We start from the raw sequence: 57178 nt of genomic DNA, 5'->3' as shown, positions 1-57178 counted from the left end.
AACTCGGCGAGGGGGAAGCCCTGCGCGGCATCGCCGAGCACTTCATTCACCTGCTCGAGGCCGGTGGCCTCGACGCGGTCTCGGACGCACTCGCCGCGATCCCTCCCGACGAGGCCCGCGGTTTGACCGCGAACCTGCTCGCCTCCGGCCATCCGGACGAGGCGGGCCTGGCGGAACTGCGGGAGGTATTCACGCGGCGGCGACCTGGGCACGCGACCGTGCATCCGCTGGGCGGAATTTCCCGGTCCTCGAAGAAAGCCCGCAAGAAGCGGCGGCATTGAGCCTGCGCTCGCAAGCTGCCCGGCCGGTCTGACTCGCCCGGACCGGTCGCTCGCGTTCCCTCCTCCGCACCCCGCCGCGGACTTCCACGTCGGCCGGTGCCCTGGCTCCGACGGGAGCGACGCGTCCTCGCCGACTTGGCGATCCGGAGCGGCGACACCTCTTGCCACCAGCCGACCGGCGCCGTTATGTTAATGAGAAATCACTTCTTCCGAGACTGTCGACACGGGGCGGCGAGCAGCCCCTGGCCGGTGATGGGATGGCAACGACGCCTACCAGAGAGGCAGACAAGTACATGGAGAATCTCAGCAGAAGGAAGGTGCTGACCCTCGGCGCGGCGTTGGGCATCGCGGGCATGGCGGGCACCACCGGCACCGCGTGGGCGTGGTCGGGCAAAGGGTCGATCGCCGGGAGCGGGACGGGGGCCGATCCGTTCCAGGTCTGGGACGACACGGCGGACGCGGTGGCCAAGGCATTGCTGGCCGAGGGCAGGATTCCCGCGGTCAATACGGCTTGGCAGGGCTGGATCGACAACAACGCGCCGTTGCCTGCTGGCATGCCGGACTATCTGGTCGCGTATCTGCGGCAGGTCAACAAGCTTCCGTCGTGGGCGGATCCGGCCAAGCTTGCTGCTTCGGAGAAGCTTTATACCCGGCTGAGCAGCTATCTGTTCGTCTCGGAGACTCTTGGCAGCGGGATCATGAGCACCGTCATTCCGCGGGAGGCGCGGGCGGTTTACTGGTCGGCTGGCGGCGCGGACATGAAACAGCGGGCGGCCAAGACGTTCACCTTCGGGTACGACCTGCATAATTCCAAAGCTTGGGCACCAGACGGGCATTTCGTCGTTACGGCTAACAAGACCCGCCTGGTGCACGCTGTCGTGCGGAATTTGCTGCCGACGTCCGCGAAGTACCAGGACGGAGCTGATCAGCCTAAGCCGATCAGCAATGGCGACATTTTGCGGACGTTCCATTCAGTGGCGACGTTCGCGCGCAGCAACATGCTCAAGTGGAACATCGCGTTGTCGACGGCGGAGCAGGACGCGGATTTGCACGCTTGGCAGGTGGCGCTGCATCTGCTTGGCGTCCAGGAGCAGTTCATCCCGCAGACTTGGGCGGACGCGGAAGCGCAGGCGCAGCAGATGTTGTGGCCGGTGCTCGGGCCGACTGACGAAGGGGTCAGTCTGGCGAAGACGTTGCTCGGGTATATCGAGAAGCCGACGCTCGGGCTTGATTCCGGGTTCGTCAACGAACTGGTGCGGTATCTCCTCAACGACCAGATGGGCGATTGGCTCGGACTCCCCCGGGATTACGCACAGGCGGCACTGATCCGGATCGAGTGGCCGGCGTATGTCGCGTTCAGGGAGGGGGCGTCCAAGATCATGCCGGGCAGTTTTTCCCTCTTCGATCAGTTCGTGCGCGGCATTTCGATGCTGTACCTCAACAACGGGACGTCGCCGACACAGACGCCGATCACGCTTCCCACGGCGAATCGGCCGGGTGCTTAGAGTCCCAGCGCACTCAGCAGAAAACCGGTGACGGCGGCGCGGTGGTCGGGGGTGTCCTCCCACCGCAGCCGCCGGCCGGTTTCGACTACCGCGCCGAAGCCCGCGTGCACCAGCACGCGGGCTTGGTGTGCGTCCAGATCCGGGCGGGCCAGGCGAAGTTGTTGTTCCCACACAGCGATGTGCTCGCGCTGGGCGAGGTTCAGCGGGCGTTGCAACGCGGCGGGCAGGCCGCCTAGTTCGGCGGCGGCGACGTTGGTCAGGGCGGTGTGTTCGAAGCTGTAGGCCACGTAGGTCGCGGCTAGTACGGGCAGGGCTTCCGCACCCGCGGTGCCGTGGAGGTTTTGTTCTACGGCTTGCGACAGGAGCCCGGCGGCTTGCAGGCAGGCGGCTGCCAGGATTTCGGCTTTGTTGGGGAAATGGCGGTAGAGGGCGGAAGGAACCAACCCTACGGCCTCGGCGATTCGGGCGTTGGTGACGGTGGCGAATCCGTCGCGTTCGAACAGCGGGACGGCGGCGGCGAGGATTTGCGCGCGCCGGGTTCGCGGGACGGGCTGGGTGGGCAGCGCGACCGAAGGCGCGGGCGCGGTGGTCGTTGCGGTGGCCAGGCGCAGGGCGGATTCGGTCAGCAGGTTCTCGGCGCGGTGATGGGCGATCGACGTGTGGTGCATGGTGATCGAACCGATCGCGCCGAGTGCCGCTACGGCACGGAGGTCCGCGTCCGGCGACGGTTGCACCACGTCCGTCACGCGCGCGACGACCTGGGCGAATTTGGCGCTCAGGACGCGACGGTCCGCTCGGTCGAGATAGCGGGCCTCCCAGCGGTACAGGCCGCCGGACTCGCGGTGAGCGACCGTGACGCGGGCCAGCGGGCGGAGGACTTCGTCCGCGGGGGCGTCGGCGGGGACTGCGTCCAGGGCGGCGACCAGTCGGTCTGCCATGACGTTGGCGCATTCGGTGAACAGGGCGTACTTGTTCGGGAAGTGCCGGTACAGCGCCGCCGCGGTGATTCCGACGGCGGCGGCGATCTCTTCCATGGACGCCGCGTGGTAGCCGCGTTCGCTGAAGGCCCGGCCCGCCGCTTCGACGATGAGCTGCTTGCGATTGCGCGGACGGGTGGCCGCGGCCGGTTCGGAGGTCACTGCGGACCCCGAGCGCCCGGATGCGGAAGTACGGCCATGCCAGCCAGTCAATCACGAGACGGGCGGGTCTTCACACGGGTGTGACGGACGCTCGACGCCGTCTCTCCAGCGGGGCAGCGCAGGAGGTCTCGTGCTGGCTCCCCTCACGGACTTCAAGAACCGGCCACATGGTGCCAAATAGGTCATTTCGGCGACACTGGCGTCCTTTGTGGACGGTCAGCGGGCGTGGGCTACGCAGCTTATTACAAGTCCCTGGCATTGGGTTGTGGTCCGTGAGGGACTCCTTGAGGGAATCTGATTCCCTCAAGGAGTCCCTCACGGACCGCCCTCGCTCGCTGGGCTGGCGTCGTATGTCATCGTCCGGCTCCCTGTTCGAGGTTCCGGCGGATTCGGTCCCGGGCCGCGGCATCTCCGGTTCCCGGGTCGGCGCTGCGGATTTCGTGGCGGAGACCGTCGACCATGACGAAACGGGGGTGGTGCAAGGTCGCTAACGACTCGGTTGGGTCGCCGTCCACCGCGATGATGTCGGCGCGGAGGCCGGGTGCCAAGCGACCGGTTACGTCGGCCAAACCGCAGACGCGGGCGGCCGCTGAAGTGGCGCTGGCGATTGCTTGCCGGGGAGTCATTCCGGCTTCGGCGAAGGTGTCCAGGCAGTCGGCGTAGCGTTCAAAGTGGACTAACGGGATTCCGGCGTCGGTTCCGGCGACAATGGTGGCACCCAAGGAAATCAGCGCGCGGAGGTTGCCGATGACGGCGTCGCGTTCGTCCCACGGACACATGTAATCCGCTGCGGTGCAAGCGGTGTTCATGGTCGGGCTGACGGCGATGCCGCGCGCGACGATCATCTCGGCGATCCGGGGATCGAATTCGGTGCCAGTACGGGTGACCCAGCCGCAGTGCTCGATGCAGTCGACACCGGCGAGTACGGCTCGTTCGATTCCTTCGACGCCGAGAGCGTGCGTCGTGACCGGCAACCCGTGAGAGTGCGCCTCAGACACCAAGGCGGTTAGCTCGTCCACGGTGTAGCGCGCTTCCGACGGATGGCTGCCAGGGGTCATGAAGCCGCCGGTGGTCATGACTTTGATCAGGTCTACGCCGTCGTCGAAGTGTTGTTTGACCAAAGCGCGGACCTGGTCGACGCCGTCCGCGATGCCGCCCATCGACGCGGCGTGGCCGCCGGTGACGGTGATCGGCGCGTTCGCGGCGAGCATTCGCGGGGTGGCTTCCGGTGTGGTGGCCAGGAAATCTCGTACGCGGGTGCCCAGGGTGCCGGGTGCGCCCAGATCGCGGGCGGTGGTGACTCCGGCGTCCAGCAATCGTTGTGCGTTGGCGATCATCCGGCGGCTCAGTGCATCGTCGTCGGCGGGCATTTCCAGGGTGACCTCGCCGGAGCCTGGGTCCTGGCAGAGGTGGACGTGACAGTCGATCAAGCCGGGCAGCAGGGTGACGTCGCCGAGATCTGCGACTTCGCCAGAGGGGGCGGAATTCCTTGGTCCGGCATAGGTGAGCACGCCGTCCGAGACGGCCACGGCGGCGTCGTGGATCAGCGGGGCGGACGCTTCGGTCAGGAGTCGTGCGGCGGTGAAAATCATGCCTGCCTCCGCGGAGATGCGTTGAGCTGCCATTAGCCACAGTGAACAGTCAGCACTTCCACTGCGCAAGTCTCTCTTGCGTCCACCCGATCGTCGTCATTGACGCGACACAGGTCATCGCTCACACTGATGCCCATTCATCCAGGCTGAACACAGCGACGTGGGTAGCTGAGGAGCGATCAATGGCCCGACCGAGAAAACGCCGCTGGCACTGGTTTCTGCTCGTCGTCCCGTTCGCGTGGTGCGTCGCGGCGATTCCCCTGGTCAACCGGATCGACTACGTCTTCGGCTCGATCCCGTTCCTGCTGGTGTGGATGACCGCGGGCGTGCTGATCGGTTCCGGTGCCATCGGCCTCGTCTACGCGATCGACCGCCGCCGCGGCGAATTGGACCGGGTGTAGCGATGGCACTGGCGCTCGCTCTTCTCATCGCGGTCGGTTCGATCGTCTGGGGCACCGTCGCCGCCGCGCGCGGGCGGGCGATGAATCTGCAGGAATGGTCCGTCGGCGGACGCCGGTTCGGCACCTGGCTGTTCTGGTTCCTGCTGGTCGGCGAAACGTTCACCACCTTCGCGCTGCTCGGCGCCTCGCAAGGCGTGTTCAGCAACGGCGCGCCCGGGTTCTACGTGCTCGGCACGGTCGTGCTGACCGCGGCGGTCGGCTATTGGGTGGTGCCCAAGATCTGGCGCGCGGGCAAGCGGCACGGCCTGGTCACCATGGCCGACTACTTCACCGCCCGCTTCGAAGCCCGCTGGTTCGGCGGCCTGGTCGCCGTGTTCGGCATCGTCGCGTTGCTGCTGTACGCCCAGGTCCAGTTGACCGGGCTGAGCCTGATCCTGGCGAGCCTGTTCGGCAGCGAGGTCCCGTCGCTGGTCTACGTCATCGCCGGCGGCGTGCTCGTCGCGGGGTTCGTGCTGGTCGGCGGGATGCGCGGCGCCGCGTTCACCGCGATCGTCAAGGACGTGCTGCTGATCGCGATCCTGCTCGTGGTCGCGATCGGCGCGGCGAACGCGGCCGGGGTGAGCGGTCCCATGGGCGTGTTCGACGCGATGAAACAAGCGCATCCGAGCGGCGCGACGCTGCCCGGGCCGCACGGGTCGACCGCGACGAACACCTGGTGGTGGATGAGCTTCCTGCTGCTCACGCCGCTCGGTTCGTTCGCGCTGCCGCACATGTTCCAGGTGTCCTACAGCGCGAAGGACGTCGCGACGATCCGCCGCAATCAGGTGGTCCAGCCGCTGTACTCGCTCTTCTACGTCCTGATCGTGATGATCGCGCTCGCCGCGGTGCTCGCGCTGCCGAAGCTGACCGACAAGCAGGCCAACGCGTCGCTGCTGATTTTCGTGCGCGAGAAGTATCCGGAATGGGTCATCGGGCTGCTCGGCGGCGCGGGCATTCTCGTCGCGCTCGTGCCGACCGCGGTGCTGGTGCTCGCGGCCAGCAGTCTGTTCACCCGCAATGTGCTCGGGGCGCGCTCGAAGAAATGGGCTTCGTCGCTGACTGCGATGCGCGTGGGCGTTCTCGTTTTCACTGCGCTTTCCGTACTTCTTGTCGCACACAGCAACGAAAAACTGTTGAGCATCATGACGAACGTGTACAGCGCCGTCGGGCAACTCGCCCCCGCGCTGTTCCTCTCGATGCTGTGGCGACGGGTCACCGCGCCAGGGCTCGCGGCGGGCGCGTTGTGCGGCGGGCTGATCGTCGGCGTGCCCGCCCTGGGTTCGCTCGTCGCGCCCACGATGCCGCCCGGAACCGTCGTCGGATTGCCCGCGCTCGTCGTCAACCTGATCGTGACGGTGGCGGTCAGCCTGGTGACCCGGCCGCCGTCGCGGACCGCGATCGAGGTCGGCGCGGGGGACCGCCCAGCGGGACCCGCCGAGGCCGGTGACCTGCGCCGAAGCGCCGTTTGATGATAATGATCGGGTGACCGTGACGAGGATCCGCGAGTTCCGCACCCTGCGCGGACTGACCGTGCGCCAGCTTGCCGACCAGGCGGGAGTGTCGACCGGGTTGATCAGCCAGGTCGAGCGGGGCGTGACCGACCCGAGCCTGGAGACCATGCGGCGGATCGCCGAGGTGCTCGACATCCCGCTGTTCAGCCTGTTCCAGGAGCCGGACGAGGAGACCGTCGCGGTGATCCGGCACGACGACCGGTACCGGATCTCCTCGCCGCACCACGCGATCACCTACACCCGCGCGTCACCGGGCGGCGCGAAGCTCGAAGTGCTCGAAGGCGTGCTCGAACCCGGCGGCGCCTCGTCCGACGAACTGCGCTCGCATCCGTCCGAGGAATGCGTGGTGGTGATCGCCGGACGGCTGACCGTCCAGGTAGGCGAGCAGACGCACGTGCTCAAGACCGGCGACAGCTGCCACTTCGATTCGGCCATCCCGCACCGCTTCCGCAACGACGGCCGGACCACCGCCCGATTCCTCGTGAGCGTCACTCCACCGAGTTACTGATACTTCCGTCGGAGGTATCTGCCCGGAAATTGGTCTAGACTTTTCGTTCCGAACCCGGCGAAAAGGACGGACTGATGCGAGGGACGACGGTGCCCCCGGGAATGTGCTGCAGACCGGTCAAAACCGGTGAACTTCCACTGCACCGGCTCGAGGTGCCCGCGCCCGACGCGGTGCCGTTCGCGGTCGGCTCTTTCGACGCGGTGGGACCGTTGTCGCGCGCCGAATTCCCGCACCGGCACACATTCTACGAAATCGTGCTCGTCACCGGGGGGACCGGCGCGCACGTGGTCGACCTGACGCGGTGGGAGCTGAGCCCGCCGCACCTCGGCGTGGTCACGCCGGGCCAGGTGCACCATTGGGAGGCGAGCGGGCTCACCGGATCGGTCGTGCTGTTCACCGACGACTTCCTCTTCGACCATCCGGCGGACCGGGAAACCCTGCGCAGGCTGCGCGAACGGCCGTGGCTGCAACTGGACGGGACCGAGCACGACCGGACCGCGCGGCTGATCGCGGAACTCGAGGAGGAATTCCGGCGCGGCGGCGAGGACGGCGAATCCGTGCTGCGCGCGCTGCTGCACGTGCTGATCGTGCGCGCCGGAAGGCTTCCCGGCATTCCGGCCGCGCCCGCACCCGCCCGCGCCCGCGCGGTAGCGGCGGAATTCGCGCAGCAGGCGGAAAAATCCGAGCTGGGCCTGTGGTCGGTGCGCGCGCACGCCGAACGGCTCGGCGTCACTCCCGGCTACCTCACCGAGGCCGTCAAGGCGGCAACCGGGCGTACCGCGGCGGAATTGGTGCGCGAGGCGCGAACGCAGGAGGCGAAACGGTTCCTGCTGCGGACGAATCTGTCCGTGCGGCAGGTGGCGAGCCGCGTCGGATTCGCCGATCCAGCCTACTTTTGTCGGTTCTTTCGGCGCGAAACCGGGTTGAGCCCCGGCGGATTCCGCCGCACCGGCGACGCCGCCCCGAAGATTCACCACGACTGCATGACTCCGTCCATCGCTGCGGGCTGATCTTCTCCCTACCGTCGAAGGGAATCCCGAGCCCCCACCGAGGAGCAGGCATGGACGAAGAAAGAAAGTTCAGCCGCAAGACAGTGCTGAAGGCCGCACTGGCCGCCGGAGTCGCGGCTCCGGTCGCCCTCGTCGGCGGACCCGCGCTCGCCCGCACGAATTTCGCGGGCGGCCAGAAGGTCGAGCCGACCCCGTACTGCCACGACGGCGACGAACCGACGATCGACCAGACCGAGGGCCCGTACTTCACGCCGGGCTCGCCCGAGCGCGGCGTGCTCGTCGACGGGAGCACCCCGGGCACGCGGCTGACTGTGAGCGGGTACGTCTTCGGCACGGCCTGCCAGCCGATCAGCCGCGCGCTGCTGGACTTCTGGCAGGCGGACGACAACGGCGCGTACGACAACGTCGGCTACAACTTCCGCGGCCACCAGTACACGAACGACCTCGGCGAGTTCAAGCTGACCACGATCGTGCCCGGCCTCTACCCCGGCCGGACGCGGCACATCCACGTCAAGGTGCAGGCCCCCAACGAGCCGATCCTGACGACGCAGCTGTACTTCCCGGGCGAGCCGCGGAACAACACCGACACGATTTTCGACTCGCGGCTGCTCATGACGGTCCGCGACGCCCCGAACAACGCCAAGGAGGCGGCGTTCGACTTCGTGCTGAACGTCGCGCAGACGCCGACCGGCGGACCGACCACGGGGCCGCCGACCGGGCAGCCGGGAGGGACGTCCTGGGCCACCGGCAAGGCGTACCCCGCCGGTACGCGCGTCACCTACAACGGGGTCACCTACGTGTGCCTGCAAGGCCACACCGCCCAGCAGGGCTGGGAACCGCCCAACGCGCCAGCGTTGTGGCAGAAGAGCTGACCCCCTCCTGAAGAGAACGGCGGGCTCCCCCGGGCCCGCCGTTCTCCGTTTTTCCGGGAAGCCTCCCCCGCGCTGTCGAGTTACGGTCGACGCATTCGTCTTCCATTGCGACGACGCCGGACCGGCCCTCGGAGGACACACATGCTGTACCTGCTGGTGATCTACAACTGCGACCGTCCCGAACCCGGCGATCCGGCCTTCCCGGACGCACTGGCCAGGGTGAACGCGTTCGCCGACGAATGCCGGCGACGCGGGGTGTTCGTCTCCGGGCATCCGCTGCAGGGCGAGCACACCGCGACCACAGTCAGCGTCCGCGAGGGCAAGACGCTCATCACCGACGGGCCGTTCCTGGAGACCCACGAGCATCTCGGCGGCGTTTACGTCCTCGACTGCCGCGATCTCGACGAAGCCCTCGAACTCGCCGCGCTGTGCCCGATGGCCGAGGTCGGCACCGTCGAGGTGCGGCCGGTCGCCGGGGTCCCTGGGCTGTCTCACCAGGCATGACCTCGGCGTTGCTGCGGGAGACCTACCGCGAGCACCGGGCCCGGATGCTCGCGGCGCTGGTCCGCGTCCTCGGCGACTTCGAACTCGCCGAGGACGCGCTGCAGGACGCGTGCGCGCTCGCCCTGCGCAACTGGGGCGACGAGCCGCCGGACGACCCCGTGGCGTGGCTGCTGACCGCCGCCCGCAACAGCGCGATCGACCGGCTCCGCCGCGCCCGCCGCGGCCAGGAGAAGCTCGCTCAACTCGAGGAACCAGCCACGAGCGCGGAGCCGACCGAGGAACGCCTGCTCGAGATCGGCGACGAACGGCTCAGCCTCGTCTTCACTTGCTGTCACCCCGCGCTCGCCGAGGAAGCCCGCGTCGCGTTGACGCTGCAGGCCGTGGCCGGGCTGACCGCGGGGCAGATCGCGCGGACGTTCCTGGTCAGCGAGGCGACGCTGGCGCAGCGGCTGGTGCGGGCCAAACGGAAGATCCGCGACGCCGGGATCAGCCTCGCGGTCCCGCCCGATCATCTGCTGTCCGAACGACTGTCCGGGGTTCTGGCGGTGTTGTACTTGATCTTCACTCAAGGCTACACCGCGCCGGAGCACCGAGAGCTGCGACAGGAAGCGATCCGGCTGGCGAAGCTGGTCGCGACGCTCATGCCGGACGAGCCGGAAGCGCTCGGGCTGGTTTCGCTGTTGCTGGTGCACGATTCGCGCGCCGCCGCCCGGTATACGCCGGACGGCGATGTCGTCTTGCTCGAAGGCCAGGACCGAAGTCGTTGGGACCACCGGGAAATCGCCGAAGCAGTCGGACTGCTGGACCGTGCGCTGCGTTTCGGAATGGTGGGGCCGTATCAGCTGCAGGCCGCCATTGCCGTCCAGCACGCTCAGGCTCGTTCCGCGGCGGACACGGACTGGGCGGCGATCGCTGGGCTGTATCTCCGTTTGTACGAAACAAATCCCTCGCCGGTGATCGCGTTGAACCACGCCGTCGCGGTCGCCATGGCCACGAGCCCGTCGGAAGGGCTGGCGCTCATCGACGGTATCGAAGGCCTTGACCGGTATCACCTGCTGCACGCCGCGCGGGCCGATCTGCTCCGCCGTCTCGGGCGGACCGCCGACGCGATGGCTGCGTACCGGCGCGCGCACGAACTCGCCGTCAACCCAGCCGACCGGCGATTTCTCGCAGGCCGCTTAGCCACTTTGGAGTCCTGATGAGACTGTCCATTCTCGACAACGGACATCGCCTGCGGGCCAGGCTGTTCCTGTCGATCACGTCGAAGCAGCCGCCGGACATCGTGAAGCTGCTGCTGTACCGTCCCGGCTTTCTCACCCGGCCGCTGCTGGATCTCACCGCTCCGGCGATGCGTGGCCCGTCGTACTGGACAGCCGGGGAACGCGAGTTTCTCGCCATGTCAACGGCGTTGCTGCACGAGTGCCCGTTCTGCGTCGACTCGCACGCGGAGCTGACGCGGATCGCCGGACACGGCGAGATCGACCCCTTGCGACCCGACGCGGCGCGACCGGAGGTGCGGACTGTTCGGGCATTTCTGGAGACTGTCACGCTGAAGCCGGATGAGATCGTGCTGCCGGATCTTCCTGCGGCGGCGATTCGCGAGGCGCTGCGGGTGAATCTGGTGTGGAACATTGTGAACCGGCTCGCGAACGCGTTCGGCTTCGTGCTTCGCGAAGGTCAACTAGAGAGTGGAACCCGTGCCCTGCACCGGTTCGGGTACCGGTTCCCGGGCTTCCTGCTCGCCGACGGCCCGGCGGGCACGCACGAGGATCCGGTGGAGAACATGCGGTATTCCGTTTTCGCCGCGCCTGCGGTCACCGATCAAGCGCTTCGCGGCGCGGCGGTGACCGGGGACGGCCTGCCCGCACCGTTGCAGCCGTTCGCGGCGAAGATTCGTGACGCGTCCTACCGGCTCACCGATGGTGATTTCGCCGAACTGGCCACGAAATACCAGGAAGACGAGGTCTACGAGATCACTGTAGCCGCAGCCGTGGGTGCCGCGTTGCACAGTTTCGACGCGGGACAACAGAAACTCGACGCATAACGCGAACCGGCGGCCAGGTGGTCTCAGATCCGTGAGGGGAACCCTGAGGGAATCAGAGTCCCTCAGGGTTCCCCTCACGGACGGCAATCCCGCCGGTTCCGTCAGGGGCGGTAAAGCTCCTTGGCGACGTCGATGTTGTCGTTCTTGTCGACGTGGATCTCGGCGAGCGGCGGGGTCGGGCCGGTCAGGGCCGCCATCAGCGCCTGCTCGGTGCACGGGTTCGTGCCGCGGCCCTGCTGGTCGATGGCCACGTCGCCGCCGGGGCACAGTTCGGCCGCGCCGAACACCTGCGCGGTCTTGCTCACCGGCAGCCGGTAGGTCTTGCCGTCGCCGGGAACGGGCACGTAGTGGCCGTTGTCCGCGCCGCCCTTTTTCCAGGTGATCAATTGGAACTGGGCCATGTTGACCGAACGGTCGAACCCGGTGAACTGCACGGTCTGCGTCGTGTTCGGGAAGCGGCGCGTCGGGGCGGCGGGCTGCTGGCCGGAGCCCTTGCCCGCGGTCGGCGCGGTCTTGATCATGAACTCGGAGCCGCCGTCCTTGCCGCAGTTCACGACGCCCTGGGTGAATTCCTCTTCCGCGCCCAATGCGCAGTCCCAGTGTCCTTCGATTCCGAGAACGCGGTGGCCGGGGCCTTCGCCCTGCGACGGCGCCAATTCGTAGTACTTCGTCATCACATTGAATGCTTCGGTGCAGCCGGGAATGCTTCCGTTGGTGCTCTGCACCGCGATCAGGTCCATTTGCTTGCCGCCGGCCGGGCCGACCTGTCCGCCGAGCTTGCTGCAGTTGACGTCGCCGTTCGCCGTGGCCGCGGTGCCCGCCGCACCGGCCGAACCACCCTGCGGGCCCTGCTTGACCGCCGCCGCGTCGGAAATGCTCTTCGCCGCGGAACCATTTCCGTCGACGCTGTTTCCGCTGCACGCGGAAAGCAACGCGGTCGCGGCGACAGCCCCGCCGACCATGACCAGCTTCATCGACTTCATCGCGGTGAATCCCATTGTGCGCTCCCCGTGTCTTTGGCGAATCTCTAACTCCAAAGACGTGAAGCACCGAATGACGTTGCCCGGAAGTTCCGCGGAGAGCCATCGTTGCCCCAATGTCGCCCCCGTTCGGTCCGTGCGGGCAGGACCTCGGCGGGCCTCGCAACCCCCGCCTAGAACACGTCGCGCAGGGTCTCCAGGAGGAGGGCGATGTTCTCCTCGTCGCGGCGGTAGTAGGTCCACTTGCCCCGCCGCGTGGCGACGACCAGGCCCGCCTGCCGCAGCATCGCGAGGTACTGCGAGGTGGTCGACTGGCCGAGGCCCGCGCGCTGCTGGATGTCGGTCACGCAGACGCCGATCTCGACGTCCTCGGGCTCCTGGCCGGGGAAGCTCATCGGATCTTTCAGCCAGACCAGCAGCTGGCGGCGGGTCGGGTTGGACAGGGCGCGGAACACCGCCAGCAACTCCGCCTCCGAGAACACCGGACGATCCTAACCCGCACGGTCATATTGACAATTCGCGATATGTAGATCTATATTCGCCGCATGCCGACTTCGACGCAGGTGGTGGAACTCGTCCGCTTCGGTGCCGCGGACGCCGCGTTCGCCGCCCGTGAGCTGCCAAGACCCGTTCCCGGGCCCGGCCAGGTGCTGGTGCGGGTGGCGGCCACGTCCGTGAACCCGCTCGACCTGCAGACCCGGCGCGGCGACTACCGCGACCAGGTCGCGCTGCCCGCGGTGATCGGCAACGACGTGTCCGGCGTGGTCGTCGAGACCGGTCCTGGAGCAAGCGACTTCGCACCGGGCGATGAGGTTTGGTACCTGGCGCCGGTATTCGCCGGGCAGGGCACCTACGCCGAGTACCACGTGGTCGACCAGGCCTTGGTCGCCCGCAAGCCCGACGGGTTGTCGCACGTCGAAGCCGCCGGCCTCGCGCTCGTGGGCGTGACGGCGTGGGAGGCGCTGGTCGAACGCGCCGCGGTGCGGGCCGGGGAACGGGTTCTGGTGCACGGCGGAGCGGGCGGGGTCGGCTCGGTCGCCGTCCAGCTCGCCAGCGCGCTGGGCGCCGAGGTGGTGACCACCGCGCGGGAGCGGGACCACGAGTTCGTCGCCGGACTGGGCGCTGATGCCGCGATCGACTTCTCGGCCGGCGACTACGTGCCACAGGTCCGCGCTCTAGGCGGGGCGGACGTCGTGCTGGACACCGTGGGCGGAGACACCCTCGCTCGCAGCCCGGAAGCACTCGCCGATCGCGGCCGCGTCGTGTCTATTGTGGACATTCCCGAGCCGCAGAACCTCCTCGCCGCGTGGGGCGTCAACGCGACCTACCACTTCCTCTTCGTCAGCCCGGGCCGCGCGAAACTCGAAGCCCTCGGCCAGTTGATCGAGCAGGGCAAGCTCCGGCCGGTGATCGGTGCCGTGCTGCCGCTGGCCGACATCGCGTCAGCGCACGCGTTGGTCGAAGGCGGCTCTGCTGGCGGACGTCCGCGCGGCAAGGTCGCCATCGCGGTCGGCTAGGCCGCGAGGCCGAGCGCCGCCAGCCACACCCGAGTCAGCGTCGCCGCCGCGTCGTCCAGCGAGCTGTCGGCGACAAACGCCTGATAGAAGACGCGTTCAGTCATCCAGACCAGCGCGGCGGCGACCTCCGCCGCGGTTCCGGACGGCAGTCCGGCGCGCTCGGCGACCCCGCCCATGGTGTCGGCGAGCGCGACCACCGCGGAACGCCACGCCTGGTCGATCGCCGGAACCGACGGCGACAGTTCAACCGCCGTGCGCATCACCGTGCCGTGCTCGCGCCACATCCGCGCGGTCTGCTCGAGCCCCTGCCGGACCGCGTCGCCGGGAGCCGCGGCGGCCGCGTCCACCGCGTCGACCTCGGTGCGCAGCTTCGTCACCGTCCGCTCGACCAGCGCGGCGAGCACCTCGTTCTTGGACCCGAAGTAGAAGTAGAGCGCGCCCCGGGTGATCCCGGCCTCCTGCGCGATCGTCGCGACGGTCATGCACGCCCCGCCCGTCGAGTTCAGCTGCTGCTCCGCCGCGTCGAGAATCGCGCGTTCGCGCAGGTCTCCCTTGGTCGGGGCCGTCCGGCGACGCGGGCGGGCGTCTCGCTCTTCCACCTGCACGTTCTATCACGCTGACTATTTTTGACACTGTGCAGATTTTTATCAACGCGGTGTAGAGTTTGCTTCATGACCAAGATCTTCCTGATCACCGGCGCGAGCTCCGGTCTCGGCCGCGCGTTCGCCGAGGCCGCGCTCCAGGCCGGCCACACCGTCGTCGGCACCGTCCGCAAGCAGGCCGACGCCGAGGCGTTCGAGCAGCTCCAGCCGGGGAAATCCCTCGCGCGCATCCTCGATGTCACCGACGACGACGCGGTGTTCCGGACCGTCGACGAGATCGAGGCCGAAGTGGGCCCGATCGACGTCGCCATTGCCAACGCCGGGTACGGCCACGAGGGCGTCTTCGAAGAGTCGACGATGGCGGAGCTGCGCGCGCAGTTCGAGGTGAACGTCTTCGGTGTCGTCGCGACGGTGAAGGCGGTTCTGCCGTACCTGCGGCAGCGGCGGCGCGGGCACATCCTCGGCGTCACCTCGATGGCCGGGCTGATCACCGTGCCCGGCACGTCCTTCTATCAAGGCAGCAAGTACGCCGTGGAAGGCATTCTCGAAACCGTCGGCAAGGAGGTCGCGCCGTTCGGCGTGCACGTCACCGCGATCGCGCCGGGATCGTTCCGCACCGACTGGGCGGGCCGGTCGATGGTCCGCACCGACCGTTCCGTGCCGGACTACGACCAGGTGATGAACCCGGTCCGCGACCACCGTCTCGCGGCCAGCGGCAAACAGCTCGGCAACCCGCGGAAAGCCGCCGAGGCCGTGCTGCGCATCCTCGACGTCCCGCACCCGCCCGCGCACCTGGTCCTCGGCTCGGACGCGCTGCGTCTCGTCGCCAACGGCCGCGCCGCGGTCGACAAGGAGATCGAGGAATGGGCCGAGCTGAGCCGGTCCACCGACTTCCCGGACGGCGCCCAGCTGCCCGGTTGAACTGGCCCCGGCGCCGCCGCCCCAATGTGGCATTGGGTGCGCGGGATGCACCCAATGTGGCGTTCGGTGCGTCAGATGCACCCAATGCCACATTGGGGGCACCTGCCGAAGCCTCAGCCGACGTACGCGGTGAAGGAATGCTTTGCCTGGTACCAGATCGAGATGCCGATGGCGCCGGCCGCGGCCACGCTGCGCAGGTCCAGCGGGCCCGGCCGGTCGGACAGGAACGTGAAGTTCCGGATCTCCGCGCCGGGCACGAAGTCGCCCTGGGTGCCTTCCTTGGTCGAGCGCACGAAGTCCATCTGCTTGATCTCGATGGTGTCGCCGTATCCGGCGAACAGGTACAGGTACGGCGGACGGCCCGCGAGCGGGATGTAGAAGTGGTCGCCGTTCGGGGCTGCGGGTATCAGCATCAGAGTCTCCTCGTCGTTGCCGGGGGCGGACCCGGTGCCGCCGCCGGGAAGCGGGATGTATTGCTCGTTGATGTCGCACGGGATCCGGTCGACCCTGACCGTGCCGTCGTTGCGCTGCCACAGATGCGTCCAGGTCCGCTCGGCGGCCGTCGGCTGCGAACCGCAGCGCCAGTACCACGACACGACCCCGGCGTCGTGCACCGCGCGCAGCGTCTCGGAAAACCCGTAGAACCCGGCGCGGTTCCGGCCGACCACGCTGGCGAACCCGCTCGCGAACCGCACGACGTCGTCGAGTTGGTAGGCCGCCGCGTGGGAGTCGGCGGCGCAGGCCATCAGCGCCGAGTCCGCGATGCCCATGCCGCGCGCGTCGGCGAGTCCCGCCCGCCCGAACGCGGCGCCGCGGGCGAAGTCGTCGTCGGTGCCGCTGCCCCAGGCGTCGTCGGTGCCCAGTTCGACGACCAGCGCGACGGCGACCCCGCCGCTGACGAGGTTCCGGTATTCGCGGCCGGTGAGCCGCTTCGTGCCGCGGCCCAGCCCGGCGTAGCGGATCACGCCGCCGAAACCGGCCGCCTTGAGCGACCCCGGGCCCGGCGCGCCCGCGGAGTAGTCAGCCCAGCGCATGGTGGTCCGCCCCGGTTTCGGCGTAGCTCGGCGGCCGGTTGGAGCCGAGCAGGACTCGCGTCAGCCACGGCGGCATCCGCGGTTCGAGCTGCCGCAGCAACGCGTACACGATGGCCAGCACGACCGGGACGATCACCTGGTTGCCCAGCCCGGACACCGCGTCGGTCACCGAAGCGGGCAGGCCCAGCGTGACGAGCCACGCGACGAGCGCCGACCACAGGCCGGGGACGACGGTGCGCAGCCAGGACGTGAAGTGGTCGCCGAGTTGCGTGGTCGGTTGCTTGGTCGGTTGGGTCATGGCTGGTTTCTCCGGCTCGGTGGCGGGTGTGGTCGGGGGTGCGGACGGCTCGGTGGTGGTCGGCTCGGTGACAGCGGTGCTCGGCGAAGTGACGGTGGCGTCCGGGAGATCCGGTTCGGTGGCAACGTCGCGCGCCGGGACGACGGATGCGGCCGAACCGTTGCCGCCCGCGCCCGCGGTGCCCGTCGCGTGAGCCGGGCTCGGCGCCGGGGAAACGGCTTTCGCACCGGTGGCCGCACCGGCTGATTTCTCCGCCGCGAACACCACTGGATCAGTCGGATGCGCCGCCGGCGGCGGTGCGTCGATCACGGCCGCCTTCTTCGGGGTCTCCGCGGGAGGCGCGGGTGCGACGGGATTCGATCCCGGCCGGAAGAGCGGTTCGAAGCTGTCCGGCGGATGGGTCACCTTCCCGTCCCCGTCGAGGACGCCCAGCACGGCGTAGCGGTACTCGACCCCGTGCGGCGGGACCGGACGCGGGCCGTCGTCGTCGTGGGGCCATTCGACGTCGCCGGTCACCGTGCGGGCCGGGATCTGCCAGTAGTCTCCGCGCCGGTACGTGCCCGGCTGTCCGGCCGCGACCTCCGCCGACGACCTCGGCGGGGCCTCGAACCGGACCTGGACGCCGTCCTCCAGGTCGATCCAGGTGTTCTCGACCAGCGGCACCGCGCCGTCCTCGCTGTCGTCCGGGGCGAGGTGGTCCCAGCGGCGCAGGAACGGATGCAGGTCCGCGTCGGAACCGGGACCGCAGCGTTCGTCGAGGGTGACCAGCCGGTCCGCCGGGTCGACCGCGATGACCTTCCGCAGTGCGGGTGCCGACTTGGGCCGGTCCGCCGCGGGGAGGTCGTCCGCGACGCGGGTGGCGGCCGCGTCGTCGAGCAGTTCGACCCAGTCGCCGACGTCCAGGTCCAGTTTGCTGTCCCGGCCCAGCGTGCCGAGTGTGACCGTCGCACCGGACACCGAGACGATCGGGAACACCACCGACGCGTTTTCCCGCGACCACTTGAAGGTCGCCCCGTGCAGAGTGCGGCGGAACCCCTTGTTGGGCACAGAATCCGTCCACCCGCGACCGCCGGTGTGCACCTCGACGCGGTACAGCTGGTTTTCCTGACCGCGGAACCGCGCCTCCGGCGGCAGATGGCAGGCGTCGGTGTCGCCCGGGTGTTTCGCTTGGGCGGCAAGCAGACCGGGCTCCGGATTCAGGGATTTCCGGAAGGTCTCGAAATCGTCGACGGTCTGTCCCGCGCACCAGGCCACCTGCCAGACGACCTTGGCCCGCGCCGCGGTGTCCGGTCCGGGGTCGCCGAGCGCGATCTCCCGGATCGCCGGATCCTGCAACGAGGCGATCAACCGTTCCCACACCCGCAGGTACACCACGAACGGCCCGGTCGCGGGGAGTTCGTCCTTCTCCTGGTCGAGGTAGCCCTCGGGCTGGGTCCAGTAGCTCGTGGCCTCGTCGTTCTCGACCAGCAGCCCGTCGACGTACAGCCGGCCAGCCGAAATATTCAGGTCGTCTATCTTCGCGTGGTCCTGATGCGGGTCGATCCGGAACCCGTGCGCCCCGGCGGGCGCGGCGGACTGGCCGAGCAGGTCGGCCACCGTGGTCCGCAGCTGGTACAGCAGGATCGCGGCCTGCTCGTTCGCGTCCGCGTCGAGCTGGACCCGGCCCTGCTGCGCCAGCACCGCGGAGAAGTGCTTCAGCGAGTCGAAGGTGCGGCGCGAGAAGTCGGCTTGCATGGCGGTCTCCTAAGTGGCGAACAGGATGCCGGCGTCCGTGCCGGCCGGGGTGTACTCGGCGAGCCGCAGCCGGAGACTGTCCTCGCGTTGCGGGTGGAACAGGTCGTGGAAGACCCCCATTTCCGAACCGTCCTCCGCGCCGCGGCTGATTTCTTCCGGCCCGGACCGCGCGAGCTGCGCGTAACCCGGGGCGCCGTAGCGGACGGAGGCGAACTGGGGGACGACGCGGACCGGATCGCCGGAGTGCTCCGGCTCGCAATGGAATCGGGGCGGGGTGCGCGAACTCTCCGGCAGCCAGCAGAACCGCACGCAGCCGTCCTGCCGGCGGGCAATGCGCACCCGACCGTCCATAATGGAGTTTTCGAGCAATCCGGCGGCGTGGGCGAAGACGGAGCCGAAAACCGTGCACCGGCGGAAGTCGACCACCGCGTGCGCGCAGCCGTCGTCCGGACCGCACAGCGCGGCGAGGCCGGGTCCGGCGGCGTCAAGAATGCTGTCGGTGAGCCGGATCTGGTTGGGTTCGCGATGCACTTCGTCAGCAGTGACGAGGATCGTGCCGAGGATGCTGCGTTCCACACACAGACACGCTGGCGTGTCAGTGAGTTCGACGCTCGCCTCTTCCTCGTGTTCCGGACAGCATTGCGCGTCGAGCGACCACCCGGGCACCAAAGTGCAGTGCCGCAACGAGAACTGCCCGACCGGACCGTGCACCTGCACGCTGCGCCCGGTGATCAGCAGCCCGTCGAAGACGACCTTGGGCAGCGGATCGTCCTTCGCGCCGCGGTCGGTCCCGATGATCCGCAGCGCGTCCGGACGGTTGCTGTTCCAGTCGAGCAGGCGCAGCACCGGACGCATTCCGTTCGCCGCCCGCAGGGTCAGGCAATCGCCGCGGTCGAGCGCCAGCTTGAGTTGTTCCTGGTACGCCCCGCTGTCGGTGAATTCGATGACCGCCTTGCGTGCCGTCTTGTCGGTTTCCTTGTCCCGCTGCCACTCCTCGACGGCTTCCATGACGAGTTCGTGATGCCCGGGACCGACGCGATAGACGTGCTTCGCCGTTTCCGGCGCTCGCGGATACTCACCGGTGCCGATGTCGGCGGAGAACCCGTAGTGGTAGTCGACCCACACCCCGGATTCCGGCGCCTGCCGGGCGGGGAAGGCGATCCGGCCGAGCACCGGGTCGAGCGCTACCTTCCCGTGCGCGGGCCGGTAACGCCACCCGGAGAGATCCGCCGGAATGATGTCGGCGAGCGGGATCGGCTTCCCGTCGCTGAGGTAGACGCACAGGCTCTTCTCGGGTCCATAGTAGACCGCCGGTCGCTCGGCAAACGCCTGCCGCCGAAGGAAAACCGGCACGTTCGTCTCGTCCGCGATGTGGGTCGGCGACGGCTCTCGCACCGGGGAGACGATCAGTGGAGTGTCGTTGCCGAGGATGCTGAACGTGAACCGGGTCCGCGCCCGGTCCTCGCAATACGCGGGTCCGCGCGTGATCGAATACGGCTTCAGCCGCCACACGTACAGGCCGATCTCCGGGATGCCGAACCGGCCGGTCCCCCGGTGCGAGGTGATCCGCCGGACGTCGATCGAATGCGCCAGCTCGTCGAACGGTCCGTCGAGCCGGTCGAGCGCGTCGGCTCCGTGCAGGTCCGTCAGTTGTCCTCTGGTCAGCCTTCGCCGGTCCGCTCGCGGGTCTCGGCCGTGCAGCCGAACGGCTTGCGAAACCGCCAGCAGCTGTCGGAATTCGACCGCCCGCGCGGGCCACTCCGCGACGTCCGCGGCGAGCTGTTCCAGCAACGCCGACGTGCCTTTGCGCCGCCGATTGCCGACGGTGTGCGCGACATCGCGACGAGGCGCGAGAGCGGACAACAGCCGCCGGGCCGCCGCCGAACCCGTCGCGAGCGTTTCGTCGGCGTCGGGCAGGATCTGGTACCCGACGAGGTCGCCGAGGTAAGGCGCGACCCAGTCCTGGCAGGTCTCGATGAACCAGTCCGCGTACTGCGCGTCCAGGTCGGCGCCGATCAGGTCGGCCTGTTCGGTGATCACGCCGAGCAACGCCTTGAGCGGCCCCGCGTTCTCCTCGTCGCGCCGCCGGTAGACCGACGGCATCAGGTCGTAGAGCCGGTCCGGATTGCGAGTCATGGGATCCTCACCAACATCAGCGCCTCCGGCACTCCCGCCGGAAGCACGGCGAGCCGCGCGGGCCGGATTCCGCGGTACACGGTCAACTTCTGCCCCCACTCCAGCCTCGTCGACTCCACCCCCGGGTTCAGCCGGACCAGTTCGTCCACCGTCAGCCCGTGCCGGAGCGCGATCGTCGTCAACGTGTCCTCGCCGAACGAGTTCACGTAGCCCACCTCGTCGAAAACCTCCTCGAACCGCGCCCCGGACGCCCCGACGCACGGCTTCGCCTCGGTGAGCCGGTCCGCGACCGTCGCCAGCTCGATCGGCGTGACGTCGCCGCCGATGCCGTCGAACACGGTGATCGCGCCGTAGTCGACCCCCGGCACGGCCTGGATCGCGGCGAAGGCCTCGCTCAGGAACGCGGGTTCGCCAAGTTCCCTGCGGGCAAAGGAAAACCTGTCGAGCAACGCGGCGCGCACGACCGGTTCCACCAGCTCCCACGAGTAGTCCGGCAGCACCTTGATCCCGGCGTGCAGCACGAGCAGCACCCGTTCGCGCACTGCGACCCGCACCTCGACGCCGCGATCGCCGAAGCTCGCCAACGCCGCTTCCAACGCAACCACCGAACCGGAGGACGAGTCGATCCGCGCGTCCCCGGTCGCCGCGACCGTCACGTGCACGACCCGCCGTCCGCCGTCAGACAGCTTGACTGCCTTGGCTTTCCCGATCCCGGCTCGCGCCCGCGTGAAGTCCTCGTAGTCGCGGATCGATACCAGCCGGTCGAGTGCGAGCATCCGCAGCGGGATCGATGCCCGGGCGTCCGCCGGTCCGTCGCCGTCCGCTCCCCCGCCCGACGCCAAGGGATTGGTCACCGCGCGCACGCCCGGCGGCCGTCCGGTGGCCTGGCTGATCTGCCCGGCCGCGACATTCCCGTCGTGGCCCGCGCCGATCCGGTAAACCGCCGTCACGTTCTCCACCCCTGCGGGAATGCGCGCGCCGTGGACACCGTCGCCGAACCGAAGCGTCCGGGTACCGCCCGCGCCGACGGAGACCTCGTAGTCGTGGCTCGTCGGCCCGGACCACACCAGCCCCTCGGTTTCGTGCCAGCGCACGCCGGCCACGCGAGCGGTGAGCGTGCTCTCCGCGCCGGAAGCGTTCGCGGACGGCCGGAACGTGAGCGGGTTGCCCGCATTGGCCTGGCGCAGCTGGAAAACCTGATTCGCGACGCCCGGATCGCCGCTGCCGAGCACCTCGGTGCGGGTCTCGCCCTGGTCCGCCTCCACGACGTTGCCGTGGAGGGTCACGGTGTCCCGGCGGTACCGGTAGGACAACTCCGTGGCCAGCGACAGGAACGTGCGGACCCGGCTGCCGTGGCGGGTCGGCTCGACCCGCTGCCGGATCCCGGCGACCATCGTCACCTCGGCGGCCTGGATCCCGCTGGTGTGCGGCACGTCGGTGCGTTCTCCGGACACGACCAGCCACCGGCCCGGCCGCAGCCCGTCGTAGACCCGCGACAGTTCGATCTCGGCGCCTCCGACGTCCTTGGTGATCGGGTCGCCGACCGCGGTGAGCGTTTCGCCGCGAGCCCACACGACCGTGCCCGCCCCCGGAACCGGCGAAACGACCTGGTTCACCGTGATCTTGGTGACCTGCTTTTTCCCGATCGGCTCGGACTTTCCCGGAACGGTGACGTCGACGCTGGCCAGCTCCACCAACGTCACTTGCGCGGCGGACCGATTGCCGTCCGGCGATTCGAGCACGACCCAGCTGCCGCCGGCGATGCCGTCGTACACCGCGTCCAGCCACACCTTCGTGGTGCCCGCCGGATCCGCCTGCTCACCAGCCGGGCGAGCAATCGCGACCGCCCTGGTCCGCAGCACATGGAGACCGGACAGCGCCGGCGGCTTCGCGATCTGCTCGTTTGCCCACGCGTGGTGCAGGTTCGGTCCCAGCCGGGGGTCCGCCTCGATGAGCAACTTCGGGTGCACGTCGGAACCGGCGTGGAACAGCTGGTCCACTGTGGACGGAAGATCGACCGCCTTGCGCGGCGGCCGGGACGGCTCGCGCCGCAGCCACGGCAGCACCGGGGTGAGCCCGGCCAATGCCGCCGCCCGGTCGCAGTCGGTGCCGGAGCCGCAGCCACATCCGCTGCCGCTGCCGTCGAAGCGGTATCCCGGCGGTGAGCAGAACAGTGCCCTGGCGAAGTTGTTCAGGTAGTGCAGTTCCGGATCGCTTTCGCGCAACGCGGCGGTACAGAGCGTCAGCAACGCGTCCGTCGCGTCCGAAACCGGCCCGACGGAATCGCGGAACCAGTCCTGGATCGCGCAGCTCGCGTGCGCCCGGGCGAGCGCGGCCTCCTCCGCCAGTTCGGTGCTCACCTGGTAGGCCGTGCGAGCGAGGACCCGGGTCACCGTGGCCGAGGTGCCGAGACTGGCCAGATAGGTCTGGGTGTTGTTCAACACGGTTACCGTGTCGTTGATCCAGTCCGACGGCGCGGGCTTTCGCCCCAGCGCGGTGCCGATCACCTCGAGGAGGTGGGCGATCGCCTGGTTCAGGTCGTCGAGGCCCGTGGTGACCAGCTTCGCGGTCGTCCGGTTGGCCGGGAAGTCCGCCGTCGCTTCGGCGACCACGCGGGTCACCGGCGGGAACATGCCAAACAGGAGCAGCAACCGGTCCCCCGGTTTGAGCGCCGCGGTGGTGCCTTGGATCCCGATCTGGTCGATGGCCGGGGCCGTATCGGCGGTGACGTCCACCGGGTCGGCAGTAGCGACTTGGAGCGCGTTCCACTCCTCGCGCGCCTGGAGTTCCGCCGTGGTCTCGAAGGTCTGCGGCAGCTGGTTCTGCGCGGGCACGCTCTTCGCGGCGGTGCCCGCCGGAATGACCGTCCGTGCGCCGGGATCCAGCGTGTACGCGAGGAAGGTGGTCGCCGCCAGCGCGGGCCGCGGCGTGTAGCCGACGAGAGTGCCGAGGTGGTTGAGCGATTCGGGTTCGGTGGCGGTCCGCAGGTAGCCCTCGTTGGCGATCCGCTCCTGGTAGAAGGTCAGCACGTCGCCGACGACGGCCCAGCAGTCGAGCAGCGCGATCGCCGGGTCGTCCGGGTCCCGTGTGGTGAGCGGGACCAGCGCCGCCCGGCTCGCCAGCCGGGCCAGCATCGACTGGCGGAACCGCGCGTAGGTGCCGACCCGCCGGGACAGCGCGGGCAGGCCGGGGCGCTGGTAGGTCGTGGCCGGGGTGGTCGGGCCGGTGCGCGCGCAGTTCATCGTCCGCCTGCCAGGTCGAGGGTGAGCTGCCCGTTCTCGGGCCGGCTCGGGTCGTCGTCCAGTTGCGCCACTTCGAGCGGTCCGATGGGGAGGACGCCGGTGGCGAGTGCGGTGCCGGGCGGGCCGAACAGCCGCTCCAGCCGGGTCACCTCGGCGTGCCGGACCCCGGGTACCGCGGCCGCGGTCGCGACGATCTGGCCGACCCGGATCGGGGTGCCGAAGGTGAGGCGGTCCGGTTGGAAGAACGCGCCGAGCGCCCGCCGCAGGGCTGTGCGCACGTGTCCGGCGATGTGGTCAGGCAGCACCTCGACGTGCACCGTGAGGTCGAGCGGGACGAGGGTCGCGGTGAAGACCGAAAGGTCGTGGCCGATCCGGCGGTACCGGTAAAGTCCGGCGCGGGTTTCGTCGAGCAGCCAGGTCGGCGCGACCTCCGTGCCGAGCGGATCGATCGCGACCTGTGCCTCGTACCAGCTGCCTGTCCATCTCAGGTCGCCCGCGGCCCGCTGCACGCTCGGCGAGGCACCGGCCAGCGTCGCGTAGTCGTCCGCCGTGATGGCACGCAGCAGACGACGACGGACCTCCTGCGGAGCGCGCAGCCGTACCTCGGACACCGGCTCCGGGTCGACCCCGCCGACGGCAGGCAACGGATTCCGCACGCTGCGGATGCCGGGCACGTCCGTACGGTCGAAGATGATGCTGCTGATCGCTTCACGGCCGACGTTCCCGGCCAGTCCGGTCCCTACCCGCAGGGCTGCGGTGAGCTCCCCGCTCAACGGAAACTTCGCGCCATTGCGGCCGTCGCCGAACCGCAGCACGGTCGCGCCGGTGTCGGTGACCTCGCCGACGAAGTGCCGGTCCGCCGGTCCGCTCTCGAGCAAATCCCGCTGTGGCAGCCAAATACCGTGGTTCCGGTCCGTGACCGTCACCGCGGGCAGTGCCGCGCGCGGATCCGGCCGGGTGGCGAGACTTGCCGGACCGCGGAACGCCTCACGTCGCTCGTCGAGCTTCGAGCCTTCGTCCGCACCCCAGCTCTGGCCGATCTCCCAGCCCTCGTTCTTCGCGGTGAGCACATATCCCGCGCGAGCCTGGCGGACGAGGTCTTTCAGCCGCTCCAGTTTGGTTTCCAGCAAGTCGTCGAAACACGCCAGCAGGTACCGCAGCGCGCGTCGTGGATGCTCGCGGAGGTCCAGCTTCTTGACGAGCTTGGCCCCGAAGAGCACGGTGACGAACTTGATGTCCTCTTCGGACAGTTCACTCCGCCACAGCTTGGTCAGCCTCGCGCGGATCCGGCCGGGAAGACCCGCCAGCCAGCGCGCCTGCGCGGCCGCGATGTCGGCGGGATCCGGGAACGGAACGCTTTGCGTGACCGGCTGGTGTCGCAACTGCGGCTGAACGACCACCGGCAGCGGCGGGTAACCAGGTTCGGGTTCGGTCTCGCCGCCGCAACCGCAGCCGCAGTCGCGCGGACACTGCGGCTCGTCCGGCGCGGGGTCGGGAACGCAGTGGCACTCCGGGTCGATCCGCTGGCCGTGCTCGACCAGCACCACGTTCCCTCGAGCGACGCAGACCTCGAGCTCGACGCATTCGGGTCCGCCACGAGCGTTGACACACAACGGGAAAGTGAGCGCGTCTTCGCGGGCCCAGGTCACGTCCAGCAGCTTTTGCTGGTACAGCTTGTCTTCGGTCTCGATGACCGACGTCAGCCGGACGGCCTGCCGGTGCGTGTGGTCCGCGTCGGCCGCGAGACCGGACGGCACGCCGATCAGTTCCTCGAAAAGCAGCACGTCGCCCGCTGCGAGACCCAACGCCCGGTCACTGTCCACCAGGGTCGCCGAAGTCGCCCCGGCGGGCAGGCAGCAGTCCTGATCGCCCCACGTCCACAGGCTGATCCGGTTGCGCGCGGGGATCAGCCGGACCTCTTCGTCGTGGACCGGCTCGAAAACCTCCGGCGCACCGCGGAGATCGCTTTCCTTCAAGGAGATACCGGGCAGCGTGCTGAACCGGAAAGTTCCCTTCGGGAGCGGGACCTCCTCGTCCGCCTCGATACACACCCAAGCCCGCGCGGAACATCCGTCGTGCATCGGGTAGTCGACCAGCCGGGCGTGCCGCCGCACGGAAACCCGCAGCCGCGCGGTGTCCAGATACGCCTCCGTCGCCACGGCGTCTTGCTGGTAGCTCAGCCGATCGCCCTCGTAGGCGAGCAGTTCCGTGAGCATGATGCCGACGTCGGGGACGTGCCGTTCGGTCCAGGACGGCATCGTCAGCTTCAACCGGTCCAGCAGCAGTTGCCGGAAGCTGGCGTAATCCTTGCTGAGGTAGTCGATCTCGACCGCTGCTTCTACCGGTGGCGCGCTTTCCTCGACCGGCGCGCAGTCCACGTCGCCGCAGCTGCCGAACGTGAAGTCCACAGAGGAGTATCGCGGATCGAAGCCCGGGTAAGGCCTTGTTCCTGGTTTGCCGATCGGCCCTGACTCCACAATGGACAATCGGTAGCTCGACAGGTCTCCGGCCCGGTCGACCGTCAGCCGCACCGCGTCAGCCAGGTCCGGATCGTCGCTCGCCCACAGTTCGACCGCGACGACCGCGATCCCGGTAACCCGCCGTCCGCCGTCGATCCGGAAGTTGGCCGGTACCAGATCTTCCGGTGCCTTGCCGAAGAATCCCACCGTGAGCGAACGACCGTCGTCGCTCACGCCCACCGAGTCGATCCCGTTGCCGCCCGCGACGCGCACGTCCGCCCGGCGGCGTTCGTCCGCACAGCCGATCATGCCGCCCTCCCGGTGATGACGTCCTCGCGCCGTTCGCCGGTCGCGAGGAGGATGTAGCCGATCTCGATACGCAAGGTGCTTTCCTCAGCGGTGACCTCCAGGTGCTGCACGGTGATCAGGTCGCCGAGCCAGCGATGCAACGCGCCTTCCGCCGACGCTTGCACCGCCGCCGCCAGCTCCGGGCTGTTCGGCTCGAACACCAGGTCCAGCAGTCCGCAGCCGAAGTCCGGGCGCATCACGCGCTCCCCCGGCGTCGTGAAGAGCAGTTGCTCGATCAGGTCGAGCACGTGGTTCGCGTAGCCGGTTTCCGCGACCCTGCCGCGCTGGTCGAAATGAAACGGGAAGTCGATGTCCACAGTGGTCACCTCCCCGTGACGAACTGTTGCATGGCAAGCACTATCGGCGGCCCAGGGGAAAGAGAGCCGAGGCAGGTACCTCCGCCTTGGCCAGCCGGAAGCAGTTGCGTGAGCACCGGCGTTCCGCCGCCCAGCAGGGACGAGATGTTCGTCCACTGCACCGTCGCACAGGGCGGAGTCAACGTGCACCCGGCGACGATCAGCTGGTCTTTCGTGGTGAGCACCGGCATTCCGTTCACCAGCGCCGCGGGCGGCCCGGCCGGGATCGCCGTCACCGCGCCGCCGTGCGGGCAGGTCATCGTCATTCCGCTGTGGAGCAAGAAGCCCGGCATGTCCGCACCTCCTAGTTCGGAACGACGAAGGTGCCGTTGTTGACGATGACCGAGGTCCCGGCCAGCCGGATCGAGGCCAGACCGGGGCCGCAGGACAGTTCGATCCCGGTCTCGTTGAGCTTGATGTACGGCCCGGACGGCCCCAGGATCTGCAGCTGGATGCCGCCGGTCGGACCGGGTTGCTGGGTGATCAGCAGGTAGTTCTGCGGCGGGACGCCGAACGGGGTCAGCGGCGTCCCGATGACGACCTGCGGCACGCCGGGCAGGATGCTCGACGCGATCGGCGGCCCTTCCTCGGCCACGTCGCGCCGGAACCCGGTCCAGATCGCGCGGCCGATGTCTCCGCCCTGGAACTCGACCCACACCCCGGAACCGATCAGCGGCACCACGTTCATGCCCGGCGTCGCGGTGCTCGCCCGTGCCCAGATGGCGTTGTCGCCCAGTACTTCGCCGACCCGCACGAGCAGCCGATCCAGTCCGAGCGGGTCTACATTGGACACCACCTCGCCCTGGTAGGTGCCGTCGAACCGCGTTTCTTCGGTCATGCGCTCACCTGCTGGGAGAAGGGGACGAAACCGTCCCTGGCCAGTCCGAAACTCTGCTTGTACTCGCCGCGTTTGATCTCGTGGGTGACTCGGTTGACGTAATAGAGACCGTCGTACGCGAGCCCCGCGCCACGCACGCCGACCAGCGCGCGGGCCTTGAGCACGTGGCCGTACCGGAGCACGTCGAGCTTTCCCTGTCCGGTCACCGCGTCGGCGGCCTTCGCGGTTTTGCTGAGGCCGCGCAACAAGATCTCCGTCGTGGACCGGCCGTCCAGGTCCGGCAACGGCCGCTCCTGCAGAGCCACCGCGGGACGAGCGGCCAGCGGCGGGCGCAGCAACGCGAGGTCCGGCACCGGAATGGAGAACCCGATCTTGGTGTGCGGCTCGGGGATCCGGATCGTGTACTGCTTCCCGGACATTCCGTCGAAACTGAACGACAGGGATTCCACGTTGGTCGCGGTCCCGGAATCGACGGTGAGCGCGGGCTGCACGACCCCGGCCCGGATCTCCGGACCCCAGTACCCGATGCTCGCGCCCGGAACCGGTCCCGGGACCAGGTAGAACGCGTACCCCGCCTGCCGTGCCAGTTCCCGGAGATAGCCGAGATCGGTGTCGGACTGGCCGTCGATTTTCACCTGCGGCGGCTCCGGTTCCCACAGCAGCACCGGCGTCGGCGCGGGCACGATCCCGTACATCGCGTACTTCGCGAGGGTCTTCAGCACCTGCACGTGCAGCGGCAACCCGGGAAAGGTCTCCTTCTCGTACCGCAGGTCCATCAGCGCGGTGAGGTCCTCGCCGGTCACCGTGAGCCTCGATTCGCCAGGACCCGTGCCCGGGCTCATCTCGTGCCGGGTGATCACGCCGTCCATCAGCACGTCCACCGAACCGCCGACGATCGCCGACAGCACGACCCGCGCGGGCGGATCGAGCAGCCCGGACGGCAGCAACGTCCGGGTGAGCACCGATTTCCGGCTCACCGCGAACGTCAGCTGGAACCCGCTGCGCTCGCCCGCGGACGAGGTGACCTGTACGGACTGCAACGCATCGATCAGCTCACGGGGCACCGGCGCGGCGAGGACGCGGCCGATCATCAACTGCAGCTGAAAGCTCTTACCCACCGGTCCCTCCCGCCGGAATCCCGGGCGGCAGCGTGATCCGCAGCCGGCGGCCCGGCTCCGCGGTCAGCGCGTCCGGGTCCATCGCCCGGTTCGCGTCGGCGATCCGCCAGTACTGCTCGGCGTCGCCGAACACCTCGCCCGCGATGCGATCGAGCCGGTCGCGGGGTTTGACCACGCGCTCGCCGATCTGCGCGAGCTGCTCGGGCGGTGGCAGCAACCGCCGCTGGACGAAGCGGACCGAACGACCGTCCGGAAGGTCGCAGACCGCGGTGGGCAGACTGTAGTAACGACTGGTCGCGGAGAACATCAAGCACCTCCTAGACGGTCGGCACGCCGACGTCGGTCACCGGGTTGTTGACGGCGTCCGCGAAGCGTTCTTTCTGCTGGAGATACGTCAGGTACAGCGTTCCGCCCTTGGCGCGCGCTCCCGGATCGCCGGGACGCGGGTAGCCGAGGTCGTCCACAGTGAGCACCCGGACGGTGATGCTGACCTTGGCCCGGATCGGATTGAGCGCGGCGTCGAAGGCTTCCTCGGCGACGCTGAAGTCGGTGATGCGCACCGGCAGCACGCGTTTAGGCCCCAGCACAAGCACCGTCAGCGGTGCCTCTACTGGCACGATTTCAAGCTGTCCTTGCCCGGCCAGTTGGTCTTCGTTCTGCAGCTGGGCGTACGTCGGCGAAAGGCTTTTCTCCAGCGCGCACAGCACCGGAAACAATCCGTCGGGGAACTTGTCGGGTGCCGCGGTGGCGTCGAACTCGGCCTCGAATCGGTACGACTCGTGCGAAGGCCCCTTGAGCCGCAACGCTTCCAGCCGGTCGCCCGGTTCGCCGCCGATGCCCTGCACCTGCAGGGTCCGGGTGAGCGTGTCCGGGTTGTACTGGAACGGAATCGTCTTCGACGCCCGCCCGCTGTCCGGATCCACCAGCACGAACCCGCCCCGGACGGGATTCAGGCTCTGCGGAAAGGTGGTCATCGTCGTAGTCCTCCCCAGCGAACGGCGGAACGCCTTGCCCCCAAGCGTGGCGGGACCCCGTCACCGAGGCGTCACCGCTCAATCGGCCACCTGGCGGATGCCGTGGTGAATCGACCGTGCGATCGCCTCCGCGAGCGTGCCCTCCGCCAGCTTCGCCACCACGACCCGCCGCTGTGCTTCCCGCCAACCCCGGCGCGGCGCGGCAGCCACCATCTGACGCGTCAGCTCGGCTTGCACGGCCTCGCGAAGCTGACCAGGCTCCTCAGCCAACCCAGTCAGCACCAGCCGATCGATCCGGACCTCGATCACCGCCGGAAATCCCGTTCCGGCACGGGAAGCTCGAGCTTCCGGAACTCGGTGCGCGCGGCAGCCAGCACAGTCTCCATCGTGATCGACGACCCGGCCGCCGCGGCGAGGAAAGCCGCGTTGAGCGCGATGGTGCGGATCATCGCACCGCTCGTCTGCAGCTGCGCCAACCGGCCGAAGTCGAGACCCTCGCACGGCGCACGGGTCGGGAACGCCTTCTGCCACATGGTCTTCCGCTCAACCGGGCCGGGAAAGGCGAACTCGACCACGAACCGCAGGCGGCGCATGAACGCGGTGTCCAGCGCCGAGCGCATGTTGGTCGCCAGGATCGCGAGGCCGCGGTGGGCTTCCATCCGCTGCAGCAGGTAGTCGACCTCGATGGTGGCGTACCGGTCGTGCGCGTCGCGGACCTCGCCGCGTTTGCCGAACAGCGATTCCGCCTCGTCGAAGAACAGGATCGCGCCCTCGGCCGCGTCGAAGAGCTTCCGCAGGTTCTTCTCGGTCTCCCCGATGTACTTGCTGACCACTGTGGACAGATCGATCCGGTAAAGATCCAGCGCCAGCCGGTTCGCGAGCACCTCGGCCGCCATCGTCTTGCCCGTTCCGCTCGGCCCGGTGAACAGCACGCTCAAGCCCAGGCCGCGCTCACCGAAGCCCCACGTCTCGTGCACCCGCGTGCGCTGCCCCACCTGGTCGGCGATCTCGCCGAGCAACCGGCGGGACTGCTCCGGCAGCACGAGATCGTCCCAGCTCGCCGTCGATTCGAGCCGCTGCGCGCGTCCGTCCAGCCGCGGCCGGGTGCGGACGCGGCATTCCTGCCACACCTTCTCCGGATCGGCCCCGGCGACCGCGGCCACCGCCGCGATGCCCGGCAGGTCGAGCGCGAACTGCGCGGCCAGCGCGTCGATCACCGGCTGATCGCTCCCCAGCGCTTCCCGCCACGCCAGCGCCCGTTCCGCCGGCGTCGGCGGGCCGACCTCGATCGACCGGAGTCCCGGCCCGCCTTCCCGCACCGCCAACACCGCCGGTCCGGTGATCCGGTCGAGAAACCGGGCGCCACCCTCGTCTTCGAGGTACAACGCCAGCGGCAGCAACGCGGCCTCGCGCTGCCAGCTCCGGGCAAGGAGGTCCAGCTCCACCGGCTGCGCGGGCAACGCGGCAGCCTCAAGTCGATACGCGGCGAGTCCGGAGATCTCCGCGGCGTGTGCGGTGATCTGTCGTTTCGCGGCCTCGTCGGCACCGGTGAGCTGAACCGGACCGGCGAGCGCCCACTGACTGGCCACTTCCTCGGCAACCCGTTGCTGCGAAGCCGACAACTCCGTGCGGGCCAGTGGCGTGACCAGCGGACTCAGCCGGTCGTCGAGACTGTTGAGCCCCTTCAGATAGTTGACCGCGCGCTCGGCCGCCCGCAGCGGTGCGGACACCACGCCCTGCCCGGAAACACCCTCGATGAGCTGCCAATACCGCAGACCGCCTTGTGGCGACACGGCTTCCCACGCCGGATCGGGCAGCACGCGAAGAGCCAGCCCGAACGTCGGATACGCCATGTGCGGATTGCCGTGCGCCTCGGCGCAAAGCCCGGCGATCGACGGGTCCAGCTCGACCGCCGCGCACAACAGCAAGGTGTCCCGCTCGAACCGGGACAACCCGAGCCGCGCCGCCAGCACTGTCAACGCCGGCGGCGGGTTGATCGCCTCGGCTTCCTCGACAGCGGCGGTCGGGACCTCTTCGCCGGGATGCCGCAGCACCTCCCGCAGCCACTCCAGCGACGCGGCGAGGAAGCGTCCGTTCGCCGCTTCCCAGGTCATGAGATCGTCACCGTCTGGGTGGCGTCGAACACCGGCTTCGGCCCGGTGCGGTCGACCAGCAAGCTGTCCACCCCGCCGATCCGGAGGCGCGCGAGATGGGTGCCCACCGGCGCGTCCGGCACGTCGAAGGTCAGGTCCGCACCGGTCACCGGGTCTTCCGGCTGAGCCGCGACTGCACGCCGCTCCAGCACCGATCGCGACCCGAGCACCAGCAGCACCGGCTGCCCGGTCCGCACCGGAGGGCGGCAAGCCAGCCGGACCACCGCAGCGGTCCCGTCGCGCTGCACAGTCATCGGCATCCCGCTGGTGATCTCGGGCGCGACCGCGAGCGAAACCTCGTTCGTCGCCGTCGTGCCGGACACCGCCGCCACCGACCACAGCCCGGCCGGAAACGCCTGCGGCGGCCCGGTCAGCTCGAACCGGACCTCGGCCGCGCTCCCCGGTACGACCGGAATCGAGACCGGCCCGGCCAGCAGCGGATGCGACAACCGGACCTCGTTCGCCTGATCGAGATTCGCACCCCGCAGCACGACGCGACCGCCGAGCTTCACCGACGCCTGCTCGTGCTCGAGACCGTCGGGACCGACCGCGACCGGTACCGCGGCGGTGAGCTGCGGGTACGGCGATTCGACGCTGGCCGCCGCTTCCGGCCCCCGGTCCAGCGCGCCCCGGCGCAGCACCGGCACCGCCGTGCGCGGCGGGCGGCGGCTGTCGATGAGCACCGGCCCGGCCTCGAACGCGACAGTGAGCCGATAACTGGTCTGGAACGCCGACCACAGCGAGTAGATGTCCTTCTCCGCGAAGGACTGCCAGGTCAGCCGGATCAGCTCGGACTGTTCCGATACGTTGCTGGGCGACTGCACTTGCCGGAGCCGCACGCGACTGAGGTGCGGATGCTCGTGCAACGTCCGCAGCGCACCGCCGAGCATCCGGTGGGCGATGGTGTCCGCACCGCCCGGCACATACGCGGTGAGCAAATAGTGCAGAACGAGCGGCAGCTGCGGATCGCCGTGCTCCCCGGGCCGCAGCCCTACGGGATCCTCGTTGCGCAGCGACTCGTCGATGCCGATTTGGTAGAGGAACAGGTTCAGCTGCGGATCGCCGCTCGGCCCCGGCGTCTCGTGCGGCGGCCGCGCTTCGACCTTCGCTCCGCTCTCGACCTCGCGCGCGCCTTCGAGCACCAGTTGGACCAGCGCCTCGGTCACCGCCTCGATCGCGTTGGCGTCACTCATCCCCGCTCCCGGAGGTAGTCGTCGAGGCTCAGCAACGGTTTCCGTTCCTGCCGCGGTTTCGGCGCCGCTGCCGGCGCCGGACGGGCGGTGACCTCGACCCGGCCGATGCTGATGTGCACGTCCGGTTGAGCCGGTGCCTTCTGTCGCCGGATCACCAGGGGCTGCCGCAGTTGTTGTTGCGGCTGCGGTCCAGGTTCCGGCCGTGGACGCGTGACTGGGTGCGCCCGGACCGGTTCGACCGTCCGTACTGGGGCGACCCGGATCGGTTCTGGCGATGCCGGGGCGGTTTCTGGCTCCGCTGCGGTGGCTGGCTGCGGTACCGTCGTCTCTCGCTGCAGGTGTTCCGTTCGCACTTCGCGCTCCCGCAACGATTCAGCGACCCGCTCCGAGCTCGATACGGTCGCGTGCTCGGTGTGCGTCCGTGACTCGACAACGCTTTCTCGGACCACAGTGCCCGGCTCCCCCGGCTTGGGAACCTCGCGGACTCGCTCGACTGATTCCGGTCGTAGCACCCGGGTTTCGCGGCCGCCTTCGACTCGCTCCGTGTGGAACACCTCGGACTCGCGGACGCGCTCGACCGGCCCCGGAAGCGTTGCCAGGGTCTCCCGGATAACCTGCCCCAGACCTGGAACCTCACGGACACGTTCGGTTTCCTTGGCGACCACCGGCTTCCGGGCCGATTCGGTGAACGTGCCCATCGGCAATCCGGGTTCCGCCCCGACCGGACTGGCGGGTTCGAACAACGTCGGCACGAGCGGCCGGATCGGCGGCGCGTCGATCCGGCCGAGCAACCGGTCCACGAAATCGTTCATGCCATCGTCCCCGCGAGTTCCAGATACCGTCGGCGCCGTCCAGGACTCACCGCGAGCACCTCCGCCTCCGACCAGCCGTAGGCGAGCGCCAGCGCGTGCACGTCGTACAACAACCGCCGCGCGCAAGCTTCCAGTTCCGTCCACAGATAAACCGCGATGTCGAACGGAGACGCCCACCGGTGACCGCACACCGCGCAGTCCAGGTCGATCCGGACGTCCGCCTGCGGATCCCCCGCGGCCAACGCGTCCGGGAGCGCGCCGAGCACCGCGTCCGGCAACTCGGATCGCTCCACCTCCTGGTCGCCCAACCGCGCGGTCACCACACACCGTTCGAGCAGAGTCCGTCTACTGTGGACTTCCAGCAGATCCCGGCTCGTCACCGCACGGAACTCGACCTCGTACCCGTCGACAGCCACGACCGCGCAAGCGTCCACTTGCGACGGACGCAGATCCCGGCTCGACAGTTCCAGCTCAAGCTCCTCGCCGCACGAAGGACAACTCACCAGGCACGGAAACGCGGTCCCGAAGCACCGTTCCCGCAGGGCCAGCAGGAACTCGTCCCGCCGGCCCACCGCGAGATCGCCGACCTCGGCCGGTTCCGCACCGCCCGCCACCGCCAGCGCGAGCGCCCGCCGCAGCGCGCCCAGCCCGTGCGCCGCCTCCCAGACGTCCAGGAGGCTCGCCTCGGTGAACATCACGCCGGGTCTTCGAAGGACGTCTCCTGCGGCTCCGAAACCTCCTCGGCGACCCACCCCTCGTTCTCGACCTTGATGTGCTGCACGGCGACCGCGTTGGCGTTGGAGTCCAAATCGGACACCGGCTGCCATTCCGAGACCCAGCAGTTGAAGACCTGATAGGACAGGACTTTCTGGCCGCCCTCGTCGAAGACGTCGACGATGAGGTCGCGGCGGAAGTCCTTGAGCGAGGTCTCCAGCCCCTGCCCGGAGTTGGCGAAACTCCACACCCGGTTCGCCCACTGCGCGAACACCTTGTCCGCGGTGACGCCGCGTTCGAGGGTGATCGCGTCGTATTCGGTGCGCCCGGGAAGCTTCGCACTGGTCGCCGGATCGCCGCCGGAGCGGTGCTTGATCACCTCGGTGCTCCGTTTGAACCCGGTGACCTTGCTGACCCCGAGCAGATAGTCGCCGCCGGCGAACTTCACCCGGAACCGGAAGTTCTTGTACGGGTCGCGCCGTCTCGTCTTGCTTTCGGACATGACGTCTGCCTCCTGCTACACCTGGATCTGGCCGGCGAGCTGCTGGATGTGGATGAGCACGAACTCGGCGGGCTTCAACGGGGCGAACCCGACCAGGATGTTGACGATGCCGCGGTCGATGTCGTTCTGCGGATTGTTCGTCGCGTCGCATTTCACGAGATAGGCGTCCTTCGGCGTACGCCCTTGGAAGGCGCCTTGCCGGAACAGATTGTTCATGAACGCGCCGACGTTCAGCCGGATCGACGACCACAACGGTTCGTCGTTCGGCTCGAACACCACCCACTGCGTGCCGCGGAACAGGCTTTCCTCGATGAAGAGCGCCAATCGCCGCACCGGCAGGTATTTCCACTGGTTCGCGAGCACGTCCGCGCCGCGTTGAGTACGCGCGCCCCAGATCACGTTCCCCACCGAAGGCATTCCACGCAAGCAGTTGACGCCGAGCGGATTGAGCACGCCGTTCTGCAGATCGGACAGTTGGACCGTGAGGCCGCTGATGCCGCTCAACGTCGCCTCGGTGCCTGCTGGAGCCTTCCAGACACCCCGCTGGACATCCGTGCGCGCCCACGTTCCCGCGATCATCCCGCACGGAGGGAATTCGCGAACCCTGTTCTCCTGCTTGGGATCCGGCTGTTTGACGCGCGGGAAGTACAGCGCCGCGTTGCGGGCGTTGTCGTCATTGAGGACGAAGTTGAAGTCCTTCACCGCACCGGAGACCGCGGTCGTCGTCTTCCAGTTCGGATCCGGGTCCACGATCAGCATCGCCCGCCGGTCGACGCACAACTTGAGCGCCTTGGCAAGGATTTGCGCGGGGCCGCCGATCAGACCCGGAGCCCCGGGCAGGCAGAGCATGTTGAAGATGTCGGTCTTGAGCAAGGCATAGATGCCGGTCTGCTGTCCGGGGTCGCCGAGGAAGTCCTCGGGCCTCGGCGTCGGTCCGTCGGCGCCCTGGCCCGCTGCGGTGTACCAGACGTCTTTCTTCGTGGTGTCCTGGAACGGATCCTGTCCCTCTTCCAGCCCGGCGGAGCTGTGCGCAGTCGGCCGCTGATCGGTGTTCTCCACCGACCCGATCAGTCCCGAGGCCGCGATCACGTTCTTCAACGCGCGCGGGGAGTTCTTGTCGATGCTGACGTTGAGGTATTGCTCGGTGACCTTGCTGGTCCGATCGTGCACAGTCAGGTTGTACAGCTGGTTGAGGTCGTCCTTGGCGGTGCTGTAGTCGACCCGCGCCAGCAGCGTGCCGTTGGCCCAGGCCCCTTCTCCGGCCGCGTTCAGCGTCGGTCCCGCCGGCAGGACGATCTTCGCTCGTGCGGCCGCGGCCGGCGGCGTGGCGTCCTCGGCAGCGGGCTGGCCCGTACCGGCCGGTGGAGTGGTCGGCGCCGCGGTGCCGAACACCCGCACGATTTCGGCCTCGCTGCCGCCGTTCTGGTAGAACTGCCAGACCGCGTAGCTGAGGTCGCTCGCCGGGTCGAGGCCGCCGAATTGCTGTTCGTAGTCCTCCCAGCTCGTGATGTGCACCGCCACGTTCGTGACGCCGCGCGGTGCGGTGCCGACGAAAGCCGCGACCGAGGTGGGCACCCCGGTGATGGTCCGAACCGCGCTCGGCAGTTCGTCGATGTAGACACCCGGAAAGGTGGGCGTGATGGGCATGGCCGTCTCCCTCCGCGGCTTTCTCGGCCGTGGTCGTGAGCGTGCACTGGTTCCGTCACCGCGGCGTCACGTCGCCGTCCCGCGCGCCGATCCGGCTCAGCCAGCGGTCCACCGACGCGAGAACCTGTTCGCGGGTCGTGAGAACCTCCGACGTCGTCGCGTCGGTGCGCACGTCCGCGGTGGTCGTGATGCGGACCCGCAACTGTCCTTCGGACGTGCACCACGCCCGAAGGACGTGCAGCGCGATTCGCTCCGGGTCCGCACCTGCCATACGGTGCAGTACAACGGTTCCCCGTCACCGCACCGTCACCCGATGCCAGGGACTCGCACCGGGCGGCCTCAGCCCGCCGACGATCCACAAAGGACGTCAAGGTCGGCGAGGCACCGGCCAAGGCTCGCATGACCGTTTCCGCGCGTCCGTGAGGACGGCAAAGGCACCGTCACCCGGTTCAGGCGAGCAGAGCCCGCACCCCAGGACTGGGCCGCACGCCGAGTTCGGTGTGCAGCAATTCCGCCAGCGCGCGATAAGCCCGCACCGCCTCGCCGCGATTCCCCTCGAGAAGATGAACGCGGATCAAACAGCGATGCGCGCTTTCCCGCAACGGCTCAGCGTCGACCGCCGTCAGCGCGGCATCGATCGCCTCGGAGAACCGGCCCGCTTCGCCGAGCCGTCCCGCCAGGCATTCCAGCGCGTGCAAGCGAAGCTGCCGCCACCGTTCACGGAAGACGAACAACCAGTCGTCGTACCAGTCCGGCAGCAAATCGGTCGACAGCAAGCCGATCACCGGTTCGCTGTCGTCGGGCAGCTCCGCACCGGCCGACGCGAGCGAACGCGCCAGACTAGACGCGGCTTGCACGTCGACGGCCGCGGTGTCCGAGAGCGACAGCCGCTCGGCCGTCGCCTGCACCAGATCCCGATGCACCCGGCCGATCCGCCACAACGTAGTGCGGAGACTCGCCGCACCGTGTTCCTCCGACGAGTCCGCCCACAACGCGTGCGCCACTTCGGCCCGCCGCACGGGACGGTCTCGAAGCGCCAGGTAAGTCACTAACCGTTGAGCCGCACGGGAAAGCGGACGCGCGTCAGCCGCGCCGTCCACCGCGAAGGCCGGCAACGTCTGCACGACAAGCACCGACGCCGTTCCAGTTCCCTCTCCCGATTCGTAGTCCACCGTTTCTGTCCGCGAACCGACCATCCGAACCGACACCCCCTCGATCCTCGGCAGCGTCCCCCGGGAGCACTGCCGGTCGAACTCCGATGATCGTGACCGTGCCGCCGCCGCGCCATCCGTGCTACCACGTAACTTCGCTCACGGTCGTTCCCGCACCGGCGCGAACGACCCTCCCGGACCGGCCCCGGCCAGCAGTCGCTGGTCGCGCAGGAAGGAAAGGAACTGAAGATACGTGCGCTGGTTGAACGCGTTGGCGGGCCAGATCTCGTCACCCGCCCGCAGCGCGGCGCCAGCCATTCGGCGGTACCGCGCGTTGATCGCCTCGGAAACCCGGATGAACACCCCCACGTCGCCGATCGACGCGATCCGCTGCGACACCGGCACTCCCTGAGCTTCCCCGGCGAGAAACCGGTCGAGGGTGGTGCTGGTGATGACCCGCGCTAGGTATCCGCCGAACTCGCGCCACGCCTGCTGCTCCGCTGGCGTGTACCCGGTGAGATCCCAGTTGGCCGAGTCGAAAATGCCGATCACACTGCCGAACATCTGCGCCACCACACTGCTGACGCCCTGTGCGACCGCGCCCGCCGTCTGCACCCCCGACGCCAGTCCGGTCGCGACTCGCTGAGTCCACGCGGCGACCGCGGGTGCGACCGTGTCCGTCACGCTCACGCCGTAACTGCCCGACGCTCGCGCGCCAGCCTCGGCCCCGAGACTGAACGCGGCCGCCACCCAGCCTTCCTCCCCCGAGAAAAGCCCGGTACTGACCGAAAATCCCACCCCAGCGAGCAGCTTCGCCGCGACGTTGACGCTCCCGCCCGTATACGCCCCGGACACATTGCCCGCCCGGCCAGCCGGACCGAGCCGGAACGCCACGACGATCGCTTCGCTGGCTCCCGCGGTCACGCCGACCCCGAGTTCGCCGTAGCCGATGACGTCAGTGGTCACTTCTCCGGACTCGATGTTGACGAAGACCATCGTGTCCTGCCCCGCGCCCGCCCCGAATCCGGCACCGGCATTGCCGGAAGCGCGCATCCCGATCGCGGCACCGGTGATCGCCCACCCCAGCAACCGCAGCGGCGCGGACAGCACCGAGGCGACCACCCGCGCGGCCCCGAAGATCCGGTTGCCGCGAAGATTCGTGACCACCACCCGGGCGTCCGGCTCAGCCTGCCGGGCGACGCCGGGCGCACTGGCCCCGGCCACCGTTACCGGCCCGCCGCTGACTGCCGCGTCCGCCGCCACGTCCGCTGACCGTTCGAGCTGATGCCCTGTCGCCGGTCCACCGCCACGACGCTGCTGGACGACGTGCGCCAGTTCGTGCGCGAGGGATCGCTTGCCCGGCGTCGTCTCGGGTCGGTATTCCCCAGTACCGAACACGATCCGCTCGCCCACCGTGTACGCCTTCGCACCCAGCCAGGCCGCCGAATCGGCCGCCGTCCGGTCCGAGTACACGCGCACCTGGCTGAAGTCCTGGCCGAAGCGCTGCTCCATGAAGTGCCGGATGTCCGGTTCGAGAGGATTCCGTCCGCGCACGGGCTCAGGTCCGGGTTCAGCCGGCGCGGGCACCTGGACGCGTTGCTCCATCGAGGACCCTCCCGATCACTGGACCACCCGGGCAGCGTGATCGAGACCCGTCACCGCGACGTCACCGTTTTCCCAGCGACAGCCGGTCAATTCGGCATATTCCTTTTCCGCGGCACTGTCGTCGGTCAGCGAGCGCGCCGGTCGCGAACCCACTGCGCCAGCCGCACCCGGGATTTGAGCCCGAGCTTGCGGTAGACGTTGCGCAAATGCGTCTCCACCGTCCGCTCGCTGAGGAACAGCGCGGAGGCGATGTCCGCGTTCGACAGTCCCTTCCCGACGAGCACGGTGATCTCCGACTCCCGCCGAGTGAGCGGCCCGGACCGCTGCGCCGGAACCGAATGCCCCTGCTTCACGATCCGCTCCGGCCAGGGCGCGCTGCCCGCCGCGGTGAACGCTGCCGTCGCCGAGGACGCCACCACCTCCGCTTCCGGCGGTTCCAGCAGTTCCGCCAGCTCCAATTCCGCTTGCGCGGCAAGGAGATTCATCCCGAACCCGCGAAGCGCGGTCGCCGAACCGCGCAGCCGGTCGACTGCCTCCGTCGCGTTCCCCCGGGCCGCCTCGGCGAATCCCTGCTGACGGTCGGCCAGCGCGTGCAGGACCGGAGCGTTGCTGCCCGCCCCGCGAAGCAGGCCGACCACGCGGTCAGCCTCCGCCAGATCTCCCCGCTGCACCGCGGCGTACCCGGCGAAGGACACCCGAAGACAGTTGAGCTGCGTGTCGCCGAACGGCAGCGTGTCGGTCAGCGCCGGGGCTTGTGCCGCCACCCCGCGCCGCACCGCCAGCGCCGTCGCCGCCAGGTCGAACGCGTCCAGGAGGTCGATCTGCGAAGGGTCGTAGTGGCGGCGCGCATCAGCCAGGTCCGCCGCCGCCTCGTCCAGGTGACCGCGTTCGGCACGGACAAACGCCCGCCCCGCAAGGGTTCGCCCCACCAACCGGTCCTGCCCGACCCGGCGTGCCTCCGCCACCGCACTGTCCATTTCAGACAGTGCGGTCCGGAGATCGCCGGAGAAGTACCGCGTGGTCGCGAGCATCGTCTGCAGATAGCACGTGGCGGACGGCAGCCATTGCCGCACCGCCGGAGTACTGCTGACGTCCGCGACCCGGATCGCCGTGACGAGATCACCGCGCAGCGTCGACAACCCGTTGAGCATCATCCGCGGAGCGAACGCGAGCCGCGGACCTTCGTCACCGCAGCGAAGCGCAAGCTCCAGCGCACTGCGCAGCTCAACGACCGCCGTCTCGACATCACCCGCCAACGCCGCGAGCGCACCGGCCCCGAGATGCGCGACCGAATGCGCCCCCGGAGTGTCGCTTGTGGACGGAAGCGCGACGAGTTCCCGCGAAATCACCGCCAGTTCCGGAAAATCGCCGTGCCGCAGCGCGATGATCCAATGGACCAGCAACCGGGTCGGCGGATCCGTGTCCGGACGTCGGCCGCTGGCCCTGGCCAGCCCGACCGCCGCCGGAAGATTCCCGCGCTCGACTTCGAGCAACGCCTGCAAATGCCGCCACGCCCGCCGGCGCTCAGTGTCCTGCCCGCGCCGCTCGCTGAGCGCGACCGCGTCCTGCAACAGCTCGGCGGCCTCGTCCAACCGGCCACGCCCCTGCTGCAATCTCGCTAAGTCGACAAGCAACGCAGGCACCGCGTCCGGCCGCGCGTCCCGCGCCCGCCGCAATGCGGCCGCGAGGTACTCGGCAGCTTCGTCCAAGTCCCCGACGGTCAGCGCCCGAGTCCCCGCCGCGCTGAACGCCTCGATCGCCCGGTCCACCGGAACGCTGTTGCCGCCGGCCGCGTAGTGCGGCGCCGCCGCGACGGTCCGGTCCGCGCGGTGCAGCGCCGCTCCGATCGCCGCGTGCAGCGCCCTCCGCTCGCCGAGCAGAAGTTCGTGATAAACCGCCTCGGCGTAAAGCGGGTGCGCCACTTGATAATGCGGCTCGACCTCGGACTGGTGTTCAGTGACCAGCCGACGCCCGACCAACCGCCGCAACGCCGCGTGCAGTGCGGACAAGCTCATCCCGGAGACGTCGGCGAGCACCTCCGGCCGCCCGTGCGTCCCGGCGACCGCGACCACCTCCAGCAGCCGCCGGTCCACCTCGCCGAGCCTGCTGATCTGCTCCCGCACGATGTCCCGGATCACCTCGGGCAGCGGCCCGCACATCCGGCTGGCGACAAGATGCCGGGTCAGCGCGACGACGAACAACGGAAACCCGGACGCCCGCGCCGTGACCGCGCGCAGCAACGCGAGTGGCGGCGGAGTGCCGAGGACGTGCTGCACCAGATCGCGCACCGCCTGGTCGGTGAGCGGCGCGAGTTCGAGCAGCCTTCCCGCCTGATGCCGCCGGGTCGCGTCCGCCATCGCGTCGAGCGCCTCGTTGTCGACGCCCGAGCGGAAACACCCGATCACGAGCAGCGGGAGTTCCTCCGCGTTGCGCCCGAGATAGTGCAGCAGTTCGACGGTCCCCCGATCAGCGCAATGCAGGTCGTCGACGACGAGCAGCACCGGGCCGCGGACAGTGAGCTGCCGGGTCGCCGCGAGCACCGCTTCGCACATCCGGGTGCGCTGCAGTCCGGGATCCCCGGATTCGGGCGAAACCGGACGCAGATCGGGGAACAATGCGCCGAGATTACCGAGCTCCGGAGAAAATCCGGCGGATTCACTCAGATGGCCGCGGAAAGCCTGGACGATCGGCGCGTACGAAAGGCCCGACAACAACGGGTCCGCGCGCCCCTCGACAATCGCGAATCCCTTGCCGCGCGCCGCCCCGATCGCCTCCGCGGCCAGCCGGGACTTGCCGATCCCCGGCTGCCCGCACACCAGGGCCGCGCCCCCTTTTCCCCGGCCCGCGGCGGCGATCGCCCCTGCCAGCACAGCGAATTCGGCGTCCCGGCCGATCAGCGGAACGCCCGGTTCGGATCCGCGATACGAGCCGACCCCGCCTCTTCGCGGCAGGTCCGCACTCCCGGCCGGTGCTGCGTCCATTCGCCAGCCTCCCCGAACAAGTGCCCACGAAACCATACCGCCCGGGAGCGGGAGCACGAGCGAATTTCTCACTAGGGGAAATGGCAAGGAGAATCTGGCCGCTGACCTGCGGAGGACGCATCAAGGCCGCTCGGGTCAGGCTGGCGAGGCACAGCTGAGGACAATTTTCCGGATGCGGGCAATGGGGTGAATGATGCCGAGGAGCAGTTCCAGCGGCGGTTCGAGGTGCTCCGCGGAAACGGCGTGCGCGGCGATCTAGCCAGGTTCGGCTGTGCTGGGCGAACCGCAGAGGTCACCGCCTTCGTGGCCCGATGCCATGCCTTCGCCGCTGCTCCACGACCGAGCGCGCACACACTCCGGAATGCGCTGCGCGCCGCTCCGGGACCGCCTGCGCACGCACTCGCTTGCCCCGGCGTGCAGATCGTCCACCCGCCGCATGCCGTCGATCTGCAGACTGTGGACGGAGACCTGGCACGCAGCCCTCCGGTGCACCACCCGCCGCCGCGCTCCGACTTCGCGCAACACTCCGATGCGCGACTCGCCCACTGCCCGCTGCGCAGCACTCCGCCCCGCGCTATCCGGCCGTCACGTGAGACCGCACCGCGCACCCGCCGCGCTCGGAGTTCGCCTGCGCACGAGGCTCCAGCGCACCACCGGCCCGCCACTCCAGGCCCCGCCACGCATCACTCCCGGCACACCACGCCCAGCCCGACTCGCTACCTGCCCACCAGCGCAGATCCGCCGCCCGGCATTCCAGCGCACTACCCGCCGCAGCGCCGCATCCAGCGCGCCACCCGCAGCACTCCCCACACCACCCCGGACCCCCAAGGCCAGGGACTTATTAATAAGCTGCGCAGCCCACGTCCGCCGACCGTCCACAAAGGACGTCGGTGCTGCCGAAATGCCCGCTTCATGACCAGGTGGCCGGGTCTTGCGGTCCGTGAGGGGAACCCTAGGGGACTCTGAGTCCCTCAGGGTTCCCCGCACGGACGCCTGGCCCCGCCCCAGGTCCTTTGACCTGGGCAAACTGCACCCGCGGCGCCGCGTTAGGTCCCTGGCATGTGCCCTAGACCCCGGCGAAGGGGCGCCCGAACCCGGACGCCCCCACCCGGGTCAGTCCACCAGCAGATCCTCAATCATGATCGGAATGCTCCGCACCCGAACGCCGGTCGCGTTGCACACCGCGTTCGCCACCGCGGCCGCCATGCCCACCGCGCCGATTTCGCCGACACCGCGGGCGCCGACCGCGTTGTGCAGCGTGTCCGGGTATTCGACGAACTGCACGTCGATCTCCGGGATGTCGGCGTTGACCGGCAGCAGGTAACTCGCGAAGTCAGCGTTCGCGAAGCGCCCGCTCGGCTCCACTTCCAGCCCCTCGTGCAGAGCCGCGGACACGCCCCAGATCATGCCGCCGGACAGCTGGCTCCTCGCCTGCGTCGGGTTGATGATCCGGCCGCCGTCGAAGACGCCCAGCATCCTCGACACCCGGACCTCCCGGGTCAGCCGGTGCACCCGGACCTCGCAGAACTGCGCGCCGAAGGAGCTGAACGAATGCTTCGTCATCTCCTCGCCCGGTGCGGAGGAACCCTTGGCGGACAAGGACTCCCGGCCGATCGCGCGCAGCAGTTCGCCGAACGGCATGGTCCCGCGGTTGCCGTGCAGCAGACCCTCGGCGTACGTGACCACCTCGCCCTCGAACGGCGCGCCCGGTTCGGCGGCGAGCGCCACCAGTTCGTCGAGCAACTCCGTCGCCGCGAGCATGATCGCGGTGCCGGTGCTCGCCGTCGCGGTCGAGCCGCCGGACATCCCGCCCGGCGCGTACCGCGAATCGCCCAGGTGCGGGGTGACGCGTTCCGGTTCGATGTCGAGGGATTCGGCCCCGATCGTGGCCAGCACGGTGAGCAGCCCGGTGCCCGGGTCCGCCCCGCTCGTGGACACGTCCGCGGTCTCGTCCGCGTTGAGCGTGATCTCGACCGTCGCCGGGAAGCGCAGCCCCGGGAACATCGCGGTCGCCGTGCCCATGCCGACGAGCCAGTCCCCGTCGACGTGCCCGCGCGGCGACCGGTTCGCCCAGCCGAACCGCTGCGCCCCGATCTCGTAGCACTCGTCGAGGTGCTTGCTCGACCACTGCAGATCGACCCCGGGAGGAGCGAGCGAACTGTTGCGCCTGCGCAGTTCGATCGGGTCCATCTCGAGCGCGATCGCGAGTTCGTCGACGGCGCTTTCGAGCGCGAACGACCCCGACGCCTCCCCCGGCGCGCGCATGAACGTGCCCGGCGGGATGTGCAGCGGCACCATCTTCTGGCTGATCGACAGGTTCTGCGTCGCGTACCACTCGCGCGAGGTGCCGTGCGACGTCGGCTCCACAAAGGACCGGCTCATCGACGTGGCGGACCAGGAATCGTGCTGCACCGCGATCAGCGTGCCGTCGCGGTCCGCGCCCAGTGCGACCTTCTGCACCGTGGCCGGCCGGTTCGCGGTCGCCGTGAACACCTGCTCACGGGTGAGCGCGCACTTCACCGGACGGTCCAGCGCCTTGGCCGCGGCGGCGGCCAGCATGCCCGGCGCCGAAGTGCCCGCCTTGCCGCCGAACGCCCCGCCCACATACGGGTTCACCGCGTGGATGGCCGACGGTTCGATGCCCAGCACCCCGGACATTTCCATGGCCTGCAGGTGGCTGGCCTGGTTTCCGCTGTAGAGAGTGAGTTTGCCGCCGTCCCACTTCGCGACCGCCGAATGCGGTTCCATCGCCGCGTGGTTCTGCGTCGCGGTGCGGTACGTCTGCGAGACGACGACCGGACTCTGCGCCAGTGCGTCCACAATGGACTCGACGCCGTCGGCGAGCACCTCGATCGACGGCGCGGCTCCCCGGCTCTCCGGCGCGTCCTCCGCGGTCGCGAGCCCGTCCTCCATCGACGTCTGCGCGGGCTTCTCCTGATACGAGACCTCGATCAGCCCCGCCGCGTCCCGCGCCTGCTCGAACGTCTCCGCGACGACCAGCCCGATCGGCTGCCCGTAGAACACGACGTCCCGGTCGTGCAGCGGCAGCCACACGTCGCCCATCAGCTGCGACTTGAACGGGTGCAGCTCGAGCGGGTCGAACGGGCTGTAAACACCGACGACGCCGGGCGCGCCCTTCGCCGCGGTCACGTCCATCGCGGTGACCTCGCCGTGCGCGATCGTGCTGAGCACGATGTACCCGTACAACATGCCCGGGAACGTGCGGTCCAGCGCGTAATCGGCCTGGCCGGTGACTTTCCGCGGACCGTCCAGCCGCGCAGTCATGCCCGGCTCCCTTCGGTCAGTTCGAGCAGCGCGCGGACGATCGTCCGCTTCAGCAGCGAAGGTTTGAACACGTTGCCGGACAACGGCTTTGCCCCCTCGACAGCCACCGCGGCGGCAGCGGCGAAGGCTTCCTCAGTCAGCTCCGCGCCGCGCAGCGCCTCTTCCACGGCGGGCAGGCGCCACGGCACCGTCCCGACCCCGCCCGCCGCCACGCGGGCGTCGGCGATCTTCCCGTCGCGCACGTCGAGCGCGACCGCCGCCGAGCACAGCGCGAACTCGTACGACTGCCGGTCGCGGATCTTGACGTACGTGGAGTTCTCCGCCCAGTCGAGCCGCGGCACGCGCACCTCGGTGATCAGCTCGCCGGGACGCAGGTCGTGCTCGATTTCCGGGGTGTCGCCCGGTTCGCGGTAGAACTCGGTGAGCGCGACCGTGCGGGTGCCCTCGGCGCTGGCCAGCACGACCTCCGCGTCGAGCGCGACCAGCGCGACCGCGACGTCGCTGGCGTGGGTGGCCACGCAGGAGTCGCTGGTGCCGAGGATCGCGTGCATCCGGTTGACGCCGGAAATCGCCGAACACCCGCTGCCCGGCGAACGCCGGTTGCACGGCATGGCTACGTCACGGAAGTACGAGCACCGCGTGCGCTGCATCAGGTTGCCGCCGATGCTGGCCATGTTCCGCAGCTGCTGCGACGCGCTGAGCAGCAGCGCGCGCGAGATCGCCGGGTACACGCCGGGATGCGCGGCGATGTCGCCCATCCGCTCCAGCGCGCCGAAGCGCAGGCCGTCGGCGGTGTCGATGCCCCGCAGCGGCAGGTCGTTGATGTCCAGCACCTGCTGCGGGGTGAGGACGTCGAGCTTCATCAGGTCGACCAGGGTGGTGCCGCCGGCCAGGTAGGTTCCCGCGCTGCCCAGCGCGTCCTCGACCGTGGCGGGTGCGGTGAGCTCAAACGGTCGCATCGGCCTGCCTCGCCTGCTCCACGGCGCGCACGATGTTCGGATAAGCCGAACAGCGGCACAGATTTCCGGACATGAACTCGCGGACGTCGGACACGTCGTCGCGCACCGCGGCGACCGCCGACATCACCTGACCGGACGTGCAGAACCCGCACTGCAGCGCGTCCTGGTCCACGAACGCCTGCTGCACCGGGTGCAGTTCGTCCTCAGTGGACAGTCCTTCGACGGTGGTGACGGGACCGCGCACGACGGCCGCGAGCGTGAGACAGGACAGCACCGGCTTGCCGTCGACGTGCACGGTGCACGCGCCGCACTGGCCGCGGTCGCAGCCCTTCTTCGGGCCGGTGACGCCGAGCCGCTCGCGCAGCGCGTCCAGGAGGGTCACTCCCGGCTCGACGCTGACCTGTTCGGTTCTTCCATTGACTTCAAGGGAAATGTCCACAGTAGGGTTCGCTTTCCCGCAGCCCGTCCGCGGCGGACGTCCTGCGGCGTGATGGTGGTGGTGACGGCCCTTCGGGAACACGAGCCGCCGGGGTAAACCGGATATTCATCCGCTTGGCTCGCTTTGAACGAGGCTAGCGGATTAGAATCCGCTACGCAACGAAGTGGAGCTGCTCCAGGTGGGGCTGGAGCAGCTCCAGGTCAGACAAGGCGAAGCAAACGCGGGAGGCGCGATGCCGGTGAGCCCGCGGCGGGCGGACACCCGGCGCAACCACGAACGGATCCTGGCGGTGGCCGCGGAAACCGTGAGCCGAGCGGGAGAAGTGTCGTTCAACGCGGTCGCCAAGGAAGCGGGCGTCGGCGTCGGCACGGTGTACCGGCACTTCCCCACGCCGGAGTCGCTGGTGCTGGCCGTCTACGAGCGCGAGGTGAACCAGCTCGTCGAGATCGTGCCCGAATTACTCGCCAAACATTCCCCCGATCAGGCGCTGCGCGTCTGGATCGTGGACCACCTGGCGCACTACATGATGACGAAACGCGGGCTGGCCAACGCGTTGCGCGCGTCGCAGAGCGAACTGCCGACGCAGGCGTACGCGCGGATGCTCGACGCGCTGGACACCCTCCGGAAGGCCAACGCGGAGGCGGGCACGATCCGGCCGGACCTGAAGACGGACACCCTGATGCGCGGCCTCGGCGGGCTGTTTTTCCTCACCCCGGAAGGGAATTGGAAGGCAGAGACCGAAGGAGTGGTCGACCTGGTGTGGCACGGAATGCGGCTGGACTGACCCGCGTCAGGCCTCGGCGAGGGCTTCGATGACGGCCCTGGCGCTGGCTTTCGGATACGCCGTCGGACCGTTGTGCCCGCCGGGCCACGAAGTCAACGGCAGGTCCAGCTCTTGTGCCAGTGCTTGCGCGCAGAGGCGAGTCCACAGCGTGCCGGACTGCTCGCCCGCGCCCACGATCACCCGGTCTCGGTGCGCGCGAAGGGCCTCGATATCCAGGCGGTACTCGCGCGCGGCGCCAAGATCGTGTTCGAAGTAGAACGACATGTCCTGAACAAACTGCGGCGTCACCGCGAGTTCCGGAGCATCGGCCTCGCGCTCTGCCGGATTCAGGCCGATCAGCGCGCCGAGTTGCCCCAGCGCCGCTCCGGTGCCGTCGATCTGGAAGGTCTGGGCCAGGCGCGCGAGACCGGCGTCCGTTTCTTCCCGCACCGCGCCGCTGAGCAGATGAGTGTCCGGCGGTTCGTGAGCGACCAGCTTCACGACGTCGTGCGGGTAGCGGGCAAAGAGATCCAGAGCGATCAGACAGCCGATGCTCGTGGCGAAGAGCAAGACGCCGCCGCCGAGCGTCTCGATCAAGCCGTGCAGGTCATCGGCATGCGTCTGGATCGTCGGAGCCGTCATGCCCGAGGCAAGAGGACTGCGCGAGATGCCGCGGCGATCGTAGGAGACCACCTCGAACCGCGGCTTGAGCATCTCCCGCATCGGATCTGTCTGATGTGCCTGACCGGCTCCGCCTGGCACCAGCACCAGCAGCGGACCTTCTCCGGCCGTCTGCCCGCGAAGAGTGCAGCCGTCGAGCGACACCTGCACCGAGCTTCCCACCATGAACGCCCCCAAGGCTCTCTGACCAGGGTAGCGCTGACCAGCCCGCCGGGTCAGGCCGTGACGGCTCGGCGGAGGGCGTCGAGATAAGCGGCCGAGGACGCGGCTCCGGAGACCACGAACTGACGGTTGACGATCACGGTCGGAACGCCGCTTACGCCGAACGCCCGTCCTTCGCGGTGGTCATCCCGGACAGCGTCCGAGTAATCGTCGCTGTCGAGCAATGCTCGCGCGTCGTCCTTGTCGAGCCCGGCGTCGACACCGAACTGCAGCAGCGAAGCATGGTCGGCGATATTCGCCCCTTCGCCGGTATAGGCCCGCATCAGCCGTTCGCGGAAGTCGTTCCCGTGCCCGCGGGCCTCCGCGAAGTGCGCGAGCCGGTGCGCGTCGAACGAGTTCACCAGGAGCGCGTCCCGCATCCGATAGCGCAACCCCAGCTCCGCGGCCAGCTCGCCGACCTGGTCGACCGCGGCCTCCGCTTCGGAGAGGCTGAGCCCGAGGTCCCGTTCGAGTCTGCGCGGGATTGTCAGGTCCGGCACCTTCTTTTCGTCGGGGTGCAGGTCGTAACTGCGCCACCGGACGCGCACGTCCTCAGCGCGCTCGAATTCGGACAGCGCGGCCTCGAACCGCCGCTTGCCGAGATAGCACCACGGGCACAGAAAGTCGGACCAGATTTCGACCGCGATCTTCGTCATGCCGCAAGAATAGGGACCCCTGCGCCGCACTGAAAAGCACTGACAATTTGGTAAGGTCCATTCGTGAACGCGACCAGCCCCGGACAAAACCCGGCCGCCGCGCCGCTGGACGCGACGTTCCGCAAGGACTGCCCCGGCCGCCCGCTCTTCGAACAGGTGACCAGCCGCTGGGGCCTGCTCATCCTCCTGGCACTCGCGCCGGGCGCGCTGCGGTTCGCGCAGCTTCGCGACCGGATCGGCGGGATCAGCGAGAAGATGCTGGCGCAGAACCTGCGCACCTTGGTGCGCGACGGGCTGCTCGACCGCACGATCGAAACCGAGACGCCGCTGCGCGTCTCGTACTCGCTCACCGCCATCGGGCACGACCTGAGCGGACGGCTGCGCAGTCTCATCGACTGGAGCGAGGAGCACGGCGAGGAGATTTCGGCCGCCCGTACGCGGCACGACGCACAGACAACGCAATCGGCTCCGACAGGAAAGCGCGCGACCACCGCGTAAAAACGAATCTTCGAGAAATGCTCACACGAGGAGACGTGCGCTTTTACCCGATAGCCTAAGCCGTTATCGCCATTCCGCGGATCATTCCGAAGTGGACAACACCTTCAGATCAACCCCGGCCCGCTCGAAATGCCCCCGCGGATCCGGCACCAGCTTGCGCTTCTCCAGGTCCATCAGCCCCAGCGTGCACTTGATCTCGGCCGACAGTGTCCCGTCCAGCTTCACAATCCGCGAGGTCATCCAGAACACCTTGCCGTCGCCGAACGAAGCGTCGCAGGTTACGTCCACCTCGTCACCGGCGCGCAGTTCCCGCCGGTACACGATGTTCGATTCGAGCAGCACCGCCGCGAGCCCGGATTCGTACAGGCCCGCGCCGCCGGCTGCCTCGACGACTTCCAGTCGCGAGACCTCGCCGTACGAGTGGTACACGGCGTGGTTCAGGTGGCCCAGCGTGTCGAGTTCGTAGTGGCGCACCTTGATCCGGGTGCGGAACGGTTCGCGGTCAGTCACGCAGCCCACGTTAGTTGTCGTAGAAAAGTTCCTCGACCACGGCATGCGCGTGCCTCGTCACACGGCGGTAGGCGTCGAGGAACTCGCCCGGGTCGTCGTCCACCGAGTAGCCGAACACGCGCGCCACCGCGGCCAGGTCGCGGCCGGTGCCGGGCACCTCGTCCGCAGCCTTGCCGCGCACCAGCATCGTCGCGTTGCGCACGCGCGTGGCCAGCAGCCATGCCTCGCGCAACGACTCCACCGACTCGGCAGGCGCGAGGCCCGCTTCGGCCAAGGCGGTCAGTGCGTCGAGAGTCGACGTCGTCCGCAGGCCAGGCACCTCGTGCGCGTGCTGCAACTGCAGAAGCTGGACGGTCCACTCGACGTCTGCGAGACCGCCGCGGCCGAGCTTCGTGTGCCGCGTCGGGTCGGCACCGCGCGGGAGACGTTCGGTCTCCACCCGGGCCTTGATCCGCCGGATCTCGCGCGCGTCCGTCGGGTCGAGCCCGCCGTCGGGATAGCGCAACGGGTCGATCATCTCGATGAACCGCTGGCCGAGCTCCTCGTCACCGGCGACGAACCGGGCCCGCAGCAACGCCTGCGACTCCCACACCTCGCCCCAGCGCTGGTAGTACGCCCGGTACGACTCCAGTGTCCGGACCAGCGGCCCGCTGCGTCCTTCCGGACGGAGATCGGCATCGACGACCAGCGCCGGGTCCGCGCTCGGCGCGCCGAGGATCTTCCGCACCGTCTCCGCGACCGAAGAGGCGAACCGCAGCGCTTCGGCGTCCGGAACCCCTTCGGCGGGCTCGCAGACGAAGAGAACGTCGGCGTCCGAGCCGTAGCCCAGTTCCGCTCCGCCGAGCCGGCCCATGCCGATCACCGCGATCGTCGCCGGGGTACGCCCCAGCTCAGCCTGCCGTTGCCGGTAAGCCGCCGACAGCGCACCCTGCAGCACCGCCACCCACACGCTCGACAGCGCTTCGCAGACCGACGGAACATCCAGCAGTCCCAACAAATCCGCGCACGCGACACGCAGCAGCTCATGCCGCCGCAACGACCGGGCAGCGGTGACGGCGGCGCTCAACCCGGGCTGACGACGCACGGCAGCCCGCAGCGACGTCGCCACCTCGGCCGGAGTGCGTCCGGTCAGCCGCGCCGGATCTCCCAGCAGCTGAAGCACTTCCGGCGCGCGGACGAGCAGGTCCGGCACCAAGTTCGACGTGCCAAGCAGGAAGGCCAACCGCTCGACGACAGTGCCCTCGTCACGCAGCACCCGCAGGTACCAGGGCGTGTCCTGAAGCGCCTCGGACACCTTGCGATACGAGAGCAGACCGCCGTCCGGATCCGGCGTATCGGCCAGGCAGTCGAGCAACACCGGAAGCAGCGCCTGCTGAATCGCCGCGCGCCGCGACACCCCCGAGGTCAGCGCCTTGATGTGCTGCAGCGCCCCTTCCGGCGCGGCGTACCCGAGCGCGGCGAGCCGGCTGGCGGCCTGTTTCGTGGTGAGCCGCAACGCTTCCGTCGGCACATTCGCGACCGACTGCAGCAGCGGACGGTAGAAGACCTTCTCGTGCAGCCGCCGAATCCCCTGCGCGTGGCGGCGGAACTCGGCCAGCAGCGCCTCGCCTTGGCTGCGCCCGCGAACCGGCCGAATCCCGCAGGCGCGGGCAAGAATCCGCAGCTCATCGGTGTCCGACGAGGCGGGGAACAGGTGCGTCCGCCGCAACCGGCGCAGCTGCAGGCGGTGCTCGACGGTGCGCAGGAACTCGTACGACGAACTCATCTCCGCCGCGTCCGCACGGCCCACGTACCCGCCGTCGCCAAGCGCGGCCAGGGCATCCAAAGTGGACGGCGAGCGCAGCGCGGGATCCACCCGGCCGTGCACGAGTTGCAGCAGCTGCACCGCGAACTCGACGTCCCGCAGTCCGCCGCGCCCCAGCTTCAGCTCGCGTTCGAGATGCTCCGACGCGACGTGGTCCTCCACCCGCCGGCGCATCTGCTGGACCTCGGTCACGAAGTTGTCGCGGTCCGCGGCCGACCACACCATCGGCGCGACCATCTCCGCGTACTGCCGCCCCAGCTCGGCGTCTCCCGCCACCGGACGCGCCTTCAGCAAAGCCTGGAACTCCCAGGTCTTCGCCCATTTCCGGTAGTACGCGGTGTGTCCTTCGAGCGTGCGCACCAACGCGCCGCTCTTGCCTTCGGGCCGCAACGCCGCATCGACCTCGAAGCACGCGTTGCCGACCAGCCGCATCATCGTGCTGGCCAGCCGGGTCGCGACGCCGAGGTCACCGGTCCCGACGAAGATGACGTCGACGTCGCTCACGTAGTTCAGCTCGCGACCGCCGGTCTTGCCCATCGCGATCACCGCGAGCGTGCCTTCGGCGGACGCCCCGACCTCCTGCTCCGCGACCACGAGCCCAGCCTGCAGCGACGCTTCGGCGAGAGTGGTCAGCTCGCTGGCGACGTCCCGGAACTGCGGGTGTTCCAGCCCGGGCTCCACGAGGTGTCCGAGGTCAGCGGCGGCGATGCCGAGCAGCAGCCCGCGATAGCCAGCACGGAGCTCGTGTTCGGCCGCGGTTCCGGTGACGTACGTTCCGTCGTCCTGTCGGACCCGCTCAAGCAGCCGTTCCGCGAACTTCGCCGGATCAGTGCAGCGGTTGTCCGCCAGACAGCGCCACTCACCGGGATTGGCGACCAGGAAGTCCGCCAACGCGGTGGAAGTGCCGAGCACGCCCAGGAGCCGCCCGCGGAACGTGCGGTTCTCTCGGAGCGCGCTGTCCAGGTCGGGCCAGCCGGGCTCGTCGGCCTCGCGGATGCGGTCGAGCCCGGCCAGCGCAAGGTCGGGATCCGCGGCGCGAGACAAGGCGAGGAGGACGTCCGTGGCACCGTCGGCGGGTCCGCCTTCGGTCCACCAGCCCGCCGCGCGCAGTTGACCGTCGGCCCGGGTGTCAGTGAAGCCGTACCTGGCCGCCGAAGCTGTGGTCCGCGCGCGCTCTGCCATCGCTCACACCGTAGCCGGACACGGGGCGGTTCAGGCAGCCAGGCGGTCCGGTTCCGTATCGGCGGTGGACGGCTCGGGGACCTGGAAGCTGTGTGCGGTGACGGGTTTGCGCCGCGACAGGAGGTAAATCCCGGCCGCGAAGAGAATTCCGGCGACGCCGACCGCGATGGTCCCGGCCTCGCCGAGCGAAGCGATCTTGCCCGCCGCCGCGCCGACGATCGCCGCCGCGGGCAGCGTGAACAGCCAAGCGATGACCATCCGGCCTGCCATCCGCCAGCGCACCGGAGCCTCGCGCCGGCCGACGCCGGAGCCGACGATGCCGCCCGAGCACACATGCGTGGTCGACAGCGGGAAACCGAGGTGCGAGGACAGCAGGATCACGACAGCGCTGCTGGTCTGCGCGGAAAAGCCCTGCGGGCCTTCGATGTCGGTGAGGCCCTTGCCGAGGGTGTGGGTGATCCGCCAGCCGCCGAGATACGTGCCCAGCGCGAGCGCGGACGCGGCACTGATGATCACCCAGACGGGCGGCGCCGACCCGGCAGGGAGGCTGCCAGCCGCCACGAGCGTCAGGGTGATGACGCCCATCGTCTTCTGCGCGTCGTTGGTGCCGTGCGCGAGCGAGACGAGCGACGCGGAGACGATCTGGCCGACCCGGAATCCGCGCCCGCCACGCTTGCGGACCAGGAACCGGTAGACGAGGAAGGTGACCGCGGCCGCCGCCACTCCAGCGATGATCGGGGACGCGGCGGCCGGAACGAGCACCTTGTCGACGATCTTGGCGAAGTGCACGGAGTCCGCGCCCGCGGACACCCAGGTCGCGCCGATCAGGCCGCCGAACAGCGCGTGCGACGAGCTCGACGGCAGGCCGACGTACCAGGTGAAGAGGTTCCAGACAATCGCCCCGATGAGCCCGCCGAACACGATGGCGGGCCCGATCCTCGTCTCGTCGACCAGACCGCTGGAAATCGTTTTCGCGACCTCGACCGACAGGAACGCGCCCGCCAGGTTCAAGACCGCGGAGATCGCGACGGCGACGCGGGGCCGGAGTGCTCCGGTGGCGATCGAGGTCGCCATCGCGTTCGCCGTGTCGTGGAAGCCGTTGGTGAAATCGAAAACCAGCGCCGTGCAGATCACGACGACGACGAGCAGCGAGGGGTCCACCCCGACCTCCGAACCCTACGGAAATACCTCTCGCAAGGTACCTGACCGTTTGGGTGAACCGTTAACGCGCCGTAAGTGATCCCGACGTCATCCGTTAAGCCAACGGCAACTGGCGTTGACTTTCCGGAGCCGCCTGTAGCTGCCCGGCGGCCAACTGGACGAACCGGCGCGCGAACGGACGCCACGTCTCCGCGATTTCCGCATGCGCAGAGATCAGGCTCTCGCCCTCGAGCGCGCCCGGACGGGTGAGTTCCGCCATTTCCGGCTCCGCTTCGGCCCAGGCGAGGACGACGTCCGGCGTGGTCTCGATGTGGAACTGGACACCGTAGACACAACGGTTCATCCGGTAGGCCTGGTTCGCGTACTTCGGCGTGGACGCGAGCAGCTCGGCGCTCGCCGGCAGCACGGTGATGACATCGCGGTGGAACTGCAGGACATCCGGGAGGAAGGGCATGTCCGCGAAGAGCGGATCGATCCACGCGGCGTCCTTCTTGGACACCAGCCCCGGCCCGACCTCGGGACCAGCCCCGCCCTCCGCGACCTGCCCGCCGGTCGCGACGGCGAGCAGCTGCGCGCCGAGACAGATCGCGAGCGTCGGCACGGCCTTGCCCGCCGCGGCGGCGAGAAGCTTCCGGACGTCGATAAGCCAGGGGTGCTGGGAGTCGTCGAGCGCACCCATGCCGCCGCCGAGGCAGATCAGCCCGTCGTAGCCGTCGAGACTCGCGGGCAGGTCCTGCTCCGGCGGCAGCCGCACGTCGAGCTCAGCGCCCGCCTCGGTGAGCCACTCCCCGAGCGGCCCGACGGGATTGCTGGCATCGGGCTGGATGATGAGCAGACGAGTCACGCCGTCCAGGGTACGGCCATGCCGGCCTCGGTCGGATAGCCGTGGGCGAGCCAGGCCGTGATGCCGCCGGAGAGCCGTTTCACCGTGAAGCCGAGCCGCGCGAGCCGGTACGCGCCCTGGGTGGCGGCGTTGCAGTAGATGCTCTCGCAGTAGCAGACGTAGACGAGGCTCCGGTCGAGGTCGCGGGTGCTTTCCTCGGTCATTTCCCGGTACGGCAAGCAGATCGCGCCCGGCAGATGCGCTTCGGCGTAGGCACCGGGGCTGCGGGTCTCGACGAGGACGTAGCCGTCGGTGCGTCCGTCCGCCAGGTCCAGGGCGAGGTCGACCGGGTCGACCTCGAAGGCGAGTTCGCGCTCGAAGTACTCGACGGCGTTGGCAGGAGCTTCTATGGGAAGGGAGAGAATGCGAGGTTTCACGCTGTTGATCCTTCCGTTCCCAGGGCAGTGGGAGACAGAGGAAGATCCAGGTGTTCCGCCGCTCTCACCAGGGTTTTCCGGGCCTGCACGGCAGTTAGCCTGGAGTTTGTGGAAGAGGTGCCGAAGGTGGAATTGGACGACGTCGATCGGCACCTGCTGGAGCTGCTCCAGGCCGACGGCCGCTTGACGTTCTCGGAGCTCGGCCGCCGGGTCTCGCTGTCCGCGCCGGCCGTGACGGAACGGGTGCGCCGACTGGAGCAGCGCGGGGTGATCACCGGCTACGCCGCGCGGGTCGATCCGGAGAAGCTGGGCCGTCCGATCCAGGCGATGGTCCGGGTCCGCGTCCGCAGCCTGGACGGCCCGCGGTTCCGCGACGCGATCCTCCCGCTGCCGGAGATCACGGACGCCGACCATGTCACCGGAGACGAATGCTGGCTGCTCCGGGTGCACTGCCGTACGACGGCGGAGCTGGAGCAGTTCGTGGAGCGAGCCCATCGCTACGGCGAGACGACGACCTCGCTGGTGTTCTCCTCCCCCGTCCGAGGCCGCGGGTTGCCGCTGTGACCCGGACATGACGAAGGCCCGAACCCCGGCGGGGGTTCGGGCCTTGCCGTTCCAGGTCCGGAAATGAGTCTGGGCCCCGGGAGAACCGCGAGGGTTCTCGACCGGGGCCCAGACTGTTTGGTTAAGTTCGGCGGTGTCCTACTCTCCCACAACCCTTCGGTTGCAGTACCATCGGCGCAGTCAGGCTTAGCTTCCGGGTTCGGAATGGGACCGGGCGTTTCCCTGACGCTAAAACCACCGAAACACTCCGAAACAACACACACCCGCCACCTCGATGGTGACAGCCGGTGTGGTGTTTCAGAACCGTAGAGTGGATGCGAGCGATCTTTGTGGGCAAGTCCTCGGCCTATTAGTACCAGTCAACTCGACAACACATTACTGTGCTTCCATTTCTGGCCTATCAACCCAATCGTCTCTTGGGGGCCTTAACCCACACGGGGTGGGATACCTCATCTTGGAACAGGCTTCCCGCTTAGATGCCTTCAGCGGTTATC

52 protein-coding genes and 2 rRNA genes (1 of these 54 cut by a window edge) are annotated in these 57178 nt (G+C 69.0%); 15 read left to right on the top strand and 39 right to left on the bottom strand.

The window, feature by feature from the left end:
* Together ACFORO_RS02805 and ACFORO_RS02800 are read left to right on the top strand one after the other, a co-directional pair.
* Window positions 1-281, top strand: partial view of a hypothetical protein gene (locus tag ACFORO_RS02805; protein WP_377869354.1) — the end only. The gene continues 1744 nt to the left of window position 1, outside the view; only the last 281 of its 2025 coding nucleotides appear in the window; its start codon lies off the left edge, out of view; it ends in the stop codon at window positions 279-281.
* A gap of 293 nt (window positions 282-574) precedes the next feature.
* On the top strand, window positions 575-1786 hold the full coding sequence (locus ACFORO_RS02800; protein ID WP_377869353.1) for an oxygenase MpaB family protein: 1212 nt from the start codon (window positions 575-577) through the stop codon (window positions 1784-1786).
* On the opposite strand, the gene ACFORO_RS02795 is transcribed toward ACFORO_RS02800, so the two are convergent.
* Entirely contained in the window at window positions 1783-2925 is a 1143-nt protein-coding gene (locus tag ACFORO_RS02795) for a TetR/AcrR family transcriptional regulator (RefSeq protein WP_377896484.1), read from the bottom strand. The genes ACFORO_RS02800 and ACFORO_RS02795 overlap by 4 nt on opposite strands.
* 353 nt (window positions 2926-3278) lie before the next feature.
* Window positions 3279-4550, bottom strand: coding sequence for a metal-dependent hydrolase family protein (locus tag ACFORO_RS02790; RefSeq protein ID WP_377869350.1), 1272 nt, complete (start codon window positions 4548-4550; stop codon window positions 3279-3281).
* Between the two features lie 149 nt (window positions 4551-4699).
* Here ACFORO_RS02790 and ACFORO_RS02785 point away from each other — a divergent pair, with 149 nt between their 5' ends.
* From ACFORO_RS02785 to ACFORO_RS02750, 8 genes are all read left to right on the top strand, one after another.
* Complete coding sequence (locus tag ACFORO_RS02785; RefSeq protein WP_377869349.1) at window positions 4700-4918, top strand: DUF3311 domain-containing protein; 219 nt, start codon at window positions 4700-4702, stop codon at window positions 4916-4918.
* A gap of 2 nt (window positions 4919-4920) precedes the next feature.
* Window positions 4921-6426, top strand: a complete 1506-nt coding sequence (locus tag ACFORO_RS02780; RefSeq protein ID WP_377869348.1) for a sodium:solute symporter family protein — start codon at window positions 4921-4923, stop codon at window positions 6424-6426.
* Window positions 6427-6439: 13 nt separating this feature from the next.
* Window positions 6440-6976 carry a helix-turn-helix domain-containing protein gene (locus tag ACFORO_RS02775; RefSeq protein ID WP_354747878.1) on the top strand — a complete coding sequence of 179 codons (537 nt, stop codon included), beginning with the start codon at window positions 6440-6442 and terminating at the stop codon, window positions 6974-6976.
* 74 nt (window positions 6977-7050) lie between these two features.
* Window positions 7051-7986 (top strand): helix-turn-helix transcriptional regulator, encoded by a 936-nt coding sequence (locus tag ACFORO_RS02770; protein WP_377869347.1) that lies wholly within the window; start codon window positions 7051-7053, stop codon window positions 7984-7986.
* Window positions 7987-8036: 50 nt separating this feature from the next.
* Window positions 8037-8858 carry a dioxygenase family protein gene (locus tag ACFORO_RS02765; RefSeq protein ID WP_377869345.1) on the top strand — a complete coding sequence of 274 codons (822 nt, stop codon included), beginning with the start codon at window positions 8037-8039 and terminating at the stop codon, window positions 8856-8858.
* Between the two features lie 141 nt (window positions 8859-8999).
* Complete coding sequence (locus tag ACFORO_RS02760; protein WP_354747874.1) at window positions 9000-9362, top strand: YciI family protein; 363 nt, start codon at window positions 9000-9002, stop codon at window positions 9360-9362.
* Window positions 9359-10561, top strand: coding sequence for an RNA polymerase sigma factor (locus ACFORO_RS02755; protein ID WP_377869344.1), 1203 nt, complete (start codon window positions 9359-9361; stop codon window positions 10559-10561). The genes ACFORO_RS02760 and ACFORO_RS02755 overlap by 4 nt, the downstream gene beginning before the upstream one ends.
* Complete coding sequence (locus tag ACFORO_RS02750; RefSeq protein ID WP_377869343.1) at window positions 10561-11406, top strand: hypothetical protein; 846 nt, start codon at window positions 10561-10563, stop codon at window positions 11404-11406. Before ACFORO_RS02755 ends, ACFORO_RS02750 begins: the two co-directional genes overlap by 1 nt.
* Window positions 11407-11507: 101 nt before the next feature.
* On the opposite strand, the gene ACFORO_RS02745 is transcribed toward ACFORO_RS02750, so the two are convergent.
* Both ACFORO_RS02745 and ACFORO_RS02740 read right to left on the bottom strand, forming a co-directional pair.
* Window positions 11508-12404 carry a hypothetical protein gene (locus ACFORO_RS02745; protein ID WP_377869342.1) on the bottom strand — a complete coding sequence of 299 codons (897 nt, stop codon included), beginning with the start codon at window positions 12402-12404 and terminating at the stop codon, window positions 11508-11510.
* A 155-nt stretch (window positions 12405-12559) separates the two neighbouring features.
* On the bottom strand, window positions 12560-12868 hold the full coding sequence (locus tag ACFORO_RS02740) for an ArsR/SmtB family transcription factor (RefSeq protein WP_377869341.1): 309 nt from the start codon (window positions 12866-12868) through the stop codon (window positions 12560-12562).
* 63 nt (window positions 12869-12931) lie between these two features.
* On the opposite strand from ACFORO_RS02740, the gene ACFORO_RS02735 reads away from it, so the two are divergent.
* On the top strand, window positions 12932-13903 hold the full coding sequence (locus tag ACFORO_RS02735; protein ID WP_377869339.1) for a zinc-binding dehydrogenase: 972 nt from the start codon (window positions 12932-12934) through the stop codon (window positions 13901-13903).
* Here ACFORO_RS02735 and ACFORO_RS02730 read toward each other — a convergent pair.
* Window positions 13900-14502: a TetR/AcrR family transcriptional regulator gene (locus ACFORO_RS02730; protein WP_377869338.1), complete on the bottom strand. Its 603-nt coding sequence runs from the start codon at window positions 14500-14502 to the stop codon at window positions 13900-13902. The genes ACFORO_RS02735 and ACFORO_RS02730 overlap by 4 nt on opposite strands.
* Window positions 14503-14574: 72 nt before the next feature.
* On the opposite strand from ACFORO_RS02730, the gene ACFORO_RS02725 reads away from it, so the two are divergent.
* Window positions 14575-15426, top strand: a complete 852-nt coding sequence (locus tag ACFORO_RS02725) for an oxidoreductase (RefSeq protein ID WP_377869337.1) — start codon at window positions 14575-14577, stop codon at window positions 15424-15426.
* A gap of 113 nt (window positions 15427-15539) precedes the next feature.
* Here ACFORO_RS02725 and ACFORO_RS02720 read toward each other — a convergent pair whose 3' ends face one another.
* The 25 genes from ACFORO_RS02720 to ACFORO_RS02600 form a co-directional block, all read right to left on the bottom strand.
* Window positions 15540-16460, bottom strand: a complete 921-nt coding sequence (locus tag ACFORO_RS02720; RefSeq protein WP_377869336.1) for a glycoside hydrolase domain-containing protein — start codon at window positions 16458-16460, stop codon at window positions 15540-15542.
* Complete coding sequence (locus ACFORO_RS02715) at window positions 16447-18492, bottom strand: DUF6519 domain-containing protein (RefSeq protein ID WP_377869335.1); 2046 nt, start codon at window positions 18490-18492, stop codon at window positions 16447-16449. Before ACFORO_RS02715 ends, ACFORO_RS02720 begins: the two co-directional genes overlap by 14 nt.
* Before the next feature lie 9 nt (window positions 18493-18501).
* Window positions 18502-20628: a hypothetical protein gene (locus ACFORO_RS02710; RefSeq protein ID WP_377869334.1), complete on the bottom strand. Its 2127-nt coding sequence runs from the start codon at window positions 20626-20628 to the stop codon at window positions 18502-18504.
* A complete protein-coding gene (locus ACFORO_RS02705) occupies window positions 20625-23870 on the bottom strand; it encodes a putative baseplate assembly protein (RefSeq protein ID WP_377869333.1) in 3246 nt (1081 codons plus the stop codon). The genes ACFORO_RS02710 and ACFORO_RS02705 overlap by 4 nt, the downstream gene beginning before the upstream one ends.
* Window positions 23867-26638, bottom strand: coding sequence for a putative baseplate assembly protein (locus tag ACFORO_RS02700; protein WP_377869332.1), 2772 nt, complete (start codon window positions 26636-26638; stop codon window positions 23867-23869). Before ACFORO_RS02700 ends, ACFORO_RS02705 begins: the two co-directional genes overlap by 4 nt.
* Complete coding sequence (locus ACFORO_RS02695) at window positions 26635-26994, bottom strand: GPW/gp25 family protein (RefSeq protein WP_344268690.1); 360 nt, start codon at window positions 26992-26994, stop codon at window positions 26635-26637. The genes ACFORO_RS02700 and ACFORO_RS02695 overlap by 4 nt, the downstream gene beginning before the upstream one ends.
* Window positions 26995-26999: 5 nt before the next feature.
* Window positions 27000-27326: a hypothetical protein gene (locus ACFORO_RS02690; protein ID WP_377869331.1), complete on the bottom strand. Its 327-nt coding sequence runs from the start codon at window positions 27324-27326 to the stop codon at window positions 27000-27002.
* Between the two features lie 11 nt (window positions 27327-27337).
* A complete protein-coding gene (locus tag ACFORO_RS02685) occupies window positions 27338-27871 on the bottom strand; it encodes a phage baseplate assembly protein V (protein ID WP_354747845.1) in 534 nt (177 codons plus the stop codon).
* On the bottom strand, window positions 27868-28989 hold the full coding sequence (locus ACFORO_RS02680; RefSeq protein ID WP_377869330.1) for a hypothetical protein: 1122 nt from the start codon (window positions 28987-28989) through the stop codon (window positions 27868-27870). Before ACFORO_RS02680 ends, ACFORO_RS02685 begins: the two co-directional genes overlap by 4 nt.
* The gene (locus ACFORO_RS02675) at window positions 28982-29296 is read right to left on the bottom strand and encodes a LysM peptidoglycan-binding domain-containing protein (protein ID WP_377869329.1); all 315 of its coding nucleotides are present in this window, start codon (window positions 29294-29296) and stop codon (window positions 28982-28984) included. Before ACFORO_RS02675 ends, ACFORO_RS02680 begins: the two co-directional genes overlap by 8 nt.
* A 10-nt stretch (window positions 29297-29306) precedes the next feature.
* A complete protein-coding gene (locus ACFORO_RS02670; protein ID WP_377869328.1) occupies window positions 29307-29963 on the bottom strand; it encodes a hypothetical protein in 657 nt (218 codons plus the stop codon).
* 78 nt (window positions 29964-30041) lie between these two features.
* A complete protein-coding gene (locus ACFORO_RS02665; protein ID WP_377869327.1) occupies window positions 30042-30272 on the bottom strand; it encodes a hypothetical protein in 231 nt (76 codons plus the stop codon).
* On the bottom strand, window positions 30269-32077 hold the full coding sequence (locus ACFORO_RS02660; RefSeq protein WP_377869326.1) for an ATP-binding protein: 1809 nt from the start codon (window positions 32075-32077) through the stop codon (window positions 30269-30271). Before ACFORO_RS02660 ends, ACFORO_RS02665 begins: the two co-directional genes overlap by 4 nt.
* Window positions 32074-33309 (bottom strand): DUF4255 domain-containing protein, encoded by a 1236-nt coding sequence (locus tag ACFORO_RS02655; protein WP_377869325.1) that lies wholly within the window; start codon window positions 33307-33309, stop codon window positions 32074-32076. The genes ACFORO_RS02660 and ACFORO_RS02655 overlap by 4 nt, the downstream gene beginning before the upstream one ends.
* Window positions 33306-34121, bottom strand: a complete 816-nt coding sequence (locus ACFORO_RS02650) for a hypothetical protein (RefSeq protein ID WP_377869324.1) — start codon at window positions 34119-34121, stop codon at window positions 33306-33308. The genes ACFORO_RS02655 and ACFORO_RS02650 overlap by 4 nt, the downstream gene beginning before the upstream one ends.
* Window positions 34118-34819 carry a T4 family baseplate hub assembly chaperone gene (locus ACFORO_RS02645; RefSeq protein WP_377869323.1) on the bottom strand — a complete coding sequence of 234 codons (702 nt, stop codon included), beginning with the start codon at window positions 34817-34819 and terminating at the stop codon, window positions 34118-34120. Before ACFORO_RS02645 ends, ACFORO_RS02650 begins: the two co-directional genes overlap by 4 nt.
* Window positions 34816-35337 carry a phage tail protein gene (locus ACFORO_RS02640; protein ID WP_354747828.1) on the bottom strand — a complete coding sequence of 174 codons (522 nt, stop codon included), beginning with the start codon at window positions 35335-35337 and terminating at the stop codon, window positions 34816-34818. The genes ACFORO_RS02645 and ACFORO_RS02640 overlap by 4 nt, the downstream gene beginning before the upstream one ends.
* A 15-nt stretch (window positions 35338-35352) precedes the next feature.
* Window positions 35353-36984: a phage tail sheath family protein gene (locus ACFORO_RS02635; protein ID WP_377869322.1), complete on the bottom strand. Its 1632-nt coding sequence runs from the start codon at window positions 36982-36984 to the stop codon at window positions 35353-35355.
* Window positions 36985-37039: 55 nt separating this feature from the next.
* Entirely contained in the window at window positions 37040-37255 is a 216-nt protein-coding gene (locus tag ACFORO_RS02630; protein ID WP_354747824.1) for a hypothetical protein, read from the bottom strand.
* Window positions 37256-37433: 178 nt separating this feature from the next.
* On the bottom strand, window positions 37434-38108 hold the full coding sequence (locus tag ACFORO_RS02625; protein ID WP_377869321.1) for an AfsR/SARP family transcriptional regulator: 675 nt from the start codon (window positions 38106-38108) through the stop codon (window positions 37434-37436).
* A gap of 186 nt (window positions 38109-38294) precedes the next feature.
* Window positions 38295-39740, bottom strand: a complete 1446-nt coding sequence (locus tag ACFORO_RS02620) for an eCIS core domain-containing protein (RefSeq protein WP_377869320.1) — start codon at window positions 39738-39740, stop codon at window positions 38295-38297.
* Between the two features lie 125 nt (window positions 39741-39865).
* Window positions 39866-42721: a helix-turn-helix transcriptional regulator gene (locus tag ACFORO_RS02615; protein WP_377869319.1), complete on the bottom strand. Its 2856-nt coding sequence runs from the start codon at window positions 42719-42721 to the stop codon at window positions 39866-39868.
* A 1113-nt stretch (window positions 42722-43834) separates the two neighbouring features.
* Window positions 43835-46006, bottom strand: coding sequence for a xanthine dehydrogenase family protein molybdopterin-binding subunit (locus tag ACFORO_RS02610; RefSeq protein ID WP_377869318.1), 2172 nt, complete (start codon window positions 46004-46006; stop codon window positions 43835-43837).
* Window positions 46003-46965, bottom strand: coding sequence for an FAD binding domain-containing protein (locus tag ACFORO_RS02605; RefSeq protein ID WP_354747816.1), 963 nt, complete (start codon window positions 46963-46965; stop codon window positions 46003-46005). Before ACFORO_RS02605 ends, ACFORO_RS02610 begins: the two co-directional genes overlap by 4 nt.
* A complete protein-coding gene (locus tag ACFORO_RS02600) occupies window positions 46952-47404 on the bottom strand; it encodes a (2Fe-2S)-binding protein (RefSeq protein WP_377869317.1) in 453 nt (150 codons plus the stop codon). The genes ACFORO_RS02605 and ACFORO_RS02600 overlap by 14 nt, the downstream gene beginning before the upstream one ends.
* 232 nt (window positions 47405-47636) lie before the next feature.
* Between ACFORO_RS02600 and ACFORO_RS02595 the strand changes: the two genes are divergently transcribed.
* On the top strand, window positions 47637-48188 hold the full coding sequence (locus ACFORO_RS02595) for a TetR/AcrR family transcriptional regulator (protein ID WP_354747812.1): 552 nt from the start codon (window positions 47637-47639) through the stop codon (window positions 48186-48188).
* Window positions 48189-48194: 6 nt separating this feature from the next.
* Here ACFORO_RS02595 and ACFORO_RS02590 read toward each other — a convergent pair whose 3' ends face one another.
* Both ACFORO_RS02590 and ACFORO_RS02585 read right to left on the bottom strand, forming a co-directional pair.
* Window positions 48195-48998 carry an alpha/beta fold hydrolase gene (locus tag ACFORO_RS02590; protein WP_377869316.1) on the bottom strand — a complete coding sequence of 268 codons (804 nt, stop codon included), beginning with the start codon at window positions 48996-48998 and terminating at the stop codon, window positions 48195-48197.
* Window positions 48999-49063: 65 nt separating this feature from the next.
* Entirely contained in the window at window positions 49064-49705 is a 642-nt protein-coding gene (locus tag ACFORO_RS02585) for a DsbA family oxidoreductase (RefSeq protein WP_377869315.1), read from the bottom strand.
* Between the two features lie 63 nt (window positions 49706-49768).
* Here ACFORO_RS02585 and ACFORO_RS02580 point away from each other — a divergent pair, with 63 nt between their 5' ends.
* Window positions 49769-50203, top strand: a complete 435-nt coding sequence (locus ACFORO_RS02580) for a winged helix-turn-helix transcriptional regulator (RefSeq protein WP_377869314.1) — start codon at window positions 49769-49771, stop codon at window positions 50201-50203.
* A gap of 81 nt (window positions 50204-50284) precedes the next feature.
* On the opposite strand, the gene ACFORO_RS02575 is transcribed toward ACFORO_RS02580, so the two are convergent.
* From ACFORO_RS02575 to ACFORO_RS02555, 5 genes are all read right to left on the bottom strand, one after another.
* Window positions 50285-50713 carry an acyl-CoA thioesterase gene (locus ACFORO_RS02575; protein WP_377869313.1) on the bottom strand — a complete coding sequence of 143 codons (429 nt, stop codon included), beginning with the start codon at window positions 50711-50713 and terminating at the stop codon, window positions 50285-50287.
* A 10-nt stretch (window positions 50714-50723) separates the two neighbouring features.
* A complete protein-coding gene (locus ACFORO_RS02570) occupies window positions 50724-53699 on the bottom strand; it encodes a bifunctional [glutamine synthetase] adenylyltransferase/[glutamine synthetase]-adenylyl-L-tyrosine phosphorylase (RefSeq protein ID WP_377869312.1) in 2976 nt (991 codons plus the stop codon).
* Window positions 53700-53729: 30 nt separating this feature from the next.
* Window positions 53730-54860, bottom strand: a complete 1131-nt coding sequence (locus tag ACFORO_RS02565) for an inorganic phosphate transporter (RefSeq protein ID WP_377869311.1) — start codon at window positions 54858-54860, stop codon at window positions 53730-53732.
* 94 nt (window positions 54861-54954) lie between these two features.
* Complete coding sequence (locus tag ACFORO_RS02560; RefSeq protein ID WP_377869310.1) at window positions 54955-55704, bottom strand: type 1 glutamine amidotransferase; 750 nt, start codon at window positions 55702-55704, stop codon at window positions 54955-54957.
* Window positions 55701-56120: a rhodanese-like domain-containing protein gene (locus tag ACFORO_RS02555; RefSeq protein WP_377869309.1), complete on the bottom strand. Its 420-nt coding sequence runs from the start codon at window positions 56118-56120 to the stop codon at window positions 55701-55703. Before ACFORO_RS02555 ends, ACFORO_RS02560 begins: the two co-directional genes overlap by 4 nt.
* A gap of 126 nt (window positions 56121-56246) precedes the next feature.
* Here ACFORO_RS02555 and ACFORO_RS02550 point away from each other — a divergent pair, with 126 nt between their 5' ends.
* Window positions 56247-56684: an Lrp/AsnC family transcriptional regulator gene (locus ACFORO_RS02550; RefSeq protein ID WP_377869636.1), complete on the top strand. Its 438-nt coding sequence runs from the start codon at window positions 56247-56249 to the stop codon at window positions 56682-56684.
* 125 nt (window positions 56685-56809) lie between these two features.
* Here the strand turns inward: ACFORO_RS02550 and rrf are convergent.
* Together rrf and ACFORO_RS02540 are read right to left on the bottom strand one after the other, a co-directional pair.
* A 5S ribosomal RNA gene (gene rrf, locus ACFORO_RS02545) occupies window positions 56810-56926 on the bottom strand.
* Window positions 56927-57013: 87 nt separating this feature from the next.
* Window positions 57014-57178, bottom strand: a 23S ribosomal RNA gene (locus tag ACFORO_RS02540); the annotation flags it as partial.

The sequence above is a fragment of the Amycolatopsis halotolerans genome (assembly GCF_042647905.1).
GTDB lineage: Bacteria > Actinomycetota > Actinomycetes > Mycobacteriales > Pseudonocardiaceae > Amycolatopsis > Amycolatopsis halotolerans.
The sequence above is the reverse complement of the archived record's forward strand: the minus strand, read 5'-3'. Positions and strand labels throughout refer to the sequence as shown.

Excerpts from the sequence above, each read along its gene's own strand:
- ACFORO_RS02655 (WP_377869325.1), bottom strand. The coding sequence starts at position 33,309 with ATGAGTGACGCCAACGCGATCGAGGCGGTGACCGAGGCGCTGGTCCAA.
- ACFORO_RS02640 (WP_354747828.1), bottom strand. The coding sequence starts at position 35,337 with ATGTCCGAAAGCAAGACGAGACGGCGCGACCCGTACAAGAACTTCCGG.
- ACFORO_RS02780 (WP_377869348.1), top strand. The coding sequence starts at position 4,921 with ATGGCACTGGCGCTCGCTCTTCTCATCGCGGTCGGTTCGATCGTCTGG.
- ACFORO_RS02570 (WP_377869312.1), bottom strand. The coding sequence starts at position 53,699 with ATGGCAGAGCGCGCGCGGACCACAGCTTCGGCGGCCAGGTACGGCTTC.
- ACFORO_RS02700 (WP_377869332.1), bottom strand. The coding sequence starts at position 26,638 with ATGATCGGCTGTGCGGACGAACGCCGCCGGGCGGACGTGCGCGTCGCG.
- ACFORO_RS02595 (WP_354747812.1), top strand. The coding sequence starts at position 47,637 with ATGCCGGTGAGCCCGCGGCGGGCGGACACCCGGCGCAACCACGAACGG.
- ACFORO_RS02735 (WP_377869339.1), top strand. The coding sequence starts at position 12,932 with ATGCCGACTTCGACGCAGGTGGTGGAACTCGTCCGCTTCGGTGCCGCG.
- ACFORO_RS02635 (WP_377869322.1), bottom strand. The coding sequence starts at position 36,984 with ATGCCCATCACGCCCACCTTTCCGGGTGTCTACATCGACGAACTGCCG.
- ACFORO_RS02755 (WP_377869344.1), top strand. The coding sequence starts at position 9,359 with ATGACCTCGGCGTTGCTGCGGGAGACCTACCGCGAGCACCGGGCCCGG.
- ACFORO_RS02800 (WP_377869353.1), top strand. The coding sequence starts at position 575 with ATGGAGAATCTCAGCAGAAGGAAGGTGCTGACCCTCGGCGCGGCGTTG.
- ACFORO_RS02605 (WP_354747816.1), bottom strand. The coding sequence starts at position 46,965 with ATGCGACCGTTTGAGCTCACCGCACCCGCCACGGTCGAGGACGCGCTG.
- ACFORO_RS02620 (WP_377869320.1), bottom strand. The coding sequence starts at position 39,740 with ATGGAGCAACGCGTCCAGGTGCCCGCGCCGGCTGAACCCGGACCTGAG.
- ACFORO_RS02750 (WP_377869343.1), top strand. The coding sequence starts at position 10,561 with ATGAGACTGTCCATTCTCGACAACGGACATCGCCTGCGGGCCAGGCTG.
- ACFORO_RS02705 (WP_377869333.1), bottom strand. The coding sequence starts at position 23,870 with ATGAACTGCGCGCGCACCGGCCCGACCACCCCGGCCACGACCTACCAG.
- ACFORO_RS02745 (WP_377869342.1), bottom strand. The coding sequence starts at position 12,404 with ATGGGATTCACCGCGATGAAGTCGATGAAGCTGGTCATGGTCGGCGGG.
- ACFORO_RS02675 (WP_377869329.1), bottom strand. The coding sequence starts at position 29,296 with ATGTTCTCCGCGACCAGTCGTTACTACAGTCTGCCCACCGCGGTCTGC.
- ACFORO_RS02630 (WP_354747824.1), bottom strand. The coding sequence starts at position 37,255 with ATGGCAGGTGCGGACCCGGAGCGAATCGCGCTGCACGTCCTTCGGGCG.
- ACFORO_RS02720 (WP_377869336.1), bottom strand. The coding sequence starts at position 16,460 with ATGCGCTGGGCTGACTACTCCGCGGGCGCGCCGGGCCCGGGGTCGCTC.
- ACFORO_RS02615 (WP_377869319.1), bottom strand. The coding sequence starts at position 42,721 with ATGGACGCAGCACCGGCCGGGAGTGCGGACCTGCCGCGAAGAGGCGGG.
- ACFORO_RS02690 (WP_377869331.1), bottom strand. The coding sequence starts at position 27,326 with ATGCCGGGCTTCTTGCTCCACAGCGGAATGACGATGACCTGCCCGCAC.
- ACFORO_RS02725 (WP_377869337.1), top strand. The coding sequence starts at position 14,575 with ATGACCAAGATCTTCCTGATCACCGGCGCGAGCTCCGGTCTCGGCCGC.
- ACFORO_RS02790 (WP_377869350.1), bottom strand. The coding sequence starts at position 4,550 with ATGGCAGCTCAACGCATCTCCGCGGAGGCAGGCATGATTTTCACCGCC.
- ACFORO_RS02650 (WP_377869324.1), bottom strand. The coding sequence starts at position 34,121 with ATGAACGATTTCGTGGACCGGTTGCTCGGCCGGATCGACGCGCCGCCG.
- ACFORO_RS02610 (WP_377869318.1), bottom strand. The coding sequence starts at position 46,006 with ATGACTGCGCGGCTGGACGGTCCGCGGAAAGTCACCGGCCAGGCCGAT.
- ACFORO_RS02710 (WP_377869334.1), bottom strand. The coding sequence starts at position 20,628 with ATGACTCGCAATCCGGACCGGCTCTACGACCTGATGCCGTCGGTCTAC.
- ACFORO_RS02715 (WP_377869335.1), bottom strand. The coding sequence starts at position 18,492 with ATGCAAGCCGACTTCTCGCGCCGCACCTTCGACTCGCTGAAGCACTTC.
- ACFORO_RS02685 (WP_354747845.1), bottom strand. The coding sequence starts at position 27,871 with ATGACCGAAGAAACGCGGTTCGACGGCACCTACCAGGGCGAGGTGGTG.
- ACFORO_RS02670 (WP_377869328.1), bottom strand. The coding sequence starts at position 29,963 with ATGACCACCTTTCCGCAGAGCCTGAATCCCGTCCGGGGCGGGTTCGTG.
- ACFORO_RS02760 (WP_354747874.1), top strand. The coding sequence starts at position 9,000 with ATGCTGTACCTGCTGGTGATCTACAACTGCGACCGTCCCGAACCCGGC.
- ACFORO_RS02585 (WP_377869315.1), bottom strand. The coding sequence starts at position 49,705 with ATGACGAAGATCGCGGTCGAAATCTGGTCCGACTTTCTGTGCCCGTGG.
- ACFORO_RS02660 (WP_377869326.1), bottom strand. The coding sequence starts at position 32,077 with ATGACCTGGGAAGCGGCGAACGGACGCTTCCTCGCCGCGTCGCTGGAG.
- ACFORO_RS02770 (WP_377869347.1), top strand. The coding sequence starts at position 7,051 with ATGCGAGGGACGACGGTGCCCCCGGGAATGTGCTGCAGACCGGTCAAA.
- ACFORO_RS02785 (WP_377869349.1), top strand. The coding sequence starts at position 4,700 with ATGGCCCGACCGAGAAAACGCCGCTGGCACTGGTTTCTGCTCGTCGTC.
- ACFORO_RS02765 (WP_377869345.1), top strand. The coding sequence starts at position 8,037 with ATGGACGAAGAAAGAAAGTTCAGCCGCAAGACAGTGCTGAAGGCCGCA.